Below are 53,533 nucleotides of genomic sequence, written 5' to 3'. Positions count from 1 at the left end.
TCATCGTGGCGTCAGCAAGCGGCGGCCCGCGGAATCCCGCGTGGTACTACAACCTCGCGGCACACCCCGACCGAGTGCGGGTCGAGTTCGCCGGACAGCGCGTCGAGGTCACCCCCGAGCAGCTCCACGGCGCAGATCGCGACAACGCTTGGCGTCAGATCACGACCCAGGCATCGGGATTCGCCAGATACGAGCGGATCACCGACCGGCAGATTCCGGTCATCCGCCTCACCCCTCGGACCCGCGGAGAGCGAGAGACCTGACGCCGTCGATGATCGGTCGGCTTCCGGCGTCAGATCGGTAGCGGTCGGTCGTCGACGATCGCCTTCATGACCAGGGTCGACTCGACGCGGCGAACGCCCGGCAGCGCGGAGAGCCGCTCGTCCCACAGCCGTTGGTACGCAGGAAGGTCGGGCACGGCCACGCGCAGCAGGTAGTCGGGATCGCCGAAGAGTCGCAGCGCCTGGATCACCTCGGGAATCTCGGCCACGGCGGCATCGAAGGCGGGGATCGTCGCTCGGTTCGCCTGCTCCATCGTGACGAACACGAGCGCTCCGAACCCGAGCCCGACCACCTCGGGGTCGATGACGGCCCGGTACCCCGTGATGGCTCCGGATGCCTCGAGCGCGTGCAATCGACGATGGGTCGGCGACATGCTCAGCTGCACGCGCGAAGCGAGGTCCGTGAGGCTCAGCCGCCCGTCCAGCTGCAGCTCAGTGAGAATCCTCCGATCGATGGCGTCCATGGGTGAATTCTTCCACGGGAGGCGTCGTTGGAGGAGAAACTTGGAAGCCTATTTGGGTCGAACTTGCCTATGTTCGTCGTATCGAACGAGGGGAGGCCTGCGATGGACGTGCAGTTGCTGCTCGCGTGCTGGGGCATGATGACGCTGATGGTGTTGGTCCCCGGGCCGGATTGGGCGTACATCATCGCCGCGGGCACCCGTGAGCGCACCATCCTGCCGTCGCTCGGGGGCATCCTCGTCGGGTACCTCGCGGCGGTGACGGCGGTCGCAGTGGGCGTCGGCGCCGCAGTCGCCGCCCTGCCGTGGGTGCTCATCGCGCTCACGTTCGCGGCAGCGGCTTACCTGTCGTTCCTCGGGATCCGCGTGCTCAGGCAGCCGCCGGCAGTCGTCGCGGGCGATGCGGGCGGGGCCAGTGGCTCGGCTCAAGGAGCCAGCGATCGGCCGTGGTTGCGACTCGCCCAGGGCGCCGGCGTCAGCGGGCTGAACCCGAAGGGGCTCCTCGTCCTCGTCGTACTGCTGCCGCAGTTCACCGACGCGGCGGGCGGCTGGCCGATTCCGGTGCAGCTCGCCGTGCTCGGCCTCATCTTCGTGGGGAGCTGCGCGCTCGTCTACTCGGTCGTGGGGATGAGCGCGAGGGCGGTGCTCCGAGCCCGGCCATCCGCCATGCGCATCATCTCCCGCGTCTCAGGTGGCGCGATGGTCGTGCTCGCGTTCGTGCTCGTCGTCGAGCAGGTCGCTCATTTCGTCAGTGGATAGAACGCACCTCTCGGCGACGGGCGAGCTCGATCGGCGCGGTTCCAGGGCCGGCCACGCGAGAGGCCTGGAGCGGCATGTCCATGAGAAGATCCATGTGGTCGCCCAGGTGTGCGATCGCCCGCTCCCACCCGTCGGCCTGGTCGGGGATCTCGAAGAACTCGCCCGATACATGTTCGAACGTCAGGATTCGCCGAACGTCGCCCATGACGTCATCGGCTTCTACCGCAACCGACTCGATCTCATCCCAGGGCACCAGCAACTCCGGTGAGTCCCCTGTGGCGATGGTCAAGCCCTCGTCGGAGAGGGCGATCCTCAGCTCGACACCAATCAGCCCCTTCTTTCGGTGACGACCAGGGGTCGCGGGGTGCGGATGGTGTCGAGGTCGATGGGCTCGGGAGAACGCATGCGTCGATCGTCGCACCCGGTGGGATGCGCGGCGTCATCCGCCCGCCTGCAGCCGCCCGATCTCGGAACGCGCCGCCTCGACGATCTCCTCGTTCGTGTGGGCGTGGCCCCACAACCCCCATCCGCCGGGTATCGCCTCGGTCAGCAGTACCCAGACCCGCTCCGCAGGGATGCGACCCTCGGATGCCTCGACCACGAGGCCCGTGAGCTCGGCCACGACCGCGAGCTGCTTCTCGCGATCGAGCGCGCCGGCGTTCGTCAGCACCTGCACGCGCACGTGGTCGCCGGCCCCCGCGGCATCCGAGATCGCCGCCGGTGGGAGCTCGTGCACGAATGCGGCGGTGTTGCTGCGGAACATCGGGATGTCGGGCACCTGCTCGACGGTCTTCACGATGCTCGCCGCCCGTGCGGCGACGTGGTGCACGTCGGCGAAGGTGCCGAGCGGGGCGTAGAGGTCGATCATCGGCATGGCGAAACTCCCGGTTCAGGTCGATTATGACGAGTGTCATAATGATATGCTATGACGAGCATCATAGTCAAGGGTCCCGAGGAGGGCGCATGGCCACCGACACTCGCCGCCGCATGATCGACAGTGCCGCCCTGCTCGTTGCTCGGCACGGATCGCGCGGTACCTCGTTCTCCGAGGTGCTCGAGGCATCCGGGGCTCCACGCGGGTCGCTGTACCACCACTTCCCGCAGGGCAAGGAGCAGCTGGTGCACGCCGCTGTGGAGGCGGCCGGAGGCCGCTCGCTGGCGCAGCTCGCCGCGTTCGACGGCCTCTCCGCCGGCGAGGTGGCATCGCGTTTCCTCGGCATGTGGCGATCCCTGCTGACGGCGACGGACTTCGGCGTGGGATGCGCCGTCGCCGCCGTCACGGTCGATGCCGAGTCGGATGCCCTGCTCGAGCGCGCCGGCGTGGTGTTCCGGTCGTGGCGATCACGGTTGGCCGAACTGCTGGCCGCTGGTGGCGTGGGCGCCGATCGTGCGGCATCCCTGGCGGCGCTGCTCATCGGCGCGAGCGAGGGTGGTGTGCTGCTGGCGCGCGCCGAGCGCGACGTCGCCGTGTTCGACGCGGTGGCGGCCGAGGCGGTCGCCGCGGTCGAAGCCGCCGCCGGAGTCGCGCCGACGCCTGCCGGGTAGCGTCGGCTGATGCCGCCGATCTGCAGTGGCGGGCGTGGCTCGATGCCGTGGCGCATTGAGCCACGGCACTCGCGCAGCACTCTTGTGCGGGGCATCCGTTCTGCGTCAAGGTGACCGCATGCAATTCGCGGGCGAGCTCACTCCAGACGAGTTCTGGGCGGTGATGGATCAAAGCGACGACGAGGTGCGACGCACGTTCGCAGAGCGGCCTGCCTTTGAGATTCGCGGATGGCCCGGCCGGGCGATGGTCTCGGAGTGGTCGTTCGGCAGCGGTGCCAGATCGATCATGTTCCTGCCCGCCGACTGGAATGATGAGGCATTTCCCAACCTCGATGTCCTACCGCGCGTCGACGTGCTGGTGGATGCCACTGAGCCGAGGCCCGTGGTGGCCGAGCGCATGGCGTTCGAAGCCTTCGAGCGAACCGGCCAACCCCCACGATTGCCGGTCCCCGATGCGCCGACGCCCGACGCGGTCATCGAGGTGAACGTCGACGGCGTGGCCGAGCCCTTCGAACTCTGGTCGACCGGCCATCGGGCACGGGCGGCCGGCCGCGTGGCTGGCGTCACGATCGTGATCGAGGCCACGGGCCATGCGATCGAGGAGGTCTCGCTCGTGCGCGTCCTCGACATCGAGGGGCTGCTCGCCGAGCGGCGACGGTGGATCCGAGAACTCCGCGGTGAGGCGTGAGCGGTCTCCATCGCGGTGCGGTCGATGCCGTTCTCGATACCCCGGACGGCGAACGCGGGTGCTAGTCGGTGGCGGAGTCCGTCGCCTGGTCCATGACGTAGATGGTGGCCCCGCCAGGATCCTGGTAGGTGGCCATGAAGCCGCCGGGGATCTCGCCAGGCGCTTCGACCACGGCGAGCGTCTCGGGGCGGGCGGCGTGGAAGGCCTCGACGCTGTCGACGACGAACAGCGGCCCGATAGGGGCATCGGGGTCGTGGGAATCGAGCATGAGCTGCACGTCTGAGCCCGGCAGGGCGAGGGCAACGGTCGCGTCGCCCTCGCGCCACACCTCGGTGAAGCCGAGGCCGTCGCGGTAGAGGCCGAGCGATGCGCTCAGGTCGGAAGTCGGAACGAACAGGAACTCGAGCTTCATGGCACGTCCTTCCGTGTCGTAACTGGATTTACCCACAGCATAACGCCATTATGGAGGTGTGCGCGAGTGGATTCCGATATCGTCCTCCCCGAAGGGCAGGCTCGCGCTTGCGGCGGTCACGGAGTTCGGGGCACGCCCCTTCGATGAGGTCACGGTCGGCGAGCTGGCGGCGGCAGCGGAGGTCACCACGGGCGCGCTCTACCACCACTTCGGCAGTAAGCTCGGGCTGTATGCCTTTGTGCGTGAGGACGTCGAGCAACGCCTGCTGGACCGGATGGAGGGCGCCATCGCGGCATCCGCGCCGACGTCGGATCGCTCCGCGGCCGTGATGGCCGCGCTGCTGATCGGGTTCGACTTCGCCGTCCGCGAGGGCTTCCTCCGCGTCCTGGGAGACCCGCCCGCGGGAGCAGGACACGACCGCCTCACCGACATGTTGAGTGCGAGTACCGCTCCGGCTTCTCCTGTTCTCGGCCGGGTTCTCGCGGCAGCCTGGCGGGCGGCGCTCGTCGCCGTCGCCGAGGGTTCGGACCCGCAGCAGGCGCGCGCTGCGCTCGTCTCTTTGGAGTTCCGACTCTCGTCGTGACCGCTGATCGCCGATTCGAGACCCCGATTCATCTGCGCGGCGATATGGATGTGCGGGGCGAACGCGTCTGCGGCGCCGCCGCCGCGGCCCGCGTGCGGGCCACCTCGTCGAGATCGAGGGCAAACGTCAGCAGCCCCGGATCGTCGCTCAGCTCCGCGACGATCCGGCCCATCGGGTCGACGAGCAGGCTCGTGCCGATCGAGATCGGGGGGCACTGGGAGACGGCGGCAACGAAGTAGAGGTTCTCGATCGCGCGGGCGCGAGCGAGTACTCGCCACTGGTCGACCTTCTGGTCGCCCGGAACCCACGAGGAGCAGAGCGCGACAAGTTCGGCGCCGGCTCTCGCGAGCGCCGTGCCGAGTTCGGGATGTCGCACGTCGCTGCAGGTCATCAACCCGAGATGCATACCGTCGACCTCGAGCACCGTGGCACCCGACCGCTCGGAAGGGGAGATCCAGGCGGACTCGTGGAACCCGGCCGAGTCGTAGAGGTGGATCTTGCGGTAGCGACCGAGGAGCCCGCCGTCGGGCCCGAACGCGACGAGCGTGTTGAACGGACGCGGGTCGGCGGGGTTGGCCTCGACCATCCCCGCGACGATCGAGATACCGTGGCTTCGGGCCAGCGTCGACACCTCCCGTCCGAACGCACCATCGATCGGTTCGGCGATCTCGGCGAAGGTCGCGTCGACGGCCCGCTTCTCGTACATGGCGTACTCGGGGAAGATGACGAGCGTCGAACCGGCTGCCGCGGCCTGTTCGACCGCGACGCCGATGCGGCGCACGTTGCGCGCCACATCGGCGTCCGAGTCGATCTGGGCCAGGCTGAGTTGCACGGGGCCGATTCTGCCGCTCAGCGGGCGGGGGTGGGCGCGGGTTGCTGCGTCGGGTCGGTCGAATCGGCCTCCTCCATCGTCAATTCGGGCGGCAGCCGGCGGAAGCCCTTCGTGACGAGCGCGAGCACGATGATGCCGAGCACGAGCCAGCTCACGCCGAGCACGATCGCATTGACGTCCAGCTGGGTGAGGAGGTACGCGGTCACGATCGCGCCGATGACGGGCAGCACCACGTAGAGCGCGACGTTGAGGTGCGTGCCCTCTCGCCGGCGCTTGAAGAAGTACACGATCACCGAGAGGTTCACCATGGTGAATGCCGTGAACGCGCCGAAGTTGATGAACGACGTAGAGGTCGCCACATCGAGGAACAGCGCGACGAGCCCGACCACGCCGATCAGCACGATGTTGACCACGGGCGAGTGGAAGCGCGCACTGATGTAGCCGAATACCCGGCGCGGCAGTGCGCCGTCGCGACCCATCGCATAGAGCAGGCGCGCGGCGGATGCCTGTGCGGCCAGTCCGGAGGCGAACTGCGCGATCACGAGGCCTGCGATGAAGACGGCTCCGAAGACGTTGCCGCCGATCGTCAGTGCGATGTCGAACGCAGCCGATGAGGCATCCGCGAACTCACCACCGGGGTGCACGAGCTGCGTCACGTACGAGACGAGGATGAAGATGACACCGCCGATGAGCGCGATGAGCATGATCGCGCGCGGCACCGTCTTCTTCGGCTCGATCGTCTCCTCGGTGAACGTGGTGACCGCGTCGAAGCCGAGGAACGAGTAGGCGGCGATCGCAGCGCCGGCGGTGATCGTGCCGAATGTCGACGTCGGGTTGGCGAACGGCGCCGCGCTGACCAGTCCGGCGATGCCGTCGTTGGCGATCACCGAGCCGACCGAGAGGGCGACGAAGACACCGATCACGAGCACCTGGAACGCCATCATGATGTAGTTCGCGCGGTCGGCGACCTTGATTCCCAGGATGTTGAGCAGGCTCGTGACGATGACGAATCCCACGATCCAGATCCAGCCCGGCACGCCGGGGAACTGGGCTTCGAGGTACGCGGCGCCGATGAGCCAGATCACCATCGGCAGGAAGAGGTAGTCGAGCAGCACCACCCAGCCGACCAGGAATCCGATACGGGAGTCGATGGTTCGGCGCACGTACGTGTACGCAGAACCGGCGACGGGGTATGCAGCCGCCATGCGACCGTAGCTGGACGCGGTGAAGAGCATGGCGATCAGCGCCACCACGTATGCCGATGCGCTCGCGCCGCCGGTCACCTCGGCGACGACGCCGAAGATCCCGAGCACGATGAGCGGCGTCATGTAGGCGAGGCCGAAGAGCACGAGCGACGGCAGTCGCAATGTGCGCGTGAGGGTGGGGGTGGGGGTGGACATGGGTCTCCTAGCCGAGCAGGTTGGCGGTGGTGGGGGTCGGGTGAGGCTGCCAGCGCTCGGGGTCGATGCGGCCGGCGTAGAGGGGGAGTTCGAGCGGTGTGTCGGTGGGCAGGAACTGCGACCACATCCGGTTGCTGCCGGCGGTGCCGTGCCGGTGCACGTACTCGACGCGCTCGAGGTCGAGCGTGTCGAGGAGGATCACCGGTTCGGCGTCGTCTGCCGCGTCGAGCACGTTGCCCTCAGGGTCGACGACGAGGCTGAGGCCACGACCGATCGGGCCGGCGCAGTTGACGCTCACCGTGAAGGTCTGATTCGCGATCGAGTTCGCGCGCGCCAGCACGACCTCCTGCGCGCGGTCGGGCGTGGTGGTCTTCACGATGTTGACGACGACTTCGGCGCCCATCCAGGACAGGTGACGCGTGACCTCGGGGAACCAGGCGTCGTAGCAGATGGAGAGCCCGATGCGTCCGACGCCGTCGATGTCGAAGGTGACGAACCGGTCGCCGGGATCGTACGGCTCGAACGGCCGCCACGGGAAGACCTTGCGGTAGCGGGCCACGAGTTCGCCGGTCGGCGAGAACACCACGGCGGTGTTGAAGAGTTCGCCGTGCTCGCCGCGTTCGCAGATGCTGCCGGGGATGAGCCAGACGCCCGCCTGCCGGGCGATGTCGCCCAGGGTGTCCGTGAGGTTGCCGTCGATCGGAACGGCGGATGCCTGCAGCCGCGCGTTCCGCTCGGCGTCGGGCCACGTCTCGGAGCCGAAGAGGTGCAGTTCGGGATAGACGATCAGGTCGGCGTGGCTCGCCAGCGCACGGACCTCGTCGCCGAAGCGCGAGAACTCGCCGCCGATCGGGAGCGGAGCCGCCTGCTGGGCGGCGATGCGAAGCATACGAGTCACGAGCGACCTTCCAGTGTGAATGGGGGTCTGACCAAAATAGATCATAATGATCGAATAAGGCAAGACTCAGCGTAGGGTAATCATCGTGAGAACGTCGCGACCGACCGCTTCGCCGGATACGCCGGCCCCCGAGGCCGCCGCTGCCGCGCTGACCGAGCCCGAGCTCAACGGCATCACGAGGATGTCGGCGGTCGACACCGTGCGCGCGCGCATCTCACTCGCCATCGACCTCGACCTGATGGCCGCCGGCGAGAAGCTGCCGCCCGACGCACAGATCGCCGCCGCCCTCGACGTGAGCGAGATCACGGTTCGGCGTGCACTCGAGACCATGGCCGAGGACGGCACCGTCGAGCGGCGCCGTGGCCGCAGCGGCGGCACCTTCGTCACGGGCGTGCGACCGTCGGTTCCCGACGGGGCCGTCGAGGCGTACCGAGCGGATGCCGCGCTGGTGCACCGTCTCATCGACCTGCGAACCCTGCTCGAGTGCGCGCTCACGCATCACGCCGCGGTGCACGCCTCGACTGGCGAGCTCGCGCAGCTGGCGCAGCACGTGGCGGACGCAGGGGCTGCAGAGAACTGGACCGAGTACCACTGGGCCGACGAGCGCTTCCACGTCGGCGTCGCCGAAGCCAGCGGTCTCACGTGGGCGCTGGAGCAGTACCGCGAGGTGCTCTCCCAGCTCTACAGGTACTTCATTCCGTACCCGATCGACGTGCTGCACGCCGCCAACGAGGACCACGCCCGAATCGTGGCCGCGCTCGAGGCGCGCGACCCGGTGGCCGCGGTCGACATGGCGCGGGAGCACGTGCAGCACCTGCACTCGACGATGTTCGTCGGCCGACTCGAGGGCGGCACTCCGCCCTCAGGTGCACGAGGGCACGACGCCTGACCGGATAGGGGATCTCGTCATGCCTGCCTTCACGATCGCCGTTCCCGACGAAGTGCTCGACGACCTGCGGTCGGCGTCTCGCACGCACCAGGTACACGCAACCGAGCGCGGAGGCGTGGAGGGCCGGCGTCGATCCGGCGTACCTGCGCTCGCTGGTCGCGTACTGGGCCGACGAGTTCGACTGGCGGGCTGCCGAGGCGAGGCTCAACACGTACCCCCAGTTCCTCGAGCGCGGCGTGCACTTCATGCACATCCGTCGTGACGCGACCCGGCCGCCCGTCCTGCTGACGCACGGCTGGCCGAGCACCTTCATCGAGCTGCTGCCGCTGGCCGACCTGCTCGACGTCGACGTCGTCATACCGTCGCTGCCGGGATACCTGTGGTCCGAGCTCACCGACGGCCCGGCCACCCGCGCGGCCGTCGCCGAAGCCTTCCACGTCCTCATGACGGAGACCCTCGGCTACGAGCGGTACTTCGCCTTCGGCGGTGACATCGGCGGCTCGGCATGCGGATGGCTCGCGACCATGTACCCGGATGAGGTCGCCGGACTGCACGTCATCCACGGCCCGTTCCCCGCCGAGTACGACGAGCCGATCACGCCGGCCGAGCAGGCGTGGCTCGATTCCGAAGACGAGCGCAACGAGGAGGACGGCGGGTACGGCGCGATCATCGGAACGCGACCCGACACCATCGCGGCGGCGCTCATGGACTCACCCGCCGGCTTGGCCGCCTTCATCATCGACAAGCTCCGGGACTGGAGCGACTGCGGCGGCGACCTCGAATCGCGCTTCGATCGCGACACGCTCTGCACCATGGTGACGCTCTACTGGGTCACCGATTCGATCGGCACGTCGTTCAGGCAGGATCTCGACTGGCCGCCCACCCGGAAGCGGCCGACCATCCCGGTCCCGGTCGCGGTGACGCAGAGCCACGAGTGGAACATGCCGCTGTTCCCGCGCTCGATCGCCGAGCGGGCAGCGAGCGACATCCGCCGGTATTCGGCGCCCGACCGCGGCGGGCACTTCATGGCGTTCGAGGAGCCCCGGCTCGTGGCCGACGAGCTCAACGCGTTCATGCGCGAAGTCGGCTAGGTCGAGGTTCGGGTTTCGACGACGCGACTCCCGGTGGCGACTCGGCCTTGCCGATGGAGCGTCCGAGTACGACGATCTGGAGTGAAGGCCGGCCGAGCGTCAACCGATTTCATGTTGGAGGCCCCTCATGTCCGATGATCACCTCGCCGACGAGGCCGCGGGCGCTGCGGCGACGCCGCGGGAAGCCCGCAGCGGCCTGTTCCGATCCATCGCCCACAGGCTGGCCGGCGATCGCGAAGTCCTTCCCGACGAGGGGCGCCTCCCGTCGTTCGATCGTGCGACGAGCTGGCTCAACTCCGAACCCCTGACGCCTGCGGGGCTGCGGGGCCGTGTCGTCCTCGTCGACTTCTGGACCTACACCTGCATCAACTGGCTGCGCACGCTCCCGTACCTGAAGGCGTGGGCCGCGAAGTACGGGGATGCCGGATTGACGGTCGTCGGCGTGCACACCCCGGAGTTCGGCTTCGAGCGGGAGCTGCGCAACGTGGTGGCGCATTCGAGGAACCTCGGCGTCGACTACCCGATCGCCGTCGACAGCGACTACGGGGTGTGGGACGAGTTCGCGAACCACTACTGGCCGGCGGTGTACATCGCCGACGCTGAAGGACGGATTCGCTACCACCAATACGGCGAGGGCGAGTACGCCCGAACCGAGATGGTGATCCAGCAGCTCCTCGTCGATGCAGGGGCGCGGGACATCGACCAAGGTCTGGTGATGGTCGATCCCCGGGGTTTGGAGGTCGCCGCCGACTGGCATTCGCTGCGCTCCCCTGAGACGTACCTCGGGTACGACCAGAGCAGCGGATTCGTCTCTGAGGATGCCGCGTACTACGACCGCCCTCACGTCTACGACGCAGCCACCAGGCTGCTGCCCAACACCTGGGATCTTTCAGGCGACTGGACGCAGGGGCGGCACGCCGCCGTGCTGAACGCTCCCGGCGGACGGATCTGGTTCAGCTTCCACGCGCGCGACGTCAACCTCGTCATGGGGCCCGCCACCGCCGGCGCCGCCATCCCGTTCCGGGTGTCGCTCGACGGCCATGCCGTTCACGGCGCCCACGGGAGCGACGTGGACGCCGACGGTAGCGGGGTGGTGAACGACCAGAACACGCACCAACTGATCCGCCAGTCGGAGCGGATCACCGAACGCGTCTTCGAGATCGAGTTCCTCGAGGCCGGCGTGGAGGCGTACTGCTTCACGTTCGGCTGAGCAAGACGGCGGCGACGCGCGGCCGAGTGTCTTCTGCCGGATGCCTCGCGCGCGACGCCGTTCGCCGCGAGAGAATGGGAGGTGATCTGGAGGAGCGACATGGGTGAGCTGACGACTGATTCGACGGCGGGCAGGTCGACACCCGCGGCCGCCCCGACGGCCGCGACCGTGGGGCATGACCCCCGCCACCACGCGATCGGATGCCCCGAGTGCTTCGAGGAGCTGCAGCGCAATAGGGACTGGTGGAAGGCGCGACCCGAGGGTTCGCGACTGGTCGGGCTCGTCGTCGCCCGCGACGACATGCCGCCGGTCGTCGAGCAGCGGAACGACCTGGCTCGCTTCGGCGTCGCGATCCTCGACTTCAGGCACCCCGCGCCGGAGGGCTCGCTGACGTGGGAGCAGCGGTTCGGCCGGTTGTTCGAGACGTTGCAGGCGGGCGACGTGCTCGTCGTCGTGAACGAGCGCGCCCTCGGCGCCACGACTGACGAGGTCGCGCGCACCATCCGGGCGCTGCGGCGCCACAACCTCGTGGTCAAGGTGCTGAGCCACGGCGCACCGCACCTGGAGGATGCACGCGCGGCAGATCGCCTGTGACCACCGACCGCGACATCGCCCGTTGGAGGCTGCACTCGCAGCTGCTCGCCGCACCGGCCGACGGTGCCGAACAGGTGGTGCAGTCTTTGGCGGCCGTGCAGGCCGAGAACCCGTCGCAGTCGGCCTGGGCGGTAGCGACCCGCACGACGTCGCCGCGCCAAGGCGACCTGGCCGACGCGATCGCGAGCGGTCGTGTGCTGCGCACCCACGTGCTGCGTCCGACCTGGCACTACGTGCACGCCGACGATGCGCACTGGCTGCTCGAGCTCACCGCGCCGCGCGTGCTGCCGACCGTCGACCAGCAACTCCGGCCGCTGGCCGACCGCATGACCGCGCTCACCGACGCCGTCGAGACGATCCTCGGCGAGGCATCCGATCGCACCAGAGCCGACCTCGCCACCGCCCTGGCCGATCGCGGCTTCGAACTCACCGGCCAGCAGCTCATGCTGCTGCTCGCGCATCTCGAGCTCCACGGCCTGGTGTGCAGCGGCGTGCCGCGCGACGGCGAGCACACCTACGCACTCTTCGCCGATCGCGTGCCCGCGCCGAGGCGTCTCGACCGTGACGACGCGCTCACCGAGCTCGCCCGGCGCTACTTCACGTCGCACGGACCCGCCACCGAGCGCGACCTCGCGTACTGGGCCACCCTCACCGTGACTGGCGTACGGCGCGGGATCGCCGGTGCCGCCGACCGGCTCGCATCGTTCGAGCACGACGGACGCACGTTCTGGCACGCGCCCAGCGACGTCCCGGCATCCGCGTCGCCCGCCGGCCACCTGCTGCAGGTGCTCGACGAGATGTACCGGGGGTACCAGGACTCCCGCTGGGTGATCGATGGTGAAAGCATGGTGCCGCGAGCGCGGGAGTCTGCGATCGGCATGGCGCTCGTGGATGCTCAGCTCGTCGCTGCGATGAGGCGCACGGTCAATGCGAAGTCGGTCACCTTCTCGGTGCGGCCGCATCGCGCGCTGCACGCGCGCGAGCTCGAGGCCATACGGGATGCCGCGGCACGGTACGGGGAGTACCTCGGGCTGGAGGCGAGGGTGGAGCTCGACGCGGTCGGTCGAGCTTAGTTTCGGCAGAGCGACCGTGGCGGGACATCCGTGAACCGAGCAACATGGTGCCCATGAAGCGAACGGATGCCTCGCGCCGAGCGCTGCGGGTCGCGCGTCCCGACGGTGCCGAGATCGCGGCCGAGGTGATCGGTTCGGTGCGGCATCCGGTCGTGCTGCTCGTCGCCGGAGGCGAGTCCTCGATGGACTGGTGGCGGCCGGAGTTCTGCGACCTGATCGCGGGTCGCGGGCTGTGCGTGGTGCGCTACGACCAGCGCGGCATGGGCGAGACGACGCTCGGGCCGCCCGGCACACGGCGCGACGGGCTGCCGGTCGCCGTCGGGGACGCGCTCGCGGTGCTCGATGCGGCCGGCGCGAGCGACGCGCACTGGGTCGGCTTCTCGGCGGGCGGATGGGTCGCCCAGCTCGCCGCGCTCGACCACCCCGATCGGGTTCGCGCGCTCACCCTGGTGTCGACCAGTCCGACGATGTTCGAAGCCGATCCCGACCTGCCCAGTGCGACCGCCCGGATGCAGGAGGTGTGGGCGAACCCGCTGCCCGAGCCCGACTGGAGCGACCCGAACGCCGTGGTCGAGTACCACGTGGACACCGACCGCGACTACGCCGGCGACGAGTTCGACGAGGCGCACGACCGCGTCATCTGGACCGACACGGTGCGCCGGTCGCCGACATGCACCGCGACGGCGGCGGGGCGGATGTCTTCGAGGATGCCCCGCGCTGGCGCGAGCGGCTCGGGGAGATCCGGGTGCCGACGACGGTGGTGCACGGAACGGCCGACCCGGTGTTCCCGATCGGCAACGGGGAAGCGCTGGCGCGCGACATCCCGGGGGCGCGGCTCGTGGCGCTCCCCGGCGGTGGGCACGAACTGCCGCCGGCGGCGTGGGGTGCGGTCGTGGAGGCGGTCGCCGGCACGCCGTGACGCCTCCGACGAGCTCGTCTTCGGTGCCGACGCGGTGCTGCTCGGCCGGGAGAGCTACGAGTTCTTCCGCGAGTACTGGCCCGCGCAGACCGACGACCGCGGCTTCGCCGCGCACTACAACGCGCTCCCGAAGTACGTCGCCTCGACGACCCTGACGGGCCCGCTCGACTGGAACGCGACCCTCATCGAGGGCGACGTGGCCGAGACGGTGAGGGGCCTCCGCGACCAGTACGAGTCGATCATCTCGCACGGCTACGGCAAGCTGGCCGCCGCGCTCGTCGACGCCGGGTTGGTCGACGAGATCCACGCGGGCATCCATCCGTTCCTGGTCGGGAACGCCGAGGACCGGCTGCGCACGCCGCACCCGGTCGGCCTGCGACTGCTCGGCGTGCAGACCTACGACTCTGGCATCATCGCCGCCAGGTACGCGCCGGCGTAGCTTGCCTCCCGGCAACCCCAGGCTAGGGCGACTGCGTCGCGGGACACGCTACGCCGATGCGGCAGACGGGGCGATGCATCCAGCAGGTGCCACGGCTGAATCAGCGCGACGGATGCCGCGGGCGGGGTCACCTCGTGCGCGATGGGTCTAGCGTCGCGCCGATGCGTGCTGTTAGGGTGACTGAACATCTTCTGAATCGATTCATTTCGAGTGCAAACGTGAGGTATGCAATGTCGCATTCCCGGATTCCGTGGCGCCCCCAAGCCGGTGCTCATCGAACCCCGAACCCGTCCGCTCATCGTCTCGAGGGCTTGTCTCGGCGCATTCCCTTGATCGCCGCAGTCGTGGCCGGCCTCGTCCTGCCCCTGGCCGTCGTCGCACCCTCCCAGGCGGCCGACGACGTCAGCCTCGAGGCTCTCGAGGTCGAGCGCAAGCCCGAACCGGTCGGCATCGACGTCGATGCACCCCGGTTCTCCTGGATCATCGATGCGTCGGTGCGCGACGTCACGCAGGAGTCGTACCGTGTGCGTGTCGCCGAGAGTGCCGACGCACTCGAAGCCGGCGACGTGGTGTGGGACGGCGGCACGGTCCCCTCGTCGAGCACGTTCGACGTGGAGTATGACGGCCCCCAGCTGGAGGCGGCGACGCACTACACCTGGGACGTGGCATCCGAGACCACCGCCGGCATGGCCACGGCAACCAGCCACTTCACGACCGGACTCTTCGTGGATGAGGACTGGGCCGACAGCGCATGGATCGGAAACGAGCGGCCCGACGCATCCGACCAACTCACGCTCAGTGGGGCCTCCTGGATCTGGACCCCCGAGCAGAACGCGCCGTTCGCCCCTGCCGAAGCCCGAGCTTTCCGACTCACCCACGACAGCGACGGCCGGGTCGCCCGCAACGCAACCGTGCTCATCACCGCGGACGACGCATTCGAGCTCTGGGTGAACGGCACCTCGCTCGGCAGCACGCAAGGCGCTGAGAACGAATGGCAACAATCGCACCTCTACACGTCGGCCCTTCAACCCGACGGGAACGTCTTCGCCGTGCGCACCGTCAACGGTGGCAATACGCCGGCCGGCCTGATCGCCAAGGTGCGCATCGCCTACGCCGACGGCACGAGCGAGACGTTCGTGACCGACGACGACTGGCTGGCGAGCAAAACCGTCGAACCGGGCTTCGAGAGCCCCGACTTCGATGACTCGGGATGGGGTCACGCCGCCGTGTTCGCCACCTACGGGTCCGGTCCGTGGGGCAGCGGCGTCCGGCCGCCGGCCGAACGGGTGCTCCCCGCCCCGCTGCTGCGGAAGGAGTTCGAGGTCGACGCCGACCTCGCCCGTGCCACCCTGTACTACGCCGCGGGTGCCTACGCCGACGTGACGCTGAACGGGGAGCCCATCAGCGATGCCGTGCTCACTCCCGGCTTCACCGATTACGACGACACCGTGCAGTACGCCGCCGCCGACGTCACCGGCCTGCTCGCCGCCGGTGTCAATGCCGCGGGCATCGAGCTCGGCCGCGGATTCTTCGGCATGACGGGTGGCAACGTCTGGCGTTGGGAGTCGCCGCCATGGCACGACGAGCCCATGGTTCGGGCGGTCCTGCACCTCGAATACGCCGACGGCCGCGTCGATGAAGTTGTCACCGACGACTCGTGGACGATCGCAGACGGCCCCACCGTCTTCGACGACCTGTACGCCGGCGAGCGGTATGACGCACGTCTGGCGAAGGACGGCTTCGACGCAGTCGGATACGACGACGATACGTGGACGTCGGCCAACGAGGTCGAGGGGCCGTCGGGCGTGCTCGTCAACATGCGCCAACAGCCGATCCGCGTCACCGAGTCGCTGCCGGCCGAGGAGATCACCGAGCCCGCCGATGGGGTCTATGTCGTGAAGTTCCCCCGCGTCATCGCGGGTTGGACCCAGGTGACGGCCGAAGGCGCCGCCGGGGCGACCGTGCAGCTGCGATACGCAGAGAAGCTCGCCGATGACGGCACCGTGAATCAGGCCAACAACGGAGGGTTCGCCGCCGGGTTCCAGACCGACCGCTTCACGCTGGCCGGCACCGGCGCGCCGGAGACCTGGGAGGCGCGGTTCTCGTACAAGGGTTTCCAGTACGTCGAGGTCACCGGATGGCCCGGCGATGAGGCGCCGCCGTTGTCGGCCTTCACCGCGAAGGTCGTGCACACCGACGCCGAGGAGACAGGATCGTTCGAGAGCGCGAATCCATTGCTCGACCAGACCCACCGTGCTGTCGTCGACACCATGCTGAACAACATCCACAGCATCCCCACGGACACCCCCATGTTCGAGAAGAACGGATGGACAGGTGACGCGGCCATCGGCGCCGAGATGTTCATGCTGAACCTCGACGTGCACGAGTTGTTCGCCAAGTGGATCCGAGATGTCCACGAAACGCGCGACGAGGGCGGCGCACCGCTGGTGATCGCGCCGAGCTCGGGTGACTGGGGTCAATGGGGTGTGAATCCCCCATGGCACTCCGCGTACGTCATGATCCCGTGGTGGCTGTACCAGTACGGCGGCGATGAGCGCGTGCTCTCCGAGTACTACGACGGCATGAAGGGCTACGTCGACCTCGAGTTCGGTCGCAGCGCAGCCGGGATCGTATCCAACCCGCGGCTCGGCGACTGGGTGAGTCCCGAGGCCAGCCCGGCCGGCGGCAATGCGCCCGAGGACACCCGCGTCTCGGCGACGGCGTACCTGTACACGATGCTCAGGACGATGGAGCGGGCGGCGAACCTGCTTGGAGAGGACGCGGATGCGACGGCCTTCGCCGACGACGCGGCCGTCGTGAAGGAGGCGTTCAACGCCGCATTCCTCGCGGACGACGGCAGTCACTACCGTGGCAACGGCGATCGGGGGTACCGGCAGACGCACAACGTGCTCGCCCTTGCGTTCGGGCTGACGCCCGACGAGGAGACCGCTGAGCGAGTCGCCGCTTCGATCGTCGCCGACATCGAGGCCAAGGGCATGCACCTGAACACGGGCGTGCTCGGGACGAAGTACCTGCTCCCCGTGCTCACGGACTACGGGTACGCCGACGTGGCGTACGCCGTTGCGACGCAGACGACGTATCCCAGCTGGGGCTACATGATCGAGAACGGTGCGACCACGATGTGGGAGCACTGGGCGCTGGATGCTCGTTCCCGAGGCCACTACTTCCTCGGCACGATCGACGACTGGCTCTTCCACGACGTCGCCGGCATCCAGGCATCCGAGGAAACCGGCTATCGCGACATCACGATCGCACCGGCGGTCACGACGCAGCTCGACCACGCGAGCGCGTCGACGTCGACCCCGTACGGCCCGGTGTCGAGTTCATGGCGACGCGACGGTGACCGGCTGCAGCTCGACGTGCATGTGCCGGTGGGCAGCACGGCGACCGTGGTGATTCCCGCCGCCAACGCCTATGCCGTCACCGAGGGCGGCGTTCGTGCGGCCGACGCCGAGGGTGTGCACGACGTGTCGGCCGAGGACGGACTCGTGCGGGTTGTCATCGGTTCGGGGGACTACGCATTCGCATCCGATCCGCGGCTCGGCATGATCGGCTCCGTGATCGAGTTGGTGTCGGCACTGCCCGACCTGATCAGGTCGCTGGAGGCCGACGGCCTACTGAACGGCGGCTTGTCCGGCCGTCTCGCGCGGTTCGCCGAGCGTGCCGCGGATGCCGCGTCGGAGGCGTTCGATGCCGCCCTCCCCGGTGAAACGACCGCTGCGGCGCAACACCTCGCCGCCGCGGAGGTGGCGCTCGACGAGCTCGCCACGGCGCTGAAGAAGGACGACGCCGACGCGGCCGTGGAGCTCGTCGATGCTGTTTCCGACGCGTCGGATGCCGCCGGCGCGGCGGTCGCGTCGTTGCTCGGGCTAGCGCTGGATGCCACGGTCGGCGCGGATGTGCTCCGGCCCGGTGACGTCGCATCCGTACTGGTAGGCGTCGCGAACCAGGGCGACCAGCGCATCGGAAACGTCCGCTCCGTGATCGCGGGCCTCGATGACGACTGGACGGTCGACCCTGTTCAGGCACGCTTGGCGAATCAACTCGACGCGGGGCAGTCCGCTCAGGCGGAGTTCGCGCTCGCGGTGCCGCAACGACAGAAGCCCGGCACGACCACGGCATCGGCGCGCGTCACGTTCGACTATGCGGGCGCGAGTCTGTCGATCCGGGCGGCATTCGAATTGACCGTGGACTCGCCGGTGCTCATCGACTCTGTGACAGCCGACCCGGCCGAGGTCCGCCCGGGCGGACGCACCGACGTGACCGTCGCCGTGCGCAACGTGGGTTCGGTCGGCTCCGACGGGGTCGTCGTGCTCGAACTGCCGGAGGGCTGGGAGCCGGTCGGTGAGCAGGCGATGAGCGTGCCCGCGGGCGGAACGCAGACCGCGACCTTCGCGGTCGCGGTGCCGCGCGATGCAGCGCAGGCGGTCACCGACGTCGGGCTGGTCGCGCGGTTCATCAGCGACGGCGAACCGCTCGCGTCGGGTTCCGGTCCGCTCAGGGTGGCGATCGACGCGATTGTGGACGATGCGATCGACCACGTCGACCTCGGCGATGGCACATCGGAGCAGGTGCACGCGCTCTCGGCATCGCCGTCGTCGGGCACGAGTGACGAGGCGGGACTGACGAGGCGCTATGCCGGCCACCTCACCCCGTTCTCGTACTTCGAGTTCGACGTCGCGGTGCCGGCGGGGGAGTCGTTCGTCCTGCGGGCGACTGAGACCTACGACCGCGACCAGGTGAAGCGCTACAAGGTCTATGTCGACGGCGAGGAGGTGCTGCTCCGCACGTTCGCCCACGGCGGTGGCGCAGGCACGGAGACCTATGAATTCGTGGTCCCGGCTGCGCACGCGGACGAGGACGGTGTTGTACGGGTCAAGTTCGAGAACCAGGACGACCCGAGCTATTACGACCCGTCGATCGCGGACGTCTGGGTACGTCCGGCCGGCTGAACTGCGTCGGGGCGCAAGCATGGAGTTCGACACGGTGCTCGCAGCGGCGGCGATGGTCAGCGCCTTGAACTCGCGTTCGTGCGAATGCGACCGCGCAAGAATGGGAGCGCCGGCGCCCGGTACACGAGCGCTGGTGGATGATGCGGCTCGAGCGCGAACTCGGCACGGCCGAAGCGCCACAACCGGTTGAACAGGAACACCCCGACGACGACCGTCTCGCCTGCCGGCACTTGCCACGTGCCGATTCCCCACTGGGCCGGCTGACCTCGCCTGCCGATCACGAGCGTCGGCTTGACGCCGCCGTAGAGCGCGAACCAGGGCTTGTGCAGCGTCAGTTCGATGCGGCGGGCCGCCTGTTCGTCAGCGTTCATCGGGCGTCAGACGGCACGAGCGCGAACGCGCCCTGATGAGGCTCAGTCGTCCGCTCAATCCGCACTGCCTTTCGTGGTTCGCTTCGGCCAACGGTAGTGGTTGCCCGGAGGCCGGGCTCCGCCGCCGGTGTCCCGCAGAGTCGGGACGATCGGCGCCTCGACCCGGGAGATCGTTCCCGCCACCCGACTCGGGGGTGTCTGCGGCCATACCTTCGCGTCATGACTATTACACCTGTTACTCCAGTCGTCGCATCCACGCGTCGTCTTCTGCTGCTGGGCGGTGCCACCCTCGTGGTCGGCGCCGCGCTCGAACTCGGTTCTGGGATCCTGCAATCCCTGTTGCCGCAGAGTCCGCTCGGCTTCGTCCCTCCGGCGGTCCTCGCGGTCGCTGCCGTGCTGCTCGCGCTGGGTGGAGTCGGCGGGCGCTCGGTGCTGGCGCGAATCGGCCTGTTCGTGTACGCGGCCGCTCACGCCATCCTGATGATCGCGTCGATCGCCGCGATGACCGGCAACGTCATCGAGCTGCTGTTTCCGCTCGGCGGCACGCTGTTGACGCTCGGCATGCTCGTCGCCGGCATCGAGGTCGCCCGCGTCGGTGCCGTCGGCGGATTCGCGCGCTGGGGCCTGCTGCTCGTCGGGGTGTGGATGCTGTTCATCGATATCGCGACGTTCGCCGCTCTCGACCTCGGCGGGCTCGCGAACGCGGATGGGCCGGGCTTCGTCGCTGCGCTGGTCGGCGTCGTGCTGCTGGCAGCCGAAGGCATCGCGATCGTCGTGTCCGCACGCTCCGCCCTGCAGTGACCGCAATATGGTGACTGTGGAACACTGACCTCACCATGACTCAGTCCTCACCATGACTCAGCCCGTGCTCCGTGCCGTCGGCATCGCCGGCGGCACGGTCGCGGCCGCGCTCGTCGTCGTCACGGTCACGTTCTTCGTCGGCAACGGTTGGACGCTGGCTGACGCGTTCGAGAGTTATGCGCTGAGCAACCTCGTCAACGGTGCGAGCCTCGCGATCTGCGGCACCCTGCTCGCGCTCGCCCGGCCGCGCAATGTGCTCGGCTGGTTGCTGCTCGGCGGCGGTCTGGCCTACCTCGTGTCCGCCGCGGCGACCCCTGCGTCGGCTTACGCCGCAGAGCACGGCTGGCCGGAGTCGTTGGTCGCGGTACTTGCCGGTCTGGGCGTCAGCGCGTGGAGCATCGCCATCGGGCTCGCACTGCCGTTCGCCCTGCTCTTGTTCCCCACCGGACGGCTCTCGAACGCGCCCGAGCGGGTCGCGGCGGTGATCGTCGGACTGAGCGGCCTTGGATTCGTCGGCCTCTTCGGCGGAGTCTTCGCCAGGCTCGCGAATGCGCCCAGCGACGTGAATCCGCTCAGCGCGCCGGGATTCGAGCTCCTCGCGGTGCTCTGGAGCGTGGTGAACATCGCATCGACCGTCATCTGGTTCGCACTCCTCGCTCGCCTGGTCGTCGTGTACATCCGCGGATCCGAGACCGTGCGCCGCCAGGTGCTGTGGGTCGCACTCGCTGGCCTCGTCGCGTTCGTGGTTTCGGTGCCGCTCACGGTGTTCGGGCTCGGCGACAACTCGCTGCTGCTCGTCTACACGCTCATTCCGATCGCGATCCTGATCGCGGTGCTGCGGCACCGGCTGCTCGACATCACGCTCGTGTTCTCGCGGGCACTCGCATGGACCGTGCTCACGGCCGTCGTGGTGCTCGCCTACATCGGTGCAGTCGCGCTGCTGAGCCTGGTGCTCCAGTCGACGGTGAGCTCGATCATCGTCGCGCTGCTGGTCGCGCTCGCGTTCGATCCGTTGCGCCGATTCCTGCAGCGGGTGGTCGACCGCCTGCTCTACGGGCGTCGATCCGAACCGGTGCACGTGATGCAGCTCGTGGCGCGGGAGGTGTCGAGCGGTGGGGAGTCGGCGGAGTTGCTCGGCCGGCTCGCGGCATCCCTCCGCCTGCCGTGGCTGTCGCTCGAGGTCGACGGCTTGGAGGCGGTGACGACCGGGGAGCGGGTCGAGTCGGTGGTGGAGTTCCCCCTCGTGCAGGATGAGCGGCCGTCAGGCCGTCTGGTCGTCGGCGTGCGGCCCGGACAGGCGGGCCTCACCCGATCCGACCGCGATGTGCTGGAGCTGGTCGCACCGGTGCTCGCGTTGCTCGCAGGTTCGCGACGACTGACGCAGGAGCTCATCGCATCCCGCCGTCATGTCGTCGATGTCGCCGAAGCCGAGCGACTGCGGGTGCAGCGCGAACTGCACGACGGTGTGGCGTCGGCGATCACGGGGTTGTCGTTCAAGTTGGAGGCCGCCGCAGAGCTCGTGGACGATCCGGTTGCCCTCCGACCCGTGCTCTCGGCCGTGCGCACGGATGTGGCCGGCATCCACCAGTCCATCCGCGCCGTCATCAACGATCTTCGACCGCAAGAATTGGACGCGGCCGGTCTGGTCGCGGCGCTCCGCCAGCGGACCGCGGCGATCTCGTCGGCCGGCCGGCGAGTGGATGTGGTGTTGCGCGGCGGCAAGAGCCTGCCGACAGTGTCGCCGAGCGTCGAGGCGGCGGCGTACCGCATCTGCACCGAGGCGGTGTCGAATGCGCTACGGCATTCCGGTGGTCGCACGATCGCGGTGCACCTCTGGTCGGCCCGCGATCGCCTCATGCTGAAGATCACGGATGACGGCGGCAGCTCCGACGGGGATTGGAAGCCGGGGGTCGGCATCGCCTCGATGCAGGAGCGCGCCGAACTGCTCGGCGGCGCGTTCTCGGTGCAGCGGCGACCAGATGGCACGGATGTCTCGGTGGAACTGCCGTTGGTGGCGTCATGACGGTGCGCGTGCTGGTGGTGGACGACCACCCGATGGTGCGCGATGGGCTGGCCGCCTTGCTCGGGTCGGTGTCCGGCGTGGAGGTGGTCGGGTTCGGCGACTCCGGCGAGGCGGCAGTGTCTCTGGCCCATGAGCTCGACCCCGACCTCGTCGTGATGGACGTGTCGATGGCCGGCATCGGCGGTCTCGCCGCGACGAAACGCATCGTCGACGGGGGAGCGCGGGTGCTCATTCTCACGATGCTCGAGGATCCGGGCACCCTGGTCGCCGCGTTCCAGGTGGGGGCGAGCGGGTACCTGTCGAAGTCGAGCGGACGTGCCGAGATCGCAGCGGCCATCCAGGCCGTGCATGCCGGGCAACTGGTCGTCGGGAGCGCGCTGTCGAATGCGGCACGGTCGCTGTTGGCGCGGGGCGAGGTCGGCGGCCGCGGTGAGTTCCCTGAGCTCAGCGCGCGACAGTTCGAGGTGCTCCGTGGCCTGGCGCGAGGGCTCGACAACGCTGCGATCGCCACCGAGCTGGATGTGACATCGAAGACGGTGGCGAACACCGTGTCGGAGTTGCTCACCCGTCTGCAGGTGCCGAGCCGGGTCGCGGCGGCGGCGGCGGCGCGAGAGCGCGGGTTGGGTGCATAGGTCGAGATCGAGAACCACCGACTTCAGGAATATCAAGGAAACAACTCGGCGTACGTGCACGCGAAGCAGTCGCGGCTGAAGATGCTCGAGCGCCAGTTCGCGCACGAGGAGGAGCTGCTCGCCACGAGCGTGCCTGCCCGGTTGCGTGCGCGACCCAAGGCGGAGGACCATGATGCGCATGGAGGCACGTTTCCGGCGCGTCGTCTTCCTTGCTGTCGCGACCGCCCTCCTCGGGGCTGGGTGCGCCGAGGGCCGGGGGGAGCCGAGCCCGGCCGGCACCCGGGACACCTCCGGCACGTCGGATGCCGCGGACGAGATCGCCAGGTCCTCGGAGCAGATCGACATCGGGGGTCGGGCGCTCCACCTGGAGTGCTGGGGCGAGCGGGTTGCCGGCGAGCCCACTGTCCTCCTCATCACAGGTCAAGGGCCCACCACGTCGTCCTGGGAGCTCATGGCCGGCGAGTTCGCCGCCGACGGCCACCACTTGTGCGCCTACGACCGGGCCGGAGTCGGCGGGAGCGACCCGGCGCCGGAGGCCAGCCGCACCACGGAGGACCAGGTGACTGACCTGGTGGCGCTGCTCGATGCCGCCGACCTGCAGGAGCCGGTCATCGTGGCCGCGCACTCCCTCGGCTCACATCCTGCCATCGGGCTCGTGGCTCGTGCTCCGGAGCGCGTCGCCGGAGTGGTGCTGATCGACCCGTTACCCCCGCGCGTCGGCGCCGCGCAGCGGGCCGCATTGCCTCCCGAGAAACCCGACGAATCACCGGAGGTAGCCGAAGAACGCCGCTTCCTGACCGACTTCCTCTACGACCCGGCCCAGAGCCCCGAGCACCTCCTCCTCGCGGCGAGCGACGAGGAGGTGGCGACGCTGCTCGACGAGCCCGGGCCGATCTTCGGGGACCTCCCGACCGTCGTGCTCCAGGGGCCAGGTCCTCCACCCGTGCCCGGCCTGCCCGACAGCTACCACGCGGCGACGGAGGCGGCCTTCGACGACGGCTTCAGGGAGCTCGCCGCCGAGTCGACGCACGGCACACTCATCGACGTGGAGGACACGGGCCACAACATCCAGGACGACCAACCGGATATCGTCATGGACGCCATCAGCGACGTCATGGCCGGATAGGCAGGGCGCTCCGGTACCCCCGTTGCTGCGGCCGCGCGAAACGTCTTACGCTGCTGCCAAGGTGACTCAGGTTGATCAAGCGCACCGTATGGATAATCGCAGCGATCGTCGGCGGGGCGATCGCGGTGTTAGCCGTGGTTGCCTGGGTGCTCGCAGCGAACGCGCCCGCTCGGCAGATGGCGTTCCCACCTTGGTATCCCGCAACGAACGACTCGGGCGACCCGGCGTTCGTCGATTTCGAGAACCACGTGCCGTGCGCGGTCGACGACTCGCCGGCGGAGGATTGCCAGCGCGTGAAGTTCAGCCTCGTGCTCTACCGCGACGCGGAGTCGAACGAGCCGACGACGTACGTCATGTCACGGCTCCGGGTTGGGGTGAGCAACGATCGCCAGGTGAACGAGGGCACGTGGAGTATCGGACAGGGCACGGCGCTTGATCCCGAGGCGACGGTCTACCAGCTCGACACTGGCGCGCCCGAAGGTCTGGACGTGTACTGGCCGATCGGCGACGACATCTTGTTCGTGCTCGACGAGCAGCTCATGCCGAGAGTCGGCGACGCGGCATATGGCTACGCGCTCAACAGCGTGCCGCTCGGGAAGTGGAACTCCGTGCCCGAGTGATACGCCACGCTCAACCGATATCAAGAACCAACCCAGCCGAGCAGATCACTCGGAGACCGTGGCGAGCGCCGCGTCGATTCGCGCTGACGACATCGAGGCAATCGTCGCCGCGCGTCCTACGTTCCGGCCGTCGGCGTTCGATCGGTCGACCGGCCGCTCGCCGGGATCGGCTGCTCGAGCTCGTCGAGCAGCGCGCTGCTCGCGGCATCCCGTGCCACAACCCGGCCGAGCTCTGCCGCGGCGCGCCGGTACTCGTCGTCGCCGAGCACCTCGGCGATGGCGCGGGCGATCGTCCGCGCCGGTGCGCGGCGTGAGACCGCGACGCCGGCGCCTCGGCTCGTGACCCGAACGGCGTTGGCCGCCTGATCGCGGCCGTGGTGGAGGATGACGAGCGGCCGCTCCGCCGCAAGCGTCTTGATCACGGTGCCGTGACCGCCGTGGGTGACGACGAGGTCGGCCTCGCGCATGACCTCGCGATGCGGCGCCGAGCTCACCACGGTGACGTTCGCCGGTGAGCGGATCGCGTCGGGCGCGACCGCGGGACCCGTGGTCACCAGCCCTCGTACGGGCAGGCTCTCGAGGGCGTCGACGATCCGCTGCATGCACGCGACGTGATTCTGGAACGTCGACGACATGGCCACCAGGACGAGGGGCTCGTCGCCCGCGGGAGGTTCCCATGCCTCGTCGGCTGCCCAGGCGGGATCGTCGAGGATGGGCCCGACGTAGCGGGCGTTGTCCCGCAACTGCGCCGGAAAGTCGAACGCCTCGGAGGTGAGCACGAGCTCTCGTCGTGCGCGGTGCAGCTGGTCCCACGTGTGCGCGACCGGATCGAGGCCGAGCTCACCGCGAAGCGCGTTGATGGGAGCGAGCGTGTACCGGTCGAACAGGCGAGTGGCTCCCGCGTTCACCGTCCGATCGCGCACCCGCCCGAGCGGCCCTCGCCCTGGGGCGAGACCGGTGCCGAGCGCCGACGCTCCGGGCGAGGGCATGGGGTAGATGTTCGGGATGAGCACGTCGAACGGAATCCCGCGAGCCTCGGCCGCGATCATGGCGCCGACGGCCATGAAGGACGTCACCACGAGCTCCGGCCGCACCGCGTCGATCGCGTTCGTGGTGTCGGATGCCTGGCCCGGCGCGGGTCCGGTGAACATGTGCTCGGCCATGCCCCGCGCGAGGCTCGTCGGGGTGCGCAGCTCCCAGTCGCGGAATTCTCCGGCCGGGCGCGAGGTCCATGGGACGAACGTCGCGCCGGTTCGGAGGACCTGGTCCGCCATGGACTCGTCCGCGCATACGGTGATCAGATGCCCGCGATCCACGAGTCGACGGGCGACACCGACTTCGGGCGGAACAGTGCCACCGGCGTCGGTGAGTGCGAACAGGATTCGAAGCTTCATGCTCCGCATTGTGCTCTGATGCCCGCGAAACGGCATCGGTGCGGGCACTGATCGCCGCGTCAGTCGGGCAGCGGCACGACCGTGACCGGGCGTCCGCCCCGCGAGACGACGTCGTCGATGGGGATGGGCCGGATGGGCTTCTCGGCGGAAGCCGACGGTCGCGAACACCGGGGGCGACCTGTTGCGCAGCCCACGGCACGCGTGCGCCTTCAGGCGCTCCACGGGTTCAGCAGCGGCACTTCGAGCGGGGCGAAGTCGCGTACATTGCGCGTGACGACCGTGAGCCCGTGCACGGCGGCGGTTGCTGCGATGAGCGCATCGCGCTCAGGTCGTGGGTCGGGAACATCGAGCGTCCCGGCGCGTATCGCCACTGTCGTGTCGATAGGAAGGATGCGACCTGCGAATGCCGGCAGCACGCTGCCGTCGAGCCAGCCACGCAAGAGTGCTCCCTGCTCGGCATCGGCCCGCTCCTTGCGGCGCACGCCGATCTCGAGTTCGAGTACGGTGATCGCGCAGAGATGAAGCGTCTCAATCTCTTGTTCGACGGCCCAGGCGATCACACCGGGGTCGGCCGTGTGCGCAGGCTTGCGCAACTCGCTGATCACGTTCGTGTCGAGCAGCCAGCTCACAGCTCGGGTACCCGGAGCTCGATGTCGACTCGAGGCGTCTCGAACGAGACGTCTTCGCTCATGCGGAGCGCGTCGACGATGCGACCGCGCGGGCCGCGGAGCCGAGTGAACTCGCTCATCGACATCAGCACGAAGGACGGTCGGCCTCGGTCGGTGATGATCACGGGTTCGATGGCGGCGCGGCGTTTCGCAGCGGCGACATCATTGTTGAAGTCTCGTGAGGTCACGGTTGACAGGAGATCACCTCCGAACGATCGAGATAGCCGCCATTGTAGCATTGTTGCCAACCTTCCTTCGACGGGTCACCGCAGCGCGGCTCGCGTTCGCGCGCTGGAGCCCGAGTCACCCGCTCGGGTGAGCGGCCCGGGCCGGGTGCGGGCTCGATCAGGTCAGATCGCCGGTCGCCTGCCGGACGAGCGCTTCAGCCTGGGCAACATCGGACCTCGCGTGCGCGTATGCGCGCTGCACCTTGCGGAAGACGAAGAGGCGCGTGGAGAGCTGGCGTTGGGTGAGCCCCGAGAGCGGTGTGTTCACTCGGTGCAGGGCATACAGCTCGGCGAGCTCTCGGCGAGCCTTGACTTGCACCGACTCGTCCGCGGCATCTGCGCTCGAATCGCCAAGTGCCCAGGCCACAAGTGCCGAGTCAAGTGTGGACACCGCGATAGTGCGGGCGAACGCCGCCGGCGTCGGAAGGCTCGGGGTCAGGTTCGACAGCTCTTCGACTCGTGCTGCGTGCCCCCGCGGGTCGAACAGCAGGAAGTCGGTCACCAGTGCGACCGCTTCTCGTCGGCGTTCGTCGAGCGAGCGCGAGGTCCATTGCTCGACCGGGATGCCGGACGCGATCTGGGTGAGCAGGATGTCGGCGTCGACGATGCGGCCGAGGGTTCGCGTGCGTTCGGCGTATTTCGAGTTCAGCTCGCCATCGATCACCGAGAAGAAGGCGTCGGGGTCGTGCAGTTCGGCGAGCGTCTTCGGGGCGCGTTCGGCCCACTCCCTGCGCACCCAATCGCTCCACCCAGTGACCTCGATGAAGACGCTGCCCGATTCCATGAGTTGATCGTCGCGCGCACCACCGACAGTCCCTTGGATCGCGCCTTCCGACCCACTCGGCATGCCGTCGTCGTGCAGGCAGGACCTGTGCCGACCCTTCATCCACAGCGGTAGCGTCGGTACCGAGACCGACGAATGCGTGGTGCCGACAGGGCACGCGGCCGAGACGGAGTCGTGCGGGTCAAGTTCGAGAACAGAGGACGACCTGAGATACTACGACCCGTCGGTCGCAGACGAGCGAGTGTGTCCGGCCGCTGAATTGCGTCGAGGTTCGCTGTGTGTGCCGCCGGCCGTCACCGCCCCCACCCATAGCAAGGACACCCGTGAGCCTGATCCGCCTGAACGACGTGAGCATGGAGTTCGACGGGCGTCCGGTGCTGCGCGAGGCGTTCCTCAAGCTGCGGCGGGGCGACCGCATCGGGCTTATCGGCAAGAACGGCACGGGCAAGACGACGTTCCTCGAGCTGGTGCTCGGGCGGCGGGAGCCGACGGGCGGCACCGCCGACGTGACCCTGGGCACCACGATCGGGTACTTCTCGCAGTTCTCCGAGCTCGACGGCGAGCAGAGTATCTACGAGACGCTGAGCGCCCATTTCACCGCGGTGCACGAGACGCAGGAGCGCCTCGACGAGATCGGTGCGCTGCTGGCCGAGCCGATGACGGATGCCGCGATGACGGCCCTGCTCGCCGAGCAGGGCGAGCTGTTCGAGCGCATGGACGCGGTCGGCGGCTGGACGTACGAGAACACCATCGACACGGTGCTCACGAGCCTCGGTTTCGACGAGGAGCGGCGGCACCTGCCCGTCGACCGGCTGTCGGGCGGATGGCGCAACCGCGCCGCGCTCGCGCTGATCTTGGTGCAGGCGCCCGATGTGCTGCTGCTCGACGAGCCGACGAACTTCCTCGACCTCGACGGGGTGCGCTGGATCGAGGGCTGGCTCGGCGGGTTCGCGGGCGCGGTGCTGGTGGTCTCGCACGACCGGCAGTTCCTCGACGGGGTGGTCGACCGCATCGTCGAGATCGAGAACTCCCGGCTGCAGGAGTACGAGGGCAATTACTCGGCGTATGTGCACGCGAAGCAGTCGCGGCTGAAGATGCTCGAGCGCCAGTTCGCGCACGAGGAGGAGCTGCTGGCCTACGAGCAGGCCGCGTCGACGGCGCGTCGTGAGGCGGCCCGGAACCCGTCGAACGCGGTCGCGCGCCGGCTCGCCGACATCAAGAAGCGTCAGGCGCCGCGCCCGATCGACCAGATCATCACCGCGATCTACGACGGGCTGCGGGTCAGCAACGACCTGCTCACCGTGACCGGGCTGGCGAAGGGGTTCAACGGCACGCCGCTGTTCGAGGACCTCTCGTTCGACCTGCAGCGCGGCGACCGGGTCGCGGTGCTCGGCTCGAACGGGTCGGGCAAGTCGACCCTGCTGGACGTGCTCACCGGTGACACCGAAGCGGATGCCGGGACGGTGCGTTGGGCGAAGGGCGTGCGGTTCGTGTCGTACAACCGGGTCTACGCTGCGCTCGATCTGGCCGACACGGTCGGGCATGCGGTGAACGCGTATCCGGACTCGTTGGCGTTCACGGCGACGAAGAAGAGCGTGAACCGGTTCCTGGCCATGCTGCAGTTCTCCGAGGCCGACCTGCAGCAGAAGATCGGCACCCTCTCGGGCGGTCAGCGCGCCCGTGTCGCGATCGCCCAGTGCCTGCTCTCGGGGGCGGCGGTGATCGTGCTCGACGAGCCGACGAACCACCTCGACATCACGTCGACCCAGGTGATGGAGCGGGCGCTGACGCACTTCCCGGGCGCCGTCGTCGTGGTGAGCCACGATCGGTTCTTCGTCGACAAGCTGGCCGATCGGCTGCTGGTGTTCGACGGCGGGCCGCGTGTACGGGAGACGGCGGCGACCGGCGCGCTCTGACGTCGGACGGTCGTCCTACCGSTCGGGAAGCTGCCGSGGCAACCCGAACCACGGGAGCACGGTGTTCTCGAATCGGGTCAGGGCTCGGATGCGATCGCCGGCGAGCGTGAGGACGAAGAGGCCGACTCCGTGGCGCGCGCCGCCGGCGTCGCGCAGGTAGGCGAGGTGGGCGGCGTTCCATGCGCGCTCGCACTCGGCCTCNCAACCCGAACCACGGGAGCACGGTGTTCTCGAATCGGGTCAGGGCTCGGATGCGATCGCCGGCGAGCGTGAGGACGAAGAGGCCGACTCCGTGGCGCGCGCCGCCGGCGTCGCGCAGGTAGGCGCCGAAGGCCGGCTGCCCGTTCGCCCACGTCGGCACGAGGTCGAAGCGGCGCCCGGCGTCGAAGATGGCACCGAAGAACCGCGCCGCCGGCTCGCGTCCCTCGTACTCGAACGGCATCGGCGGCATCGAGATGAACACGTCGTCGGTGAGCAGCGCGATGAGGGCCCCGAGGTCGGCCGACTCGTAGGCGTCGGCGAATTGTGCAGCGAGCGCGGCTTCGGCGGGTGAGCCCGGCGGAGGCGGCGGCTCGTTCCGCGGCATCCGGCGCTGCAGGGTGGCCCGCGCCCGCTTGAGGGCACTCGTGACCGAGTCGACGGACGTGTCGAGCATGGCGGCCACCTCGGATGCGGGATAGCCGAGCACGTCACGCAGCACGAGCACGGCCACCTGACGCGGCGGAAGGAGTTGGAGCGCGGTCACGAATGCGAGGGAGATGGACTCCCGCTGTTCGTAGCGAGCCGCGGGGCCGAGCGGCTGGTCGATCACGCCCTCGAGGAGGGCGTCGGGGATGGGCTCGAGCCAGACGACCTCGCCGAGGCGGGTGGGCTCAGGTGGGTCGACTCGCGGCACGTCCCACTCCTTCGCCGGGCGACGCGCCGCCGCGCGCCGCGCATTGAGGCACCGGTTGGTGGCGATGCGGTACAGCCAGGTGCGAAGCGACGAGCGGCCCTCGAACGACGCGAGGCCCTGCCACGCGGCGAGCAGGGTGTCCTGCAGCGCATCCTCGGCGTCGCTGATGGAGCCCAGCATCCGATAGCAGTGCACCTGCAGTTCACGCTGGTGCGGCGCGACCAGCTCACGGAACGCCTCACCGTCACCCGCTCGTGCCCGCGCGACCAGGTCGTCCGCCACCACGCCCATGATTCGTCACCCGCCTCCGGAGCGTCCTGCTCCTCACTGTATGGACACCGGCCGTCACACGGAATGGGCGGTGGCCGAAGCCCAGTTCGCGGCATCCGCGGGGTCTTCATCAGCGACGAAAGGGAACCCCATGTTGCTGGAGAACAAGATCGCGGTGGTCTACGGAGCCGGAGGGTCGATCGGAGGTGCCGTCGCGCGCGCCTTCGCCGAGGAGGGGGCGGAGGTGTTCCTCACCGGACACGCGCGGGGACCCGTCGAGGCGGTCGCGGCCGACATCCGTGCTGCCGGCGGAGTCGCCGAGGCTGCCCAGGTCGACGCGCTCGACGAGGGCGCGATCGATGCGCACCTGGCGTCGGTGGTCGAGCGGGTGGGCCGGGTCGACATCTCGTTCAACGCCGTCGGGATCCCGGATGCCGGCGTCGTCGGCGTTCCCCTCGTGGACGTCGACGTGGCGCAGTTCGCCAGGCCGATCGACGCCTACACGCGGTCGTACTTCCTCACGGCACGCTTGGCAGCACGACGGATGTCGCAGGCGGGGTCGGGCGTGATCATGCGGGTCACCACGCTGCACTCGCGGATCGGGCTTCCGCTCGTGGGTGGATACGGGCCTGCGATGGCGGCGATGGAGGCCCTCACCCGCGAGCTCTCGGCGGAGCTCGCGCCGCGCGGCATCCGTGTCGTCGGGATTCGGCCGCAGGCGATGCAGGACTCGAGCACGATTCGCGAGGCCTTCGAACCGCGCGCCGCCGCCACCGGGTTGACGTGGGAGCAGTGGCAGGAGCTGCTCGCGAGCAGGACGCACCCGCGGCGGCTCATGTCGCTGCACGAGATGGCGGGCGTGGCCGCGTTCCTCGCGTCCGACCGCGCGAGCGGGCTGACCGGCACCATCGTCAACCTCACGATGGGGACCCTGGACGACTAGTCCTCGGGCCCTTGGGGAGCCATGAACCGGAAGCATCCGTCCCGTCGAGGTAGGGACATCCGACGCTACCGGGTGGAGCCGCTCGCTCGTAGTGTCAGCTGCATGGATGAGATGACCGCGCAGAATTCACCTTCACGCCGCCGCCGTCTCGGCAGGGTTGCGACCGTCGCGGCGGCCATTGCGGCGCCGCTCATCGTCTGGGTGATCGCCGTGCCCATCGCCGGCGTCGACCTCACGGTGGGCTCCGGCGCGGCGGCGCAGACCATCACGCCGCTGTCGATCGTCGTCGTGGTCCTCGTCGCCGGACTCGGCGCGTGGGGCGTGCTCGCCCTGCTCGAACGGTTCGTGAAGCACAGTGGCCGGGTCTTCGCGATCATCGGTTGGACGGTGCTCGCTCTCTCGTTGCTCGCGCCAGTGACGGGGGGCGCAGCGGGCGCCGTGTTCGTGGTGCTCGTCGTGATGCACCTCGTGACCGGGGCGACGCTGGTGATCGGGCTGCCGCTCGCGGCTCGCGGTCGGCCGGCGACGTCAGGCGATGACGTCGGGCGATGACAGCGCAGCGTGGTCGGCGCTCACTGGCCGATCCGCGCGAGGAACTCGAGCACGCGATGCGTGAGGAGCTTCGTCGCGCCGGGGTCGTAGCTCGGCAGGCTGGAGTCGGCGAAGTAGCGCCCGCCGGTCGTGGTGGATGTCGCTGGCGTCGGCGTAGGCCGCAGCGAGATCGGCTGCCCACAGCGAGTGCACGAGCACGTCGTCCTCAGGGTGCCAGTGCGGGTCCTGCGGCGTCGCCGCGAGCGCGGACGCCGCGGTCGACGCGGCATCCGTCACGCCCTCGGCAAGCATGCGCACCTGCGCTTTCGCGACGAGCGGCACCTTCATGGTCCACTCGGTCACCTGCGCGAGCGCGAACTGCGCCCACACCGGCCACGGCACCACGACAACGCGACGGTCAACGACGGATGCCATGCGCCGCACCGCCTTGACGTGCCGAAAGCGCACGCGACAACGCATTGAGCGACGGGCGTTCGACGCGGTCATGGCGCCGCGACGTGGACCAGGGGGCCGCGAAGCGTGGGTGGCGCCGATGACGTGCTAGTGACGAGGGCTCGGCGGACGACGGCGCTCCCACGCGTCGAGGATGTGGGCGCGCATCGTCTGTTCGGCGGCATCGGGGTCGCCGGCCTCGATGGCGGCGAAGACCCGCTCGTGCTCGTGGAGCGTCACGTCGAGTTGGCTGGGCAGGTTGAACCGGGCGCTCTCGCGAGCCTGTCCGAACAGCGTGGTGACGAGGTTGACGGCGAGGCGGTTCTGGGTCAGCTCGCCGACCGTCGCGTGGAAGATCACGTCGGCGGCGTTGAATCGAGGCTCGTCTTCGATCGTGTCGCGCATGCGCACGAGTGCCTCGCGCAGTCGCTCCAGCCCGTCGGGCGTGCGGCGGCCGGCTGCGTCGCGCGCGATGACCCCCTCGAGCGACGCGCGCACGACACTGAGATCGTCGAGGGTTCCGAGCGTCGCATCGTTCGCGACGAGCGCCGACAGCACGGTCGCGTCGACCATGTTCCACGAGTCCGCGTTGAGCACCTGAGTGCCGCGTCCCTGTGCGACCGTCACGAGTCCTTTCTCCTCGAGCCGCTTGACCGACTCGCGGATGACCGTGCGGCTCACCCCGAACTGCTCGCAGAGCACGGCTTCGGGGGGAAGGGAGCTTCCCGGCGGGAGATCGCCGCGCACGATGGCGTCGACGAGACCGGCGACGACGGTCACTCCGAGGCGGGGAGTCCTGGCGCGCGATGCGATCGTCGGGTACGAGGAAGTGCGTTCAGCACTGACACTCGCATCGAAGGACATGGCGCCAGCATATCGGCCGTTGTTGGTCACACCTATGACCTTTCCTTGCTAGTTGATAAGACGTATGATGTAATCACTTTACCCCGCTCGGGGCGCTTTGTCGTCAGCGACGCCGACCAGAACAGGAAACGACATGTCACAGCAATCGTCCCCCCGACGCCGACTCACTCGGCTGATGACCGTGGCGGCGGCAGCCGCAGCCGGTCTGCTCGTCCTCAGCGGATGCTCCCCCAGTGGGTCCGGAGCCGTGGAGGGGAGCTTCGGCTTCACCGAAGCCGAGCAGGTGCCCGACAGCGAGATCACCGTGTGGGTCGACGCCTCACGGGAGCCGGCCGTCACTGCATTCCAGGAGGCCTATCCCGACATCCCGGTCAAGCTCGAGACCTACGACGGCGGCGCGGGCGGCAGCGGCTCGTTCCAGAGCAAGATCACCCTCATGGACCAGGCGGGCGAGGGCTGGCCCGACGTCGTCTTCTCCACTCAGCAGAACGACGCCATCTGGGCCTCGAAGCAGACCGCCAACGGTGAGCAGGGCTTCGCCGCGCCGCTCGACAAGGGCTTCTTCGACCAGGAGTTTCTCGACGGCTTCGCCCCCGGTTCGCTCGACTTCGCGACGATCGACGGCACCGTCTACGGTCTGCGCAACGACCTCGCCCAGACGGTCTTCTACTACAACCAGACGCTGCTCGACCAGTTCGGCTACGAGGTCCCCACGACGTGGGAGGAGTACGGCGAACTGGGTGACAAGCTCGCGGCTGAACACCCCGGGTACATCCTCGGCAGCATGGGCGACAGCTTCATGACCTACGTCTACTACGGCGGATCCCAGTCGCCGGTGTTCCAGTCTCCCGAGCCGGCAGTCTTCCACTCCGACACGAGCGACGAGAACGCACAGAACATCTCGAAGATCATCGACGGCATGCTCGCCAACGGCACCCTCGTACAAGACAGCTTCTTCAGCGCTGAGTTCGCCGAAAAGTACGCCGACAAGCTCGTCGGTATGCCAGGACCGGTCTGGTACACCGGCGCCATCTTCCAAGGCGGCCTCGCCACGCCGGCCGGTCAGATCGGCGTCGCACCGCCCCTCTCGTGGGAGGGCGGCGAGGTTGCCGCCGGCAACGTCGGCGGTGGCCAGTGGTACGCGTCGAGCCACTCGAAGAACCTCGAAGCCGTCAAGACGTTCCTCGAGTTCGTCACGAGCGCGGATGAGTTCCAGGTCGAGGCGTCTTCCGGGTACCCGGCCTACACGTCAGCCGCGGAGAAGTGGCTCGACAAGCTAGCCGGGGACGCCTACTTCGTGAACGACGACTTCGAGACCGTCATGTCGGATGCCGCGGGCCAGATCTGGGACGGCTGGAATGTCACTTCGTGGAGTCCCGAGACGGCTTGGTCGAAGGTCGTCATCCCCGGCATCGCCGCGGGCGAGACCGTCGAATCCCTGCTGCCGGCCTGGCAGAAGGAGCTCGAGAACGAGGCCACCGTCAATGGATACACGGTGAAGTGACATGACCGTCACTGCTCCTCCCGCTCCGGTCGACGTCGTCCCCACCGGGCGACGTCGGCCGGGGCGCCGGCGCGCCAGCCGGATGAATGCAGGACAGTCGCGGTACGGCTACATCTTCGTCAGCGGCTACACGCTGCTGCTGCTCGCCTTCGGCCTGCTCCCGACGCTGTACGCCATCTACCTCGCGTTCACACGCAACGGCGCCTTCGTCGGCGTGGACAACTTCGTCCGCGTGTTCAACGACTACCGGTTCCTGCCGGCAGTCGCCCATGTCGCCCTCTACATCGTGTACTGGCTCATCAGTCTCATCGTGTTCGTGGTGATCCTCGCGATCATCGTGCACGCCATCCGGGTGCGCTGGCTCGGCAACACGGCGCGCTTCCTCTTCTACATTCCCGGCGCCATCGCCGGCGCCTCCAGCGTGCTGCTCTGGCTGTTCGTCCTCGACCCCACGGTGAGCCCCGTCTCGGGCCTCCTCAGGAGCATGGGGTACGAGTCGCTGGTCAACGTGGTGGCGGTCGACAACCTCCCGGTCGTCTTCACGGTGATCGCGTTCTGGGCCGGAGCCGGCGGATGGATCGTCATCATGTACGGCGCACTCAACAACATCAGCTCCGACATCATGGAGGCCGCGCGCATCGACGGTGCCGGCCCCATCCAGACGGCCTGGCACATCCAGCTCCCGATGCTGAAGAAGTGGATCAGCTACATGGGCATCATGTCGCTGGCCGCCGGCACGCAGCTCTTCGTCGAGCCGAAGATCCTCGCACAGGCGACCAAGAACGTCGTGCCCGAGGACTACTCGCTCAACCAGCTGGCCTACCTCTACGCCTTCAGGCAGAACGACTTCTCCGGGTCCGCGGCGATCTCGCTCGTGCTGCTCGTCGTCGCGCTCGGGTTGTCGGCCGTCTTCATCTTCCGCGGAAGGCTCTTCGAACATGACTGATCTCGCCGTACGCCGTCGAAGGGTCCTCACCCCCGGACAGTGGATCGGGCGTGCCCTCGTGACGATCGTCCTGCTCGTCTTCGCGGCCTTCTTCATCCTCCCGATCATCTGGCTGCTGCTGGCTCCCACGAAGAGCAACACCCAGCTCCTGCTCGAAAGCCCGTTCAGCTTCGGTTCATTCGACCAACTGGCCGGGAACTGGAACGAGCTCTTCGCCTTCGGCAGCGGGGTCTTCTCGACCTGGATCGGCAACTCGGCCTACTACTCGTTCGCCGCGCTCGCCATCACGCTCCTCGTGAGCATCCCGGCGGGGTATGCCCTGGCGCTCATCGAGTTCAAGGGCCGCAGGCTCCTGCTCGTCACGACGCTCATCGTGATGCTGATCCCGAACACGGCACTCGTCCTGCCGATCTTCCTCGAGCTCAGCGCGGCACGGCTCATCGGCAATCCGCTCGCCGTGATCCTGCCGTTCTCGTTCTTCCCGTTCGGGGTCTACCTGACGTACATCTACTTCTCGACGGCGGTGTCGCGCGACCTCTTGAATGCCGCGCGCATCGACGGCGCGGGGGAGCTGCGGGTGTTCGCGCAGGTGGCCATGCCGCTCGCCACACCCGTCATCGCCCTGGTGGGTTTCTTCAGCTTCGTCAGCAACTGGAACAACTACTTCCTCCCGTTCCTCGTGGTCGGCGGAGAGAAGATCCCGGTGCAGGTCGGGTTGGCGAACCTGCTCGCGAACGTCCCGGCATTCAACCCCACGACGGTGGGCAGCATCGTCATCCAGTTGCCGACACTGGCGCTCGCGACGCTGCTCTCGGTCGCGCCCATCCTGTTGATCTTCCTGTTCGCGCAGCGCTTCCTCGTCGAGGGAATGACCGCGGGCGGAACCAAGGAATGACTGCGAGTACGACATGAAGATCACCGGTTACCGCACACTCACGGCGCAGCAGCACTGGCGCCGCTCCATCGGCGACGTCAACGGCCACATCACCGAGGCCGTCACCGAGGTTCCGATCGTCATCCTCGAGACCGACGCCGGAATCGAGGGTGTCGGACTGGGCTCACACGCCGACCTCGCCCGACTCTTCTCGGCCATCGACGGGGAGGATCCGCGCGGGGCGGCGGCGCTGTTCGACCGCATGCTCGCGCAGGTGTTCAAGTCAGGTCACGCCGGCGCGACCTACGGCGGCGTGGCGACGCTCGATTCCGCGATCTGGGACATCAAGGCCAAGGCCGCCGGCGAGCCGCTGTGGCGGCTGCTCGGGGGACGAGACCGCTTCGTCCCGGGCTACGCGTCCGGGCTCGACATCGCGCTCGACGATGATGAGCTCGCGTCCTTCTACGCGGAGTACGCCGAGCGGGGATTCGTCGCCGGCAAGCTCAAGGGCGGACTCGACCTCGACACCGACCTGCGGCGGCTGGCGATCCTCTCCGATGCCCTGAGCCGCAACTCGTCGCGACCGGGACTCATGCTGGACGCCAACGAGTCGTGGCAGGTCAAGCAGGCGGTGCGCTACGTCGGCGCGCTCGAGGAGAAGGTCGACCTGCTCTGGGTCGAGGAACCGTTGCGACGGTGGGACGCCGTCGGGCACGCTCGCCTGAGCACGGCGATCCGCGCGGCGGTGGCGACCGGCGAGAACCTCACCGGCGTCGAGCAGTTCCGACCGCTGTTCGAGGCCGGTGCGCCCGATGTGGTCCAGGCCGGGGCGGTGTGGGGCGTCAGTCACCTGCACCGGCTCGCGCTCGCCGCAGCGGCACGCGACCTGCCGATCAGTCCCGTCGGCTACAACGCCAACCCAGCGGTCGCGCACGTCATGACCGCGGTGCCCAACCACCTGACGACCGAGGTCCAGTCGATCGACTTCGCTCACGGTGTGCTCGTGGACCATGAGTTCATCGACGGTGGCATCGTCCTGAGTGATGAGCCCGGTGCGGGCATCCGCATCGAGGAGGCGGTCATCGAAGGTGCGCGCAACGGCGACGGATGGGCGGATCCCGCAGGACCCCACATGCGACCGACCCGGGCGGGCCTGCGGGTCGTGCTCGATGGCGTCGAGCGATGAGGCCGGGGGATCGAACCGACATGGAGATCCGGCCCGGACTTCATCGCGTCGAGGCGCCCCTCGGCGAGCGCTTCGTCGCGCTCTACCTGCTCGTCGACGTCGACGCCGACGCGGCGCTCCTCGTCGACACGGGCGTGCGTGAGAGCATCACCGAAACGCTCTTGCCCTACCTCGACGAAGCTGGAATCGCGCGCGAGAAGGTGCGCTGGCCGATCAACACGCACTGCGATTACGACCACACGGAGGGCAACGGCGACGGGCGGCTCGTGCTCGGCTGATCATCCGATCAGCGGCTGACGGGGTCCGACCCGACGGTCCGATCGAGGTCGCGCCGGGTCGGGAACCCCTCCCAGTCGCCTGGGTGCGCGCATGCCGCCGCTCCGGTGCGGATGCCCAATTCGAGCCGGGCCTCGACCGAGGCGCCGCGCAGCCGTTCCGCGAGGTATCCGGCGACGAACGCGTCACCCGCGCCGACGGTGTCGACGACGGCGACCTGGATGGCCGCGCGCGACGTCATCCGGTGGTCGAGCAGCGCGACGGCCCCGCGCTCGCCGAGCTTGATGACGACCTCAGCGGGTCCGAGCGAGGCGGTCGCCGCGGCGAGTGCGGGAACGTCGTCCTCGGGCAGGCCGGTGAGCAGGGCCGCCTCGTCGGCGCCCGCGAATACGATGTCGCTGCGCCGGGCGATCTCGCGGTACGTGTCGAGCGCCGCATCGGCCGACCAGAGTCGCGAACGGTGGTTGACGTCGAACGACACGGCCGTACCAGCCTCGCGGGCCCGTTCGATCGCGACGTCGATGCACGCGCGCGCTGACGCAGACAGGGCCGGGGTGATGCCCGTCACGTGGACGAGGGCGAAGGCGTGGAAGTCGACGACGTCGAGATCGTCGGGGGAGAGCCGACTGCCCGCGCTCCCCGAGCGGTGGTAGGTCACGACCGAACGGCCGGGCGACGGCGCCTCCTTGAGCATCAGGCCGGTGGGCGCACCGGGATCGACCGGTGCGATGACGCCCACCCCCTCGGCGCGCAACTCCCGCGTGACACGTGTTCCGAGGCCGTCGTCGCCGACACGGCCGAGCCACGTGACGGGGACGCCGAGCCGCGCGAGGCCGATCGCGACGTTGCCCTCAGCCCCGCCCGTGCCGACCGCGAGCTCGCGCTCGAGTGCGAGGGTGCCGATCCCGTGCGTCCGTAAGACCCCGATACCCTCGCCGATCGTCAGGACCCCCGCCGTCATGCCGGCTCCAGCGCGACGCATGCGCGGCTCAGCCGCTCGATCGCCTCGAAGTCGCCTGCCGCGATGAGGTCGCGGGTCGCCATCCAGCTGCCGCTCACCGCGAACACCGACGGCGAGGCCAGGTACTCGCCGGCGTTCTCCGCGGTCACGCCGCCGCTCGGGAGGAAAGGCACGTCGGGGAAGGGCCCGGCGAGGGCTCGCACCACGGCGATGCCTCCGAGCGGACCCGCCGGGAAGAGCTTGAGCCGGGACAGGCCGAGTCGCAGCGCACGCTGCACTTCGGTGGCGGTCGCGACGCCGGGGATGACCTCGACGCCGAGCGCGATGGATCGCTCGACGACGTCCTCGGCGAGGCCGGGGCTCACCACGAAACGCGCGCCGGCCTCGACGACACGGTCGACGTCGTCGGGCGTGAGCACGGTTCCCGCTCCGACGATGAAGTCGGGGACGGCGCTCGCGGCGGTGATCGCGGCGAGCCCGGCATCCGTGCGGAGCGTGATCTCGGCGCAGCCGATGCCGCCGCGAAGCAACGCTTCCGCGAGGGGTGCTGCCTGCCGCGCGTCGTCGATCACGATGACGGGGACGAACCGCTGGCCGGTGAAGATCATCGGCCGAGCCATCCGCCGTCGACGGGGAGGATCACGCCCGAGACGTAGTCCGCCGCCGGAGACGCGAAGAAGACGGTCGCACCGGCGATGTCCGCGGCGTCGCCCCAGCGCCCGGCAGGGATTCGGTCGAGGATCGCCTTCGAGCGATCCGGGTCGGCACGCAGCGCCCGGGTGTTGTCAGTCGCGATGTAGCCCGGAGCGATGCCGTTGACCGTCACGCCCCGCGAGGCCCACTCGTTCGAGAGGGCCTTCACGAGGCCGGCAATGCCGGACTTCGCCGCGGCGTACCCCGGAACGTTGATGCCGCCCTGGAAGCTCAGCAGGCTCGCGGTGAAGATGATCCTGCCGCGGCCGCGTTCCAGCATCCCGTTGGCGACCGCCTGGGTCAGCACGAACTGGCTCGAGAGATCGACCTCGACGACACGGTCCCACAGTTCGAGCGGATGCTCCGCGGCCGGCGCACGCTCGATCGTGCCCGCGTTGTTGACGAGGATGTCGATGTGCCGCTGCCGCAGCTCGTCGCCGAGCGCGATGACGGCGGCCCGGTCGGCGAAGTCGACGGCGCGGGCCTCGAACGAACGGCCGTGCGCCTCGACGGCGTCGGCGATGGCGCTGCCGGTCGGCTCGATCGTGGCGCTCACCCCGATGATGTCGGCACCGGCTGCTGCGAGCCCCTCGGCCATCGCGAAGCCGATGCCGCGCTTGGCGCCCGTCACGACCGCCGTGGTGCCGGTGAGGTCGAAGCTGATGCTCATGCGCCCGCCTCCTGCCCGGCCTGCACGTCGACGAGCACCTTCATCGCCCGACCGGCCTCGAGCTCGTCGAAGGCCGCTCGGGTCTCGGCGAGCGGGACGATCGCGGTGATGAGCAGCTCGGAGGGGATCGTGCCGTCGGCGATGAGCTCGACCGCGCGTTCGAAGTCGGTGCGCTGGTAGACCCGCGCGCCGAGGATGCGCAGTTCCCGCCAGAACACCCGCTGCAGGTCGATCTCGCGCGGGGTGGGGTGGATGGCCACGACGACGAGGGTGCCGCGGACCTTCGCGAGCGCGGTGGCGCCGAGGACGGCCGCTGCCGCCCCCGAGACCTCGAAGACCACGTCGGCGCCCGCGCCTCCCGTCCACGCCTCGACCCAGGCCACCTGGTCGACCTCGCGCGGGTCGAGCGTGTCGAACCCGAGGCTCGCGATCTGGGCTCGCCGCCGGGGGTCGAGCTCGATGACGGCGACCTCGGCGCCGAACGCCCGGGCGACGGTGGCGATGAGCACACCGATGGGACCGCCGCCGATGACGACCGCCTTCTCGCCCGCGACGAGCTCGGAGCGGCGCACGTCGTGGACCGCCACGGCGACCGGTTCGACGAGGGCAGCGGCATCCAGCGCGATCTGGGCGGGGAGTGCGACGAGCGTGCTCGCCGGCACGTTCCAGAGCGCCTGCAGTGCGCCGGGGGAGTCGATGCCGATGAAGTCGAGGTTCTGGCAGATGTGGGAGTTGCCGGCCAGGCAGGCGGGACAGGTTCCGTCCCAGGCCAGCGGCATGACGGTGACGGCGTCGCCGACGCTCCACCCGTCGACGCCGTCGCCGATCGCGGCGATCGTGCCGCTCATCTCGTGGCCGAACACGAGGGGCTTCTCCACGCGGGCGTCCATGTTGCCGTGCAGGATGTGCAGGTCGGTGCCGCACAGTCCCACGTACGCGACGCGCAGCTGCACCTCGCCCGGACGGGGCGGCGCGGGTTCGGCCCTCGCGATCGTGATGGTCGAGTCGCCCGTGTATGCGGCCGTCAGCATTGATCCTCCAGGTCGAGATGTCGAGAACGGCGTTGATCTGCGAAATTCAGATGATCAATCGAGCCGCTGGTTCTCGATTATCACACCAAAATAGAAATCTGGCACGTAGTCGTCTAACCTTTAGACAACTACGCTGTCTCTCTTGGAGGTACTCGATGCTGAGTCGAACGCTGCGGACCGGCCTGTCCGTGACCGAACTCGGATTCGGGGCCGCGCAGCTTGGGAACCTGTTCCGCGAGACGACCGACGACGAGGGGCAGGCCGCGGTCGGGGCGGCCTGGGACGCCGGCATCCGCTACTTCGACACGGCGCCGCACTACGGACTCGGCCTTTCCGAACGCCGCCTCGGTGCCGCGCTCGCCGACCGTCTCCGCGACGACTACGTGCTGTCGACGAAGGTCGGGCGGCTCATCGTCCCCAGCGGCCACCCCGACGGCACGATGGACGACGAGGGCTTCGCGGTTCCCGCCACGTCGCGGCGGCAGTACGACCTCAGCCGTGACGGCATCCGCCGCTCGGTCGACGAGAGCCTCGAGCGACTCGGACTCGATCGCATCGACATCGCCTACCTGCACGATCCCGACGACCACGGACCTGCGGCGCATGCCGAGGCCATCCCGGCGCTGATCGAACTCCGCGATGAGGGCGTGGTCAGCGCGGTGGGTGCCGGCATGAACCAGTCGGCGATGCCGGCCGAGTTCGTGCGCCGCCACGACGTCGACGTGATCATGCTCGCCGGCCGCTACACCCTGCTCGACCAGGGGGCGCTCGACGAGCTCCTGCCGCTCGCCGTCGACCGTGGTGTCGGCATCGTGGCCGCCGCGGTGTACAACTCCGGGCTGCTCGCGCGCCCGCGCCCCGCAGCCGACGCGCACTACGACTACGGTCCCGCCCCCGCAGCGATGATCGCCAGGGCGAACGCCATCGCCGACACCTGTGAGGAGTTCGGCATCACCCTGCCCGAGGCGGCGATCGCGTATCCGTTGCGGCATCCGGCCGTCGTCTCGGTCGTCGTCGGCATGCGCACGGCCGACCAGGTGGTCGGCACTGCCGAGCGCTACGCGGCGCGGATTCCCGAGGAGTTCTGGCGCGTGCTCTCCGATCGAGGGCTCGCGCGCGATGCCTGAGGTCTCAGTCCTCGTCGGGCTCGACTGGAGCGAGGTGGCTCGCCGTGTATTCCTCGACACCGAGCACGTGGGCCGCCATGCGGATGCGGGCCCGCTCGGAGTCGTGCGCCGTGAGCGCGTCGAGGATCGCCCGGTGCTCGCGCTGGGTATCCTGCACGGCACCGCGCTGGTGGATCGCCCGCCAGAGGCGGGCGCGGGCGGTGCGGCTGACGAGCGCCTCGATGATCGCGGCGAAGGCGGGATTGCCGCTCGCATTCGCGATGAGTCGGTGGAAGGCCGTGTCGACGTCGATCGTCGCCTCGAGGTCGATGTCCTCGTCGGCGAGGAGGCCCTCGCCGTGGTCGAGGATGCGCCGAGCCTCAGCGAGATCCTCGTCGGAGATGAGCAGGGCCGCGCGGGCGGCGGCCTCGGGTTCGAGCGCACGTCGCACGCCGAGCAGGTGCACGCTGTTCTCGGGGCTCTGCAGTTCGGCGAGGATGCCGAGCGGCTCGAACAGCTGGCTCGGTTCGAGCGAGGTCACGTAGGTGCCGTCGCCCTGGCGGGTCTCGAGCACGCCGAGGATGACCAGCGCACGCACTCCCTCGCGGAGCGGCCCACGGGAGACGCCGAGTCGCTCGCCGAGCTCGCGCTCGACCGGCAGTCGCGAACCGGCGACGAGCTCGCCGCTCATGATCATCTGCCGGATGCCGTCGATCACGACGTTCGATCGCGATCGGGCGGGCTCGCCAGTGGTGGACGCGGTGCTCATGGCGACAGCCTAAGCGAGCAGACCGGCCGAATCCGACCATTCATCAGATCTTTCGCCGACCCCGTGGAGGAGCACCAATGAGCGGCACCATCGACGCCCACCAGCATGTCTGGGACCTCGAGCAGGCCGAGTACGCCTGGCTCGGTCCGGAGGCCGGCGTGCTCTACCGGAACTTCGGCATGGACGACATCGCCGCCGAGTTCGCGGCCGCAAGCGTGTCGGGAACCGTGCTCGTGCAGTCGGCCGACAACGACGAGGACACGGAGCACATGTTCGCGGTCGCCGCCGACGCCCCTATCGTGCTCGGCATCGTCGGTTACGTTCCGCTTCACGAGCCCGAGCGGGCCGCCGAGCGGCTGGCCGAGCTGCAGCAACGTCCGCTCTTCTGCGGCGTGCGCAACCTCATCCACGACCGCCCCGACCCGCACTGGCTGCAGCGTCGGGACGTCGACGAGGGGCTCGGCCTGCTCGAGCGGGCGAGGGTTCCGTTCGACGTCGTCGGGGTGCTGCCCGAGCATCTCGAGGCCGTGCTCGCGATCTCGGAGCGGCATCCCGACCTCGACATCGTGATCGACCACCTCAACAAGCCGCCGATCGGGCTCATCGACCACGAACCGTGGGCGTCGCTCATAACGCACGTCGCCGCCAACCCGCGCGTGCGCGGCAAGGTCTCGGGTCTGTACTCCGCCACCGGCGATCCCGCCAACTGGACGGTCGACGCCATCCGGCCGATCCTCGACCACGCGCTCGACGCATTCGGCCCCGACCGGCTGATGTACGGCGGCGACTGGCCCGTCTCGCTCATCGCGGGCGGGTACACCCGCGTCTGGTCGGGCATCGATGAACTGCTCGGGGGACTCGACGTCGTCGGCCGAGACCTCATCCTCGCGGGGACCGCCCGCTCGTTCTACTCGCTTCCAGGATCGGAGACCATCGGATGACTGAACTGTTCACTCTCGCGCGGCTGGGCGCAGCGGGCCGCGAGGTCCCGGTCGTGCGCTCGGGCGGGCGACTGCTCGACGCGCGCAGCGTCGCGAGCGACTTCGACGCCGCGTTCTTCGCCGGGGGCGGGATCAACAGAATCCGCGACGCCCTCGGCGAGCTCCCCGAGTTCGACGGCGACGGGCAGCGCGTCGGCGCCCCGATCGCGCGTCCCGGCAAGATCGTCTGCATTGGGCTCAATTACCGCGACCACGCGGAGGAGACGGGAGCCGCACTGCCGGCCGAACCCGTCGTCTTCATGAAGGACCCGTCGACCATGGTCGGCCCCTTCGACGACGTGCTGATCCCGCGTGGTTCGACGAAGACCGACTGGGAGGTCGAGCTCGGCGTCGTGATCGGCACGACCGCCCGCTATCTCGGTTCGCCTGACGATGCCCTCGGCCACGTGGGCGGGTACGCCGTCTCGCACGACGTGTCGGAGCGCGAGTTCCAGCTCGAGCGCGGCGGCCAGTGGGACAAGGGCAAGAGCTGTGAGACCTTCAACCCGTTCGGGCCCGACCTCGTGCCCGCCGAGCATGTCGACGACCCGCAGCGACTCGGGCTGCGGCTCTGGGTGAACGGCGAGTCGCGGCAGGACGGCTCGACCGGCAACATGCTCTTCTCGGTCGCGCACGTGATCTGGTACCTCAGCCAGTTCATGGTGCTGCACCCAGGTGAAGTCATCAACACGGGCACGCCGGCCGGGGTCGCGCTCGGCCTTCCCGGCACGCCCTACCTGCGTGAGGGCGACACGGTCGAGCTCGAGATCGACGGTCTCGGCCGCGCGAGCCAGCGGATGGTGCAGGCATGAGCGCCGGCGAGTTCGACGGCCTCGTCGCCGTCGTCACGGGAGGGGCATCCGGAATCGGCCTCGCGACCGCCGAGACCCTCGCTGCTCGGGGCGCGACGGTCGCCGTGCTGGACCGCAACACTGACGGCCTCCCCGACGTGCTCACCGGCTTCGTCGCCGACGTCTCCGACCGCGCGTCGGTCGATCAGGCCATCGCGGCGATCGCCGACCGATTCGGCGGCATCGACGTCGTCGTGAACAACGCCGGCATCAGCGCGGTGGGCACCGTCGAGGAGAACGACGACGCGGAATGGGCGCGCGTGCTCGACATCAACGTCGTCGGAATGGCGAGGGTCACGTCTGCGGCGCTGCCGTGGCTGCGCCGGTCGGATGCCGCGGCCGTGGTCAATCTCGCCTCGATCGCCGCCCTGAACGGGCTTCCTCAGCGGGCGCTGTACTCGGCATCCAAGGGGGCCGTGCTGGCGTTGACGTACGCGATGGCGACCGACCACGTCGGCGAGGGCATCCGCGTGAACTGCGTGAGCCCGGCGACCGTGGCGACGCCGTTCGTCGAGCGGATGCTGCAGGGATTCGCCGACCCCGTAGCCGAACGCGCCGCGCTCGACGCCCGACAGGCCACCGGACGCATGGTCGAGCCTGCCGAGGTCGCTGCGGCGATCGCCTACCTTGCGAGCCCACTGTCGGGTTCGACGACGGGAACGGCCCTCGACGTCGACGGTGGCATGACGCACCTGCGGGTGCGCCCGGCGGGGGCGCGCGCATGAAGCGGCTCGCCTCGGTCATCGGGATGCCGACAAAGAACCGCGAGGAGTACGAGCGCCTCCACGCGGCCGTGTGGCCAGCCGTGCTCGAGCGACTGACGCTCAGCAACATCCGCAACTACTCGATCTACCGCCACGGCGAGGTGCTGTTCGCCTACATGGAGTACGTCGGCGACGACATCGAAGCCGATATGGCGGCGATCGCAGCCGACCCGGCGACGCAGGAGTGGTGGTCGGTCTGCGAGCCGCTGCAGCGACCGTTCCCCGAGCGGGCGCCCGGCGAGTGGTGGATGGAGATCCCGGAGATCTTCCACCTGGATTGAGGGCATGATCGTCGTCATCGTGCGCTCTGACGTCCAACCCGAACCACGGGAGCACGGTGTTCTCGAATCGGGTCAGGGCTCGGATGCGATCGCCGGCGAGCGTGAGGACGAAGAGGCCGACTCCGTGGCGCGTGCCGCCGGCGTCGCGTAGGTAGGCGCCGAACGCCGGCTGCCCGTTCGCCCACGTCGGCACGAGGTCGAAGCGGCGCCCGGCGTCGAAGATGGCACGCTGAGCCCTTCTCAGGCGGATGCGCGAGTGTGCACCCGCGCACCTTGCGCGTTGAACAGGCAGAGCACCTCGAGCGCGTCGGGGCCGGGATTGCCGAATCCATGCGGCACGCGGGTATCGAACTCGGCGGCCTCGCCCGCCCCGATGATGAGATCGTCGTCGGCGAGAAGCAGTCGCATGCGCCCCGAGATCACGTAGATCCAATCCCACCCCGGGTGCACCCACTGGCGGATGGGCTTGTCTGGCGATGGCGGATGCACCTGCTTGAACGCTTCCCACGAGCCAGTTCCCCCAGACAGCGGCACGGTCACGACGCCGTCCCGCAGCCGCGGACGTGGATGAATGCGCGGATCGCCCAGTGCGGGGGCGCCGACCAGATCGTCCAAGGGCAGGCGATACAGCCGCGCGAGGGGCAGGAGCAAGTCGAGCTGCGCTCGTCGGGAACCCGATTCGAGCCGGGACAACGTGCTGATCGAGATTCCGCAGGCCCCGCTGACCGCTCGAAGGGTCATTCCACGGGACTCGCGGATCGCACGCAGCCGATCGCCGATTCCGGCCAGCTCGTCGTCGTGTGCCATGGTCCCCCCGTTCGTTGCCGTTCCAGCAAACAACATTGCCACCGCTTGGCTGATTGCACCAGCATGAAGCACATGAGCAGTGGACAGGAACGAACCGATGTCGTGATCGTCGGCGGTGGGCCGGCGGGCCTCAGCGCCGCTCTCTCGCTCGGTCAAGCGCGCCGACGGGTGATCGTCGTCGACGCAGGCAAGCCCAGGAACATGACCGCCGCCCACATGCACGGGGTCCTCGGCCACGATGGACGTTCCCCGCTCCGGCTCCTCGAGCTCGGGCGGAAGGAGGCCGCTGGGTATGGCGTGCAGCTCATTCACGGCGCGGTGACGACGGCGCGCACCGATGGCACCGCCATCGAGGTCGAGACCGCGAAGGGGAGCATACGCACTCGACGCCTCCTGGTTGCAACAGGCCTCGACGACGAATTGCCGAACATCCCCGGGTTGCGGCAGCAGTGGGGGCGCGGAGTCGTCGTCTGCCCCTATTGCGATGGCTGGGAGCACCGAAACGAGGTCATCGGCATCGTCGCGACGTCACCACGCAGCATCGAACAGGCTCAGCTGCTGCGGCAGTGGTCGGACCAGATCGTCTACTTCGCGAACGGGCTCGGCGAGCCCCCGGCCGATGAGATGGAGGCGCTCGTGCGCCGCGGCATCCGGTTCGAACCCGGCTCGGTCTTCGGGCTTCGCATCGACGATGACCGGGTGACCGGCGTGGAGGTCGATGGGCGCGTGCTACCTGTGGGCGTGGTCTTCACCGGGCCCACTCCGCGCCCCCGCGACGCGCTCTTGCGTTCGCTCGGAGCGACGACGACCGACGGACCGCTCGGATCCTGGGTCGAGATCGATGACGACGGGCGCACCTCCGTTCCCGGAGTGTGGGCGGTCGGGAACGTCGTGAATGTGCGTGCCAACGTCTCCGTCTCGCTGGGTCTCGGCTCTCTCGTGGCCGGCGCCTTGAACGCAGATCTCGTCGCCGACGACATCGCCCAGACCCTTGCAACCGCGGCGAGCTGAGCCTGACTCACGCGTCAGCTGACTCGCGCGAGGAACTCGAGCACGCGCCGCGTGAGGAGCTTCGTCGCGTCGGCGTCGTAGCTCGGCAGGCTCGAGTCGGCGAAGTAGTGCTGGTCGCCGGGGTACAGGAAGAGCTCGGCGTCGTCGGCTGACGCGACGAGCTCGCGGGCGGCATCGACGTCGCCCTCCTCCATGAAGATCGGATCGGCGTCCGCCCCGTGGATCTGCGCAGGGAGGCCGGCCGGCCACGCGCCGAACTCCGAGACGGGCAGGCATGAGTAGAAGAACAGCGCACCTCGTGCGCCAGGGCGGGTCTGGGCGAGCATCTGCGCGGGCACCACTCCGAGCGAGAAGCCGCCGTAGACGAGGTCGTTCGGCAGCGCCTCGGCCGCGCGCTCGCCGCGGGCCATGATCTCGCCCCAGCCGACCTCGCCGGCGTAGCCGACGCCCGCCTCGATCGAGGCGAAGGTGCGCCCTTCGAACAGGTCGGGCGTGTGCACGGTGTGGCTCGCTTGCCGCAGCTCGTCCGCGAAGGCGTACAAGCCCTCGGTTGGGCCCAGTGCGTGGTGGAAGAGCAGTACCTCTGCCATCGTGATTCCCTCGTTCGCCGTGATCTCTCTCGATCGCTCGAACGGTACGCGATCGGCCCTGACATGTCGAGCGATCAACGCATCGCGGTGCCCGGGATGATCCATCTGAGGCGACCGCCTTGGGCCCACTCCTCGCGGTGGGCACGGGTGATCGCAGCGCGCGCGTCGATCAGGCCCCCGGCATCAGGAACGGTCGCACCTCGACCCGCCGGTTGCAGGCCTTCGACCCGTCGGCCATGAGCGCGAGCGCGACGTCGAGGTCGGGAGCGTCGATGATCCAGAAGCCGGCCATGTGCTCCTTCGACTCGATGAAGGGTCCATCGGTGAACACCGGCTCCTCCCCGCGGCCGTCGATGACCGTCGCCGTGCTGGGCGCGGCGAGGCCGGCCGCGAACACCCAGTGGCCACCCGCCCGGAGGCGCTCGTTGAAGGCGCCGATCGCCACCATCTCCTCGGGGGTGCCGGAGTTGCTCTTGTCGTCGATCACGGAAACCAGGTACTGCATCTCATACCTCCACGATGTGGTTCAGGGCCATCTTGCTACGGTGTGCTGCCTGCTACGCATACTGCGGGCGCCCGGCGGGCCGGTAGGTCTGAACCGTGATGCCGGTGGAGAACCTGCGTGATTCCAGCAGGTCGAGGGCGAAATCTCTGCCCGTATCGGGGAACAGTCGCGTGCCAGCGCCGACGATCACCGGGCAGACGATCAGCGTCATCTCGTCGATCAGCTCGTGTTCGAGCAGCCAGCGGATCAGCTGGCCGCTTCCATGCACCTGCAGCTCGCCGCCCGGCTTGGCCTTCAGCTCGCGGATGGCCGCCTCGAGATCCCCCGAGAGTACGGTCGTGTCGGCCCACTCCGGGTCGGTGATCGTATTCGATGCGACGAACTTGGGGTGCGTGTTCAGGGCGCCGGAGAACGGGTTGTCGAGAGGGTCTTTCACCCCCCAGTACCCGGCGAAGAGCTCATAGGTGCGTCGGCCGAACAGGAACGCGTCGGCGCGCTGGTAGAACTCGGCGATGTAGGCGGTCGACGCCTCATCGCCGAGCGGCAACGCCCACCCGCCTCGGTCGAACCCTGGGTCGAGTACCGGGTTGTTCCCACCGTTCCCCTGCATCACACCGTCGACGGTGACCTGGGTGTTGGTGATCAGCTTCATGATCGTGGTCCCTTCCGATGGCGCCCCTCGCGGGCGACCACTCACCCTTGCTACGAACGACGTTGCCGCGATCCGACACCGCGTGCGGAAAGTTCTCTGGATCTCAGCCGCTGATGCGCGGTCGCAGGTAGTCGGGCAGGGATGCCGCGGACGCCTCGAAGAATTGCAACCTATGGGTTGCAATCCGCCCGGCAAACTGCAACCCTAGAGTTGCAATAGTCGAGGAGTGAGAAACGACCGGCATTCGGCGCCGCGGCGGGCAACCACTCCCGGGGCGACCGAAATCCTCGGCCAGATCGAACGAACGATGACATGAACGGAGGCGGCGTGATGCTGCTGGAGAACAAGGTGGCCGTGGTCCACGGCGGTGGCGGTTCGATCGGAGGCGCGGCGGCGCGCGTGTTCGCCCGCGAGGGCGCGCGGCTGTTCCTCGCAGGGAAGAGCCTCCCGCGACTCGAGGCTGCGGCATCCGTTGCAAGAGCCGAGGGGGCGGATGTCTCGGTGGCCGTCGTCGACGCGATGGACCAGGCTGCGGTCGACCGGCACGTCGATGAGGTGGCGGATGCCGCCGGCCGCATCGACATCGCGCTGAACGCGGTGGGATTCGACCACGTGCAGGGCCTGCCGATCGCCGAGACGTCCCTCGAGGACTACCTGCATCCCGTGGTCGGGTACCTGCAGACGAACTTCGTCACAGCGAAGGCCGTGTCGCGGCACATGATCGCGCAGGGGAGTGGCGTGATCCTCACGATCTCGACGCCCGGTGCGCGGCTCACCGGCCGCGGACTCATCGGCAACGCGGCCCAATCGGCTGGGCTCGAGGGGTTCTCGCGCGCGCTCGCCGGCGAGCTCGGGCCCGATGGGGTACGGGTGGTCTGCGTGCGTCCGCACGCGATGTCGGATGCCCTTGCCACCTCGTACACGCGCGAGATGTTCGGCCGCACGGCGGAGGCCAGCGGGATCCCCATGGATCAGTGGTTCGCCGGCTTGGTGGGCATGACACTGCTCGGCCGGCTTCCGCTGCTCGACGAGGTCGCGGAGTACCTGGCGTTCGCGGCATCCGATCGTGCACGCTCGATGACCGGGGCGATCGCCAACCTGTCGGCGGGGGCGCTCGTCGACTGATGCCGGGATGTCGGGCTCGGGCCCCCGGAGCACACGATGCTTCGGCGGGCCCGTCGACACTCGGCTCGGATGCCGCGGGCGGCGCGGCATCCGACACGCCCTCGCCGACGCAGGCTCAGGGAGTAGCCGCGAGCGCGCGCACGGCTCGCTCGATGGCGGGACGCACGTCGAGCTCGGGGTTGATGGTGAGCCGGTGCAGTATAGGTGGCGGGCTTCAAAGGCCTCCCCGATCAGGACTCCTGGCCATACAGCGGCGATCTGACGGCTGGAGTCCACGACCCGCGGGCGGGTTTGGGCAGGTGAGCTGCTCGACGTGCTGAGCGCCGGGTCGAATGACATTCGTTCCGTCGAGGTCGGGACATCCGACCCTACCGGGTGAAGGCGGGCGCTCGTAGTGTCAGCTGCATGGAGGAGATGGCCGCGCAATATTCGCCTTCACGCCGCCGCCGTCTCGGCAGGGTTGCGACCGTCGCGGCGGCCATCGCGGCGCCGCTCATCGTCTGGGTGATCGCCGTGCCCATCGCCGGCGTCGACCTCACGGTGGGCTCCGGCGCGGCGGCGCAGACCATCACGCCGCTGTCGNGCGGCGCCGCTCATCGTCTGGGTGATCGCCGTGCCCATCGCCGGCGTCGACCTCACGGTGGGCTCCGGCGCGGCGGCGCAGACCATCACGCCGCTGTCGATCGTCGTCGTGGTCCTCGTCGCCGGACTCGGCGCGTGGGGCGTGCTCGCCCTGCTCGAGCGGTTCGTGAAGCACAGTGGCCGGGTCTTCGCGATCATCGGTTGGACGGTGCTCGCTCTCTCGTTGCTTGCGCCAGTGACGGGGGGCGCAGCGGGCGCCGTGTTCGTGGTGCTCGTCGCGATGCACGTCGTGACCGGGGCGACGCTGGTGATCGGGCTGCCGCTCGCCGCTCGCGGTCGGCCGGCGACGTCGGGCGATGACGTCGGGCGATGAAGTTTGGCCACGGCACCACGACCACGCGACGACCGACGACGGATGCCACGCGCCGAACGGCCTTCGACAGCAGCAGCTGCTCGGCGCCGATGACCGCACCTCCTGAGCTGAAGCTTCCCGATGACGGCACAGTTCGCCGGATGCGGCGATGCTGGCTGCTGGCTTCCTCGGCGTGATCGTGTGGTGGCCCGGTTCCGTCGGCACGACGGTGGTGCTGACCGTCTGGACGTTCGGTGTGCTCGAGTACGTCAAGTACATGGTGCACTCCGGCCCCTGCCTCGCCGCGACACTCCATTGGATCGGCGGCGCCGTCAGCAACACGGCCTAGGGTTGGGGGTCGTTGTCGTTCGTTCGTGGAGTCTGGTGTGTCTTTCCTGGAGAAGAAGCCGTCCCGAGCGGGCGGGCGCGCCCTGCTGGTCGTGCTGTTCGTGGTCTACCTCGTCCTGCTCGCCTGGCTCGTGCTGTGGAAACTCGAGGTCCCGTACGTCGGCGTCGGCGCGCTACGCGAGATCAAGCTCGTCCCGTTCGCACCCAGCGCCGGGGCCGGTGCCAGCGCCCCCTTCGAGGTCGTCGCGAACTTCGTGCTCTTCGTCCCCTTCGGGCTGTACCTCGGTCTCCTCGCGCCGTCGTGGCCGTGGTGGAAGGCCGTGGGCGCGGTCGCCGGGGCGAGCCTGGTCCTGGAGGTCGCCCAGTACGTCCTGGCMCTCGGGAGCTCCGACGTCACCGACCTCGTCGTCAACACCGCGGGAGGTCTGGCCGGGATCGGCCTGCTCGCCCTGGCACGCCGCAGGCTCGAGGCGAGGACCGTCACGGTGATGACGCGGATCTGCGCGATCGGGACCATGCTCGCCCTGCTCGCGACCGGGGTCTTCGTCGCTTCTCCGCTGCGGTACGCGCCCCCGCGGGACGTCGCGGTCGTCCCCACGTACTCGGTGTCCGTGCACGATGCGGGGGCAGCCGAGGGTGATCGCCCCCAGCTGAATCCAGCTGCTCACCCGCAGGTCTCGCCAGCCGAACCCGCGGGGCTCGGGCAGCGCGCTGGATCTGCTCAGCCGTGAACATGCGCCGGCGGAGCAGGTCGTCGGGCACGGATGCCGCCGGCGGAGCGGCATCCGTCACGCCCTCGGCCAGCATGCTGGGGTCGGAGCCCACCAAATGGCCCGATCCGGTTGCCCCTGGATTGGAACTCTTGGACTGTAGTTCTCACCAGATCTTTGGTGCCGTGACCAAAGGGGGGATGCGAAATGCGAGGTAAGCCTTTCCGGTGCCGGCTCGGTATTCACAAATGGGTAGTGCGCCGGGAACCCGACACGGAACCGTATTTCGAGTGCGCGCGTTGTTCGAAGGTGCAAGTGACGGAGCTGCGTACCATCGATCTCGGGGGCGGCGGATGACGCAGCAACGAGGCGCGGTTGGACACATCTCGTCGGA

61 protein-coding genes and 2 pseudogenes (1 of these 63 cut by a window edge) are annotated in these 53,533 nt (G+C 69.0%); 39 read left to right on the top strand and 24 right to left on the bottom strand.

The genetic code is table 11. The features are described from left to right. A protein-coding gene (locus ASG80_RS05050) for a nitroreductase/quinone reductase family protein (protein ID WP_082589796.1) crosses the window boundary here: on the top strand, nt 1-263 show its 3' portion. 211 nt of this gene lie to the left of the window's left edge; the window shows 263 of its 474 coding nt (coding positions 212-474); its start codon lies beyond the left edge, outside the window; the stop codon is at nt 261-263. Between the two features lie 29 nt (nt 264-292). On the opposite strand, the gene ASG80_RS05045 is transcribed toward ASG80_RS05050, so the two are convergent. After that, nucleotides 293-745 carry an Lrp/AsnC family transcriptional regulator gene (locus tag ASG80_RS05045; protein WP_056729074.1) on the bottom strand — a complete coding sequence of 151 codons (453 nt, stop codon included), beginning with the start codon at nt 743-745 and terminating at the stop codon, nt 293-295. Between the two features lie 102 nt (nt 746-847). Between ASG80_RS05045 and ASG80_RS05040 the strand changes: the two genes are divergently transcribed. Then, on the top strand, nt 848-1,501 hold the full coding sequence (locus ASG80_RS05040; RefSeq protein ID WP_056729192.1) for a LysE family translocator: 654 nt from the start codon (nt 848-850) through the stop codon (nt 1,499-1,501). On the opposite strand, the gene ASG80_RS05035 is transcribed toward ASG80_RS05040, so the two are convergent. Beyond that, nucleotides 1,491-1,754, bottom strand: a complete 264-nt coding sequence (locus ASG80_RS05035) for a hypothetical protein (RefSeq protein ID WP_162256597.1) — start codon at nt 1,752-1,754, stop codon at nt 1,491-1,493. The two genes, ASG80_RS05040 and ASG80_RS05035, sit on opposite strands and share 11 nt — an antisense overlap. Before the next feature lie 186 nt (nt 1,755-1,940). Further along, nucleotides 1,941-2,375 (bottom strand): hypothetical protein, encoded by a 435-nt coding sequence (locus tag ASG80_RS05030; protein ID WP_056729072.1) that lies wholly within the window; start codon nt 2,373-2,375, stop codon nt 1,941-1,943. Nucleotides 2,376-2,464: 89 nt separating this feature from the next. Between ASG80_RS05030 and ASG80_RS05025 the strand changes: the two genes are divergently transcribed. Beyond that, nucleotides 2,465-3,046 carry a TetR/AcrR family transcriptional regulator gene (locus ASG80_RS05025; protein WP_056729071.1) on the top strand — a complete coding sequence of 194 codons (582 nt, stop codon included), beginning with the start codon at nt 2,465-2,467 and terminating at the stop codon, nt 3,044-3,046. A gap of 118 nt (nt 3,047-3,164) precedes the next feature. After that, nucleotides 3,165-3,734: a hypothetical protein gene (locus ASG80_RS05020; RefSeq protein WP_056729070.1), complete on the top strand. Its 570-nt coding sequence runs from the start codon at nt 3,165-3,167 to the stop codon at nt 3,732-3,734. Between the two features lie 61 nt (nt 3,735-3,795). Here the strand turns inward: ASG80_RS05020 and ASG80_RS05015 are convergent, their stop codons facing one another. Then, nucleotides 3,796-4,146, bottom strand: a complete 351-nt coding sequence (locus ASG80_RS05015) for a VOC family protein (protein ID WP_056729069.1) — start codon at nt 4,144-4,146, stop codon at nt 3,796-3,798. 58 nt (nt 4,147-4,204) lie between these two features. Here ASG80_RS05015 and ASG80_RS05010 point away from each other — a divergent pair, with 58 nt between their 5' ends. Beyond that, entirely contained in the window at nt 4,205-4,729 is a 525-nt protein-coding gene (locus ASG80_RS05010; RefSeq protein ID WP_056729068.1) for a TetR/AcrR family transcriptional regulator, read from the top strand. Between the two features lie 28 nt (nt 4,730-4,757). Here the strand turns inward: ASG80_RS05010 and ASG80_RS05005 are convergent, their stop codons facing one another. The 3 genes from ASG80_RS05005 to ASG80_RS04995 are packed head-to-tail and all read right to left on the bottom strand — an operon-like array spanning nt 4,758 to nt 7,850. Continuing rightward, complete coding sequence (locus tag ASG80_RS05005) at nt 4,758-5,561, bottom strand: carbon-nitrogen hydrolase family protein (protein ID WP_056729067.1); 804 nt, start codon at nt 5,559-5,561, stop codon at nt 4,758-4,760. 17 nt (nt 5,562-5,578) lie between these two features. Further along, complete coding sequence (locus ASG80_RS05000) at nt 5,579-6,961, bottom strand: APC family permease (protein ID WP_056729066.1); 1,383 nt, start codon at nt 6,959-6,961, stop codon at nt 5,579-5,581. A gap of 7 nt (nt 6,962-6,968) precedes the next feature. Beyond that, a complete protein-coding gene (locus ASG80_RS04995) occupies nt 6,969-7,850 on the bottom strand; it encodes a carbon-nitrogen hydrolase family protein (protein ID WP_082589773.1) in 882 nt (293 codons plus the stop codon). A gap of 94 nt (nt 7,851-7,944) precedes the next feature. On the opposite strand from ASG80_RS04995, the gene ASG80_RS04990 reads away from it, so the two are divergent. The 9 genes and pseudogenes from ASG80_RS04990 to ASG80_RS04960 all read left to right on the top strand — a co-directional run bounded on the left by ASG80_RS04990 (nt 7,945) and on the right by ASG80_RS04960 (nt 19,047). Further along, nucleotides 7,945-8,748 (top strand): FadR/GntR family transcriptional regulator, encoded by an 804-nt coding sequence (locus tag ASG80_RS04990; protein ID WP_200952498.1) that lies wholly within the window; start codon nt 7,945-7,947, stop codon nt 8,746-8,748. Nucleotides 8,749-8,759: 11 nt separating this feature from the next. After that, nucleotides 8,760-9,839 (top strand): epoxide hydrolase family protein, encoded by a 1,080-nt coding sequence (locus ASG80_RS04985; RefSeq protein ID WP_369816223.1) that lies wholly within the window; start codon nt 8,760-8,762, stop codon nt 9,837-9,839. 127 nt (nt 9,840-9,966) lie between these two features. Then, nucleotides 9,967-11,049, top strand: coding sequence for a redoxin domain-containing protein (locus ASG80_RS04980; protein ID WP_056729065.1), 1,083 nt, complete (start codon nt 9,967-9,969; stop codon nt 11,047-11,049). 99 nt (nt 11,050-11,148) lie between these two features. Continuing rightward, nucleotides 11,149-11,643, top strand: coding sequence for a dehydrogenase (locus ASG80_RS04975; RefSeq protein ID WP_056729064.1), 495 nt, complete (start codon nt 11,149-11,151; stop codon nt 11,641-11,643). Beyond that, complete coding sequence (locus tag ASG80_RS04970; RefSeq protein ID WP_056729063.1) at nt 11,640-12,716, top strand: winged helix DNA-binding domain-containing protein; 1,077 nt, start codon at nt 11,640-11,642, stop codon at nt 12,714-12,716. Before ASG80_RS04975 ends, ASG80_RS04970 begins: the two co-directional genes overlap by 4 nt. 44 nt (nt 12,717-12,760) lie before the next feature. Further along, nucleotides 12,761-13,243: pseudogene (locus ASG80_RS24705) on the top strand (alpha/beta fold hydrolase); the annotation flags it as partial. Between the two features lie 143 nt (nt 13,244-13,386). Continuing rightward, nucleotides 13,387-13,635, top strand: coding sequence for an alpha/beta fold hydrolase (locus tag ASG80_RS24360; protein ID WP_235508191.1), 249 nt, complete (start codon nt 13,387-13,389; stop codon nt 13,633-13,635). After that, a complete protein-coding gene (locus tag ASG80_RS24355; protein ID WP_235508190.1) occupies nt 13,571-14,074 on the top strand; it encodes a dihydrofolate reductase family protein in 504 nt (167 codons plus the stop codon). Before ASG80_RS24360 ends, ASG80_RS24355 begins: the two co-directional genes overlap by 65 nt. A 329-nt stretch (nt 14,075-14,403) precedes the next feature. After that, the gene (locus ASG80_RS04960) at nt 14,404-19,047 is read left to right on the top strand and encodes a family 78 glycoside hydrolase catalytic domain (protein ID WP_056729061.1); all 4,644 of its coding nucleotides are present in this window, start codon (nt 14,404-14,406) and stop codon (nt 19,045-19,047) included. Between the two features lie 56 nt (nt 19,048-19,103). On the opposite strand, the gene ASG80_RS04955 is transcribed toward ASG80_RS04960, so the two are convergent. Further along, a complete protein-coding gene (locus ASG80_RS04955) occupies nt 19,104-19,418 on the bottom strand; it encodes a hypothetical protein (RefSeq protein ID WP_056729060.1) in 315 nt (104 codons plus the stop codon). 219 nt (nt 19,419-19,637) lie between these two features. Between ASG80_RS04955 and ASG80_RS04950 the strand changes: the two genes are divergently transcribed. The 5 genes from ASG80_RS04950 (at nt 19,638) to ASG80_RS04930 (ending at nt 24,620) form a co-directional block, all read left to right on the top strand. Beyond that, nucleotides 19,638-20,219, top strand: coding sequence for a hypothetical protein (locus ASG80_RS04950; protein ID WP_156401659.1), 582 nt, complete (start codon nt 19,638-19,640; stop codon nt 20,217-20,219). 52 nt (nt 20,220-20,271) lie between these two features. Continuing rightward, nucleotides 20,272-22,242, top strand: a complete 1,971-nt coding sequence (locus ASG80_RS04945; RefSeq protein WP_056729058.1) for a histidine kinase — start codon at nt 20,272-20,274, stop codon at nt 22,240-22,242. Further along, nucleotides 22,239-22,874 (top strand): response regulator transcription factor, encoded by a 636-nt coding sequence (locus tag ASG80_RS04940; RefSeq protein WP_056729057.1) that lies wholly within the window; start codon nt 22,239-22,241, stop codon nt 22,872-22,874. The genes ASG80_RS04945 and ASG80_RS04940 overlap by 4 nt, the downstream gene beginning before the upstream one ends. A 178-nt stretch (nt 22,875-23,052) precedes the next feature. Continuing rightward, nucleotides 23,053-24,000: an alpha/beta fold hydrolase gene (locus ASG80_RS04935; protein WP_162256595.1), complete on the top strand. Its 948-nt coding sequence runs from the start codon at nt 23,053-23,055 to the stop codon at nt 23,998-24,000. Nucleotides 24,001-24,071: 71 nt separating this feature from the next. After that, nucleotides 24,072-24,620: a copper resistance protein NlpE N-terminal domain-containing protein gene (locus ASG80_RS04930; RefSeq protein WP_156401658.1), complete on the top strand. Its 549-nt coding sequence runs from the start codon at nt 24,072-24,074 to the stop codon at nt 24,618-24,620. A 116-nt stretch (nt 24,621-24,736) separates the two neighbouring features. Here ASG80_RS04930 and ASG80_RS04925 read toward each other — a convergent pair whose 3' ends face one another. The 4 genes from ASG80_RS04925 to ASG80_RS04910 all read right to left on the bottom strand — a co-directional run bounded on the left by ASG80_RS04925 (nt 24,737) and on the right by ASG80_RS04910 (nt 27,693). After that, nucleotides 24,737-26,014, bottom strand: coding sequence for a glycosyltransferase (locus ASG80_RS04925; protein WP_056729189.1), 1,278 nt, complete (start codon nt 26,012-26,014; stop codon nt 24,737-24,739). 209 nt (nt 26,015-26,223) lie between these two features. After that, nucleotides 26,224-26,643, bottom strand: a complete 420-nt coding sequence (locus tag ASG80_RS04920; RefSeq protein ID WP_056729054.1) for a type II toxin-antitoxin system VapC family toxin — start codon at nt 26,641-26,643, stop codon at nt 26,224-26,226. Further along, the gene (locus tag ASG80_RS04915) at nt 26,640-26,870 is read right to left on the bottom strand and encodes a type II toxin-antitoxin system prevent-host-death family antitoxin (protein ID WP_235508177.1); all 231 of its coding nucleotides are present in this window, start codon (nt 26,868-26,870) and stop codon (nt 26,640-26,642) included. The genes ASG80_RS04920 and ASG80_RS04915 overlap by 4 nt, the downstream gene beginning before the upstream one ends. A 157-nt stretch (nt 26,871-27,027) precedes the next feature. After that, complete coding sequence (locus ASG80_RS04910) at nt 27,028-27,693, bottom strand: hypothetical protein (protein WP_056729053.1); 666 nt, start codon at nt 27,691-27,693, stop codon at nt 27,028-27,030. A gap of 323 nt (nt 27,694-28,016) precedes the next feature. Here ASG80_RS04910 and ASG80_RS04905 point away from each other — a divergent pair, with 323 nt between their 5' ends. Beyond that, nucleotides 28,017-29,609, top strand: coding sequence for an ABC-F family ATP-binding cassette domain-containing protein (locus ASG80_RS04905; protein ID WP_056729052.1), 1,593 nt, complete (start codon nt 28,017-28,019; stop codon nt 29,607-29,609). Nucleotides 29,610-29,811: 202 nt separating this feature from the next. Here the strand turns inward: ASG80_RS04905 and ASG80_RS24350 are convergent. After that, nucleotides 29,812-30,795, bottom strand: a 984-nt coding sequence (locus tag ASG80_RS24350; protein WP_235508176.1) for an RNA polymerase subunit sigma-70, incomplete at its 3' end; no start/stop codon positions are given. Nucleotides 30,796-30,925: 130 nt separating this feature from the next. Here ASG80_RS24350 and ASG80_RS04900 point away from each other — a divergent pair. Continuing rightward, nucleotides 30,926-31,717, top strand: a complete 792-nt coding sequence (locus tag ASG80_RS04900; protein WP_056729051.1) for an SDR family NAD(P)-dependent oxidoreductase — start codon at nt 30,926-30,928, stop codon at nt 31,715-31,717. Nucleotides 31,718-31,819: 102 nt separating this feature from the next. Beyond that, a complete protein-coding gene (locus ASG80_RS04895) occupies nt 31,820-32,269 on the top strand; it encodes a DUF6069 family protein (protein ID WP_056729050.1) in 450 nt (149 codons plus the stop codon). On the opposite strand, the gene ASG80_RS24095 is transcribed toward ASG80_RS04895, so the two are convergent. Both ASG80_RS24095 and ASG80_RS04885 read right to left on the bottom strand, forming a co-directional pair. Beyond that, the gene (locus tag ASG80_RS24095) at nt 32,246-32,683 is read right to left on the bottom strand and encodes a hypothetical protein (RefSeq protein WP_200952496.1); all 438 of its coding nucleotides are present in this window, start codon (nt 32,681-32,683) and stop codon (nt 32,246-32,248) included. The genes ASG80_RS04895 and ASG80_RS24095 overlap by 24 nt on opposite strands. Nucleotides 32,684-32,809: 126 nt before the next feature. After that, on the bottom strand, nt 32,810-33,565 hold the full coding sequence (locus tag ASG80_RS04885) for a FadR/GntR family transcriptional regulator (RefSeq protein ID WP_082589794.1): 756 nt from the start codon (nt 33,563-33,565) through the stop codon (nt 32,810-32,812). A 175-nt stretch (nt 33,566-33,740) separates the two neighbouring features. Between ASG80_RS04885 and ASG80_RS04880 the strand changes: the two genes are divergently transcribed. Genes ASG80_RS04880 through ASG80_RS04860 form a run of 5 tightly spaced genes read left to right on the top strand, consistent with a single transcriptional unit; the run spans nt 33,741 to nt 38,353 of the window. After that, entirely contained in the window at nt 33,741-35,069 is a 1,329-nt protein-coding gene (locus ASG80_RS04880; RefSeq protein ID WP_235508175.1) for an ABC transporter substrate-binding protein, read from the top strand. A gap of 1 nt (nt 35,070) precedes the next feature. After that, on the top strand, nt 35,071-36,015 hold the full coding sequence (locus ASG80_RS04875; RefSeq protein ID WP_082589770.1) for a carbohydrate ABC transporter permease: 945 nt from the start codon (nt 35,071-35,073) through the stop codon (nt 36,013-36,015). Beyond that, on the top strand, nt 36,008-36,910 hold the full coding sequence (locus tag ASG80_RS04870) for a carbohydrate ABC transporter permease (RefSeq protein ID WP_056729047.1): 903 nt from the start codon (nt 36,008-36,010) through the stop codon (nt 36,908-36,910). Before ASG80_RS04875 ends, ASG80_RS04870 begins: the two co-directional genes overlap by 8 nt. Nucleotides 36,911-36,923: 13 nt before the next feature. Beyond that, a complete protein-coding gene (locus ASG80_RS04865; protein WP_056729046.1) occupies nt 36,924-38,075 on the top strand; it encodes a mandelate racemase/muconate lactonizing enzyme family protein in 1,152 nt (383 codons plus the stop codon). A gap of 20 nt (nt 38,076-38,095) precedes the next feature. Then, entirely contained in the window at nt 38,096-38,353 is a 258-nt protein-coding gene (locus ASG80_RS04860) for an MBL fold metallo-hydrolase (RefSeq protein WP_056729045.1), read from the top strand. Between the two features lie 8 nt (nt 38,354-38,361). On the opposite strand, the gene ASG80_RS04855 is transcribed toward ASG80_RS04860, so the two are convergent. From ASG80_RS04855 to ASG80_RS04840, 4 genes are read right to left on the bottom strand one after another with little or no spacing between them, the layout of a single operon-like run. Next, nucleotides 38,362-39,312 carry a sugar kinase gene (locus tag ASG80_RS04855; RefSeq protein WP_056729185.1) on the bottom strand — a complete coding sequence of 317 codons (951 nt, stop codon included), beginning with the start codon at nt 39,310-39,312 and terminating at the stop codon, nt 38,362-38,364. Beyond that, nucleotides 39,309-39,920 carry a bifunctional 4-hydroxy-2-oxoglutarate aldolase/2-dehydro-3-deoxy-phosphogluconate aldolase gene (locus tag ASG80_RS04850; protein WP_235508174.1) on the bottom strand — a complete coding sequence of 204 codons (612 nt, stop codon included), beginning with the start codon at nt 39,918-39,920 and terminating at the stop codon, nt 39,309-39,311. The genes ASG80_RS04855 and ASG80_RS04850 overlap by 4 nt, the downstream gene beginning before the upstream one ends. Further along, complete coding sequence (locus ASG80_RS04845; protein WP_056729043.1) at nt 39,917-40,675, bottom strand: SDR family oxidoreductase; 759 nt, start codon at nt 40,673-40,675, stop codon at nt 39,917-39,919. The genes ASG80_RS04850 and ASG80_RS04845 overlap by 4 nt, the downstream gene beginning before the upstream one ends. Beyond that, entirely contained in the window at nt 40,672-41,706 is a 1,035-nt protein-coding gene (locus ASG80_RS04840) for a zinc-binding dehydrogenase (protein ID WP_056729042.1), read from the bottom strand. The genes ASG80_RS04845 and ASG80_RS04840 overlap by 4 nt, the downstream gene beginning before the upstream one ends. Before the next feature lie 155 nt (nt 41,707-41,861). Between ASG80_RS04840 and ASG80_RS04835 the strand changes: the two genes are divergently transcribed. Beyond that, a complete protein-coding gene (locus tag ASG80_RS04835) occupies nt 41,862-42,833 on the top strand; it encodes an aldo/keto reductase (protein ID WP_056729041.1) in 972 nt (323 codons plus the stop codon). A 4-nt stretch (nt 42,834-42,837) separates the two neighbouring features. Here ASG80_RS04835 and ASG80_RS04830 read toward each other — a convergent pair whose 3' ends face one another. Beyond that, nucleotides 42,838-43,581 carry a FadR/GntR family transcriptional regulator gene (locus ASG80_RS04830; RefSeq protein ID WP_056729040.1) on the bottom strand — a complete coding sequence of 248 codons (744 nt, stop codon included), beginning with the start codon at nt 43,579-43,581 and terminating at the stop codon, nt 42,838-42,840. A gap of 77 nt (nt 43,582-43,658) precedes the next feature. Between ASG80_RS04830 and ASG80_RS04825 the strand changes: the two genes are divergently transcribed. The 5 genes from ASG80_RS04825 to ASG80_RS24090 are packed head-to-tail and all read left to right on the top strand — an operon-like array spanning nt 43,659 to nt 46,608. Beyond that, nucleotides 43,659-44,522 carry an amidohydrolase gene (locus tag ASG80_RS04825; protein ID WP_056729039.1) on the top strand — a complete coding sequence of 288 codons (864 nt, stop codon included), beginning with the start codon at nt 43,659-43,661 and terminating at the stop codon, nt 44,520-44,522. Continuing rightward, on the top strand, nt 44,519-45,373 hold the full coding sequence (locus ASG80_RS04820) for a fumarylacetoacetate hydrolase family protein (protein WP_056729038.1): 855 nt from the start codon (nt 44,519-44,521) through the stop codon (nt 45,371-45,373). The genes ASG80_RS04825 and ASG80_RS04820 overlap by 4 nt, the downstream gene beginning before the upstream one ends. Further along, nucleotides 45,370-46,137, top strand: coding sequence for an SDR family NAD(P)-dependent oxidoreductase (locus tag ASG80_RS04815; protein ID WP_056729037.1), 768 nt, complete (start codon nt 45,370-45,372; stop codon nt 46,135-46,137). Before ASG80_RS04820 ends, ASG80_RS04815 begins: the two co-directional genes overlap by 4 nt. Then, a complete protein-coding gene (locus tag ASG80_RS04810; protein WP_056729036.1) occupies nt 46,134-46,457 on the top strand; it encodes an L-rhamnose mutarotase in 324 nt (107 codons plus the stop codon). The genes ASG80_RS04815 and ASG80_RS04810 overlap by 4 nt, the downstream gene beginning before the upstream one ends. 4 nt (nt 46,458-46,461) lie before the next feature. Next, nucleotides 46,462-46,608 (top strand): hypothetical protein, encoded by a 147-nt coding sequence (locus ASG80_RS24090; protein WP_156401657.1) that lies wholly within the window; start codon nt 46,462-46,464, stop codon nt 46,606-46,608. A gap of 89 nt (nt 46,609-46,697) precedes the next feature. Here the strand turns inward: ASG80_RS24090 and ASG80_RS04805 are convergent, their stop codons facing one another. Then, complete coding sequence (locus ASG80_RS04805; RefSeq protein ID WP_056729035.1) at nt 46,698-47,264, bottom strand: helix-turn-helix domain-containing protein; 567 nt, start codon at nt 47,262-47,264, stop codon at nt 46,698-46,700. 63 nt (nt 47,265-47,327) lie between these two features. Between ASG80_RS04805 and ASG80_RS04800 the strand changes: the two genes are divergently transcribed. Beyond that, entirely contained in the window at nt 47,328-48,275 is a 948-nt protein-coding gene (locus tag ASG80_RS04800; protein ID WP_369816215.1) for an FAD-dependent oxidoreductase, read from the top strand. A gap of 14 nt (nt 48,276-48,289) precedes the next feature. On the opposite strand, the gene ASG80_RS04795 is transcribed toward ASG80_RS04800, so the two are convergent. The 3 genes from ASG80_RS04795 to ASG80_RS04785 all read right to left on the bottom strand — a co-directional run bounded on the left by ASG80_RS04795 (nt 48,290) and on the right by ASG80_RS04785 (nt 50,022). Next, a complete protein-coding gene (locus ASG80_RS04795) occupies nt 48,290-48,865 on the bottom strand; it encodes a dienelactone hydrolase family protein (RefSeq protein ID WP_056729183.1) in 576 nt (191 codons plus the stop codon). A gap of 169 nt (nt 48,866-49,034) precedes the next feature. Then, nucleotides 49,035-49,370, bottom strand: a complete 336-nt coding sequence (locus tag ASG80_RS04790; protein ID WP_056729034.1) for a YciI family protein — start codon at nt 49,368-49,370, stop codon at nt 49,035-49,037. A 52-nt stretch (nt 49,371-49,422) separates the two neighbouring features. Next, complete coding sequence (locus ASG80_RS04785) at nt 49,423-50,022, bottom strand: dihydrofolate reductase family protein (RefSeq protein WP_056729033.1); 600 nt, start codon at nt 50,020-50,022, stop codon at nt 49,423-49,425. A 312-nt stretch (nt 50,023-50,334) separates the two neighbouring features. Here ASG80_RS04785 and ASG80_RS04780 point away from each other — a divergent pair, with 312 nt between their 5' ends. From ASG80_RS04780 to ASG80_RS04760, 5 genes and pseudogenes are all read left to right on the top strand, one after another. Beyond that, nucleotides 50,335-51,147 (top strand): SDR family NAD(P)-dependent oxidoreductase, encoded by an 813-nt coding sequence (locus tag ASG80_RS04780; protein ID WP_235508173.1) that lies wholly within the window; start codon nt 50,335-50,337, stop codon nt 51,145-51,147. Between the two features lie 405 nt (nt 51,148-51,552). Beyond that, a pseudogene (locus ASG80_RS24865) lies at nt 51,553-51,729 on the top strand (DUF6069 family protein); the annotation flags it as partial. 1 nt (nt 51,730) lies between these two features. Further along, the coding region (locus tag ASG80_RS04770) for a DUF6069 family protein (protein ID WP_235508172.1) at nt 51,731-52,102 on the top strand (372 nt) is incomplete at its 5' end. A 148-nt stretch (nt 52,103-52,250) separates the two neighbouring features. Beyond that, nucleotides 52,251-52,430, top strand: coding sequence for a hypothetical protein (locus ASG80_RS04765; protein ID WP_056729030.1), 180 nt, complete (start codon nt 52,251-52,253; stop codon nt 52,428-52,430). Between the two features lie 37 nt (nt 52,431-52,467). After that, nucleotides 52,468-53,160, top strand: coding sequence for a VanZ family protein (locus ASG80_RS04760; protein ID WP_235508171.1), 693 nt, complete (start codon nt 52,468-52,470; stop codon nt 53,158-53,160). Nucleotides 53,161-53,533 lie beyond the last annotated feature (373 nt).

Origin of the sequence: Agromyces sp. Soil535 (assembly GCF_001428255.1) — a bacterium.
GTDB lineage: Bacteria > Actinomycetota > Actinomycetes > Actinomycetales > Microbacteriaceae > Agromyces.
The sequence above is the reverse complement of the archived record's forward strand: the minus strand, read 5'-3'. Positions and strand labels throughout refer to the sequence as shown.

Bases quoted from the DNA above. Each gene is read 5' to 3' on its own strand.
- ASG80_RS05030 (WP_056729072.1), bottom strand. From the start codon at position 2,375: ATGCCGATGATCGACCTCTACGCCCCGCTCGGCACCTTCGCCGACGTG.
- ASG80_RS04940 (WP_056729057.1), top strand. From the start codon at position 22,239: ATGACGGTGCGCGTGCTGGTGGTGGACGACCACCCGATGGTGCGCGAT.
- ASG80_RS04850 (WP_235508174.1), bottom strand. From the start codon at position 39,920: ATGATCTTCACCGGCCAGCGGTTCGTCCCCGTCATCGTGATCGACGAC.
- ASG80_RS04835 (WP_056729041.1), top strand. From the start codon at position 41,862: ATGCTGAGTCGAACGCTGCGGACCGGCCTGTCCGTGACCGAACTCGGA.
- ASG80_RS04885 (WP_082589794.1), bottom strand. From the start codon at position 33,565: ATGTCCTTCGATGCGAGTGTCAGTGCTGAACGCACTTCCTCGTACCCG.
- ASG80_RS04795 (WP_056729183.1), bottom strand. From the start codon at position 48,865: ATGGCAGAGGTACTGCTCTTCCACCACGCACTGGGCCCAACCGAGGGC.
- ASG80_RS05040 (WP_056729192.1), top strand. From the start codon at position 848: ATGGACGTGCAGTTGCTGCTCGCGTGCTGGGGCATGATGACGCTGATG.
- ASG80_RS04975 (WP_056729064.1), top strand. From the start codon at position 11,149: ATGGGTGAGCTGACGACTGATTCGACGGCGGGCAGGTCGACACCCGCG.
- ASG80_RS04790 (WP_056729034.1), bottom strand. From the start codon at position 49,370: ATGCAGTACCTGGTTTCCGTGATCGACGACAAGAGCAACTCCGGCACC.
- ASG80_RS04935 (WP_162256595.1), top strand. From the start codon at position 23,053: ATGGAGGCACGTTTCCGGCGCGTCGTCTTCCTTGCTGTCGCGACCGCC.
- ASG80_RS04785 (WP_056729033.1), bottom strand. From the start codon at position 50,022: ATGAAGCTGATCACCAACACCCAGGTCACCGTCGACGGTGTGATGCAG.
- ASG80_RS04765 (WP_056729030.1), top strand. From the start codon at position 52,251: ATGCTGGCTGCTGGCTTCCTCGGCGTGATCGTGTGGTGGCCCGGTTCC.
- ASG80_RS24090 (WP_156401657.1), top strand. From the start codon at position 46,462: ATGATCGTCGTCATCGTGCGCTCTGACGTCCAACCCGAACCACGGGAG.
- ASG80_RS04955 (WP_056729060.1), bottom strand. From the start codon at position 19,418: ATGAACGCTGACGAACAGGCGGCCCGCCGCATCGAACTGACGCTGCAC.
- ASG80_RS04820 (WP_056729038.1), top strand. From the start codon at position 44,519: ATGACTGAACTGTTCACTCTCGCGCGGCTGGGCGCAGCGGGCCGCGAG.
- ASG80_RS04860 (WP_056729045.1), top strand. From the start codon at position 38,096: ATGGAGATCCGGCCCGGACTTCATCGCGTCGAGGCGCCCCTCGGCGAG.
- ASG80_RS04995 (WP_082589773.1), bottom strand. From the start codon at position 7,850: ATGCTTCGCATCGCCGCCCAGCAGGCGGCTCCGCTCCCGATCGGCGGC.
- ASG80_RS04945 (WP_056729058.1), top strand. From the start codon at position 20,272: ATGACTCAGCCCGTGCTCCGTGCCGTCGGCATCGCCGGCGGCACGGTC.
- ASG80_RS04805 (WP_056729035.1), bottom strand. From the start codon at position 47,264: ATGGCACACGACGACGAGCTGGCCGGAATCGGCGATCGGCTGCGTGCG.
- ASG80_RS05015 (WP_056729069.1), bottom strand. From the start codon at position 4,146: ATGAAGCTCGAGTTCCTGTTCGTTCCGACTTCCGACCTGAGCGCATCG.
- ASG80_RS04815 (WP_056729037.1), top strand. From the start codon at position 45,370: ATGAGCGCCGGCGAGTTCGACGGCCTCGTCGCCGTCGTCACGGGAGGG.
- ASG80_RS04845 (WP_056729043.1), bottom strand. From the start codon at position 40,675: ATGAGCATCAGCTTCGACCTCACCGGCACCACGGCGGTCGTGACGGGC.
- ASG80_RS04980 (WP_056729065.1), top strand. From the start codon at position 9,967: ATGTCCGATGATCACCTCGCCGACGAGGCCGCGGGCGCTGCGGCGACG.
- ASG80_RS05000 (WP_056729066.1), bottom strand. From the start codon at position 6,961: ATGTCCACCCCCACCCCCACCCTCACGCGCACATTGCGACTGCCGTCG.
- ASG80_RS04900 (WP_056729051.1), top strand. From the start codon at position 30,926: ATGTTGCTGGAGAACAAGATCGCGGTGGTCTACGGAGCCGGAGGGTCG.
- ASG80_RS04925 (WP_056729189.1), bottom strand. From the start codon at position 26,014: ATGAAGCTTCGAATCCTGTTCGCACTCACCGACGCCGGTGGCACTGTT.
- ASG80_RS04880 (WP_235508175.1), top strand. From the start codon at position 33,741: ATGACCGTGGCGGCGGCAGCCGCAGCCGGTCTGCTCGTCCTCAGCGGA.
- ASG80_RS04875 (WP_082589770.1), top strand. From the start codon at position 35,071: ATGACCGTCACTGCTCCTCCCGCTCCGGTCGACGTCGTCCCCACCGGG.
- ASG80_RS05025 (WP_056729071.1), top strand. From the start codon at position 2,465: ATGGCCACCGACACTCGCCGCCGCATGATCGACAGTGCCGCCCTGCTC.
- ASG80_RS04830 (WP_056729040.1), bottom strand. From the start codon at position 43,581: ATGAGCACCGCGTCCACCACTGGCGAGCCCGCCCGATCGCGATCGAAC.
- ASG80_RS04825 (WP_056729039.1), top strand. From the start codon at position 43,659: ATGAGCGGCACCATCGACGCCCACCAGCATGTCTGGGACCTCGAGCAG.
- ASG80_RS05045 (WP_056729074.1), bottom strand. From the start codon at position 745: ATGGACGCCATCGATCGGAGGATTCTCACTGAGCTGCAGCTGGACGGG.
- ASG80_RS04840 (WP_056729042.1), bottom strand. From the start codon at position 41,706: ATGCTGACGGCCGCATACACGGGCGACTCGACCATCACGATCGCGAGG.
- ASG80_RS04870 (WP_056729047.1), top strand. From the start codon at position 36,008: ATGACTGATCTCGCCGTACGCCGTCGAAGGGTCCTCACCCCCGGACAG.
- ASG80_RS04855 (WP_056729185.1), bottom strand. From the start codon at position 39,312: ATGACGGCGGGGGTCCTGACGATCGGCGAGGGTATCGGGGTCTTACGG.
- ASG80_RS04950 (WP_156401659.1), top strand. From the start codon at position 19,638: ATGACTATTACACCTGTTACTCCAGTCGTCGCATCCACGCGTCGTCTT.
- ASG80_RS04895 (WP_056729050.1), top strand. From the start codon at position 31,820: ATGGATGAGATGACCGCGCAGAATTCACCTTCACGCCGCCGCCGTCTC.
- ASG80_RS24095 (WP_200952496.1), bottom strand. From the start codon at position 32,683: ATGGCATCCGTCGTTGACCGTCGCGTTGTCGTGGTGCCGTGGCCGGTG.
- ASG80_RS04810 (WP_056729036.1), top strand. From the start codon at position 46,134: ATGAAGCGGCTCGCCTCGGTCATCGGGATGCCGACAAAGAACCGCGAG.
- ASG80_RS04865 (WP_056729046.1), top strand. From the start codon at position 36,924: ATGAAGATCACCGGTTACCGCACACTCACGGCGCAGCAGCACTGGCGC.
- ASG80_RS24360 (WP_235508191.1), top strand. From the start codon at position 13,387: ATGCACCGCGACGGCGGCGGGGCGGATGTCTTCGAGGATGCCCCGCGC.
- ASG80_RS04910 (WP_056729053.1), bottom strand. From the start codon at position 27,693: ATGGAATCGGGCAGCGTCTTCATCGAGGTCACTGGGTGGAGCGATTGG.
- ASG80_RS04780 (WP_235508173.1), top strand. From the start codon at position 50,335: ATGAACGGAGGCGGCGTGATGCTGCTGGAGAACAAGGTGGCCGTGGTC.
- ASG80_RS04800 (WP_369816215.1), top strand. From the start codon at position 47,328: ATGAAGCACATGAGCAGTGGACAGGAACGAACCGATGTCGTGATCGTC.
- ASG80_RS05020 (WP_056729070.1), top strand. From the start codon at position 3,165: ATGCAATTCGCGGGCGAGCTCACTCCAGACGAGTTCTGGGCGGTGATG.